General features: G+C 45.1%; 47 protein-coding genes and 1 pseudogene. 36 read left to right on the forward strand and 12 right to left on the reverse strand.

Features of this window, described 5'->3' with window-relative positions:
* The 4 genes and pseudogenes from R7Z78_RS22750 to R7Z78_RS22765 form a co-directional block, all read left to right on the forward strand.
* Positions 1-71, forward strand: a pseudogene (locus R7Z78_RS22750) (elongation factor Tu); the annotation flags it as partial.
* A gap of 331 nt (positions 72-402) precedes the next feature.
* The gene (locus R7Z78_RS22755; protein ID WP_005381360.1) at positions 403-591 is read left to right on the forward strand and encodes a (2Fe-2S)-binding protein; all 189 of its coding nucleotides are present in this window, start codon (positions 403-405) and stop codon (positions 589-591) included.
* A gap of 93 nt (positions 592-684) precedes the next feature.
* Complete coding sequence (bfr, locus tag R7Z78_RS22760) at positions 685-1,161, forward strand: bacterioferritin (RefSeq protein WP_005381359.1); 477 nt, start codon at positions 685-687, stop codon at positions 1,159-1,161.
* Positions 1,162-1,367: 206 nt separating this feature from the next.
* Positions 1,368-2,645, forward strand: a complete 1,278-nt coding sequence (locus R7Z78_RS22765) for a malic enzyme-like NAD(P)-binding protein (protein WP_005381358.1) — start codon at positions 1,368-1,370, stop codon at positions 2,643-2,645.
* 113 nt (positions 2,646-2,758) lie between these two features.
* Here R7Z78_RS22765 and metJ read toward each other — a convergent pair whose 3' ends face one another.
* On the reverse strand, positions 2,759-3,079 hold the full coding sequence (gene metJ / locus R7Z78_RS22770) for a met regulon transcriptional regulator MetJ (RefSeq protein WP_005381353.1): 321 nt from the start codon (positions 3,077-3,079) through the stop codon (positions 2,759-2,761).
* A 225-nt stretch (positions 3,080-3,304) separates the two neighbouring features.
* Here metJ and R7Z78_RS22775 point away from each other — a divergent pair, with 225 nt between their 5' ends.
* From R7Z78_RS22775 to metF, 3 genes are all read left to right on the forward strand, one after another.
* The gene (locus tag R7Z78_RS22775) at positions 3,305-4,465 is read left to right on the forward strand and encodes an O-succinylhomoserine (thiol)-lyase (protein WP_005381350.1); all 1,161 of its coding nucleotides are present in this window, start codon (positions 3,305-3,307) and stop codon (positions 4,463-4,465) included.
* A 15-nt stretch (positions 4,466-4,480) separates the two neighbouring features.
* Positions 4,481-6,889 carry a bifunctional aspartate kinase/homoserine dehydrogenase II gene (locus R7Z78_RS22780; protein ID WP_017633523.1) on the forward strand — a complete coding sequence of 803 codons (2,409 nt, stop codon included), beginning with the start codon at positions 4,481-4,483 and terminating at the stop codon, positions 6,887-6,889.
* 262 nt (positions 6,890-7,151) lie between these two features.
* Positions 7,152-8,054 carry a methylenetetrahydrofolate reductase gene (gene metF / locus R7Z78_RS22785; protein WP_005381345.1) on the forward strand — a complete coding sequence of 301 codons (903 nt, stop codon included), beginning with the start codon at positions 7,152-7,154 and terminating at the stop codon, positions 8,052-8,054.
* A gap of 70 nt (positions 8,055-8,124) precedes the next feature.
* Here the strand turns inward: metF and R7Z78_RS22790 are convergent, their stop codons facing one another.
* The 3 genes from R7Z78_RS22790 to argE form a co-directional block, all read right to left on the reverse strand.
* Positions 8,125-8,664 carry a PadR family transcriptional regulator gene (locus R7Z78_RS22790; RefSeq protein ID WP_005382791.1) on the reverse strand — a complete coding sequence of 180 codons (540 nt, stop codon included), beginning with the start codon at positions 8,662-8,664 and terminating at the stop codon, positions 8,125-8,127.
* A 425-nt stretch (positions 8,665-9,089) separates the two neighbouring features.
* Complete coding sequence (gene ppc, locus R7Z78_RS22795) at positions 9,090-11,723, reverse strand: phosphoenolpyruvate carboxylase (RefSeq protein WP_005381336.1); 2,634 nt, start codon at positions 11,721-11,723, stop codon at positions 9,090-9,092.
* Between the two features lie 272 nt (positions 11,724-11,995).
* On the reverse strand, positions 11,996-13,132 hold the full coding sequence (argE, locus tag R7Z78_RS22800) for an acetylornithine deacetylase (protein WP_005381335.1): 1,137 nt from the start codon (positions 13,130-13,132) through the stop codon (positions 11,996-11,998).
* A gap of 144 nt (positions 13,133-13,276) precedes the next feature.
* Here argE and argC point away from each other — a divergent pair, with 144 nt between their 5' ends.
* From argC to argH, 4 genes are all read left to right on the forward strand, one after another.
* Complete coding sequence (gene argC, locus R7Z78_RS22805; protein WP_005382790.1) at positions 13,277-14,281, forward strand: N-acetyl-gamma-glutamyl-phosphate reductase; 1,005 nt, start codon at positions 13,277-13,279, stop codon at positions 14,279-14,281.
* A gap of 21 nt (positions 14,282-14,302) precedes the next feature.
* A complete protein-coding gene (gene argB, locus R7Z78_RS22810; protein ID WP_005381333.1) occupies positions 14,303-15,094 on the forward strand; it encodes an acetylglutamate kinase in 792 nt (263 codons plus the stop codon).
* Positions 15,095-15,178: 84 nt separating this feature from the next.
* Positions 15,179-16,393, forward strand: coding sequence for an argininosuccinate synthase (locus R7Z78_RS22815; protein WP_017821738.1), 1,215 nt, complete (start codon positions 15,179-15,181; stop codon positions 16,391-16,393).
* Positions 16,394-16,635: 242 nt separating this feature from the next.
* Positions 16,636-18,510, forward strand: coding sequence for an argininosuccinate lyase (gene argH, locus R7Z78_RS22820; protein WP_169643938.1), 1,875 nt, complete (start codon positions 16,636-16,638; stop codon positions 18,508-18,510).
* A gap of 194 nt (positions 18,511-18,704) precedes the next feature.
* Here the strand turns inward: argH and R7Z78_RS22825 are convergent, their stop codons facing one another.
* The 3 genes from R7Z78_RS22825 to R7Z78_RS22835 all read right to left on the reverse strand — a co-directional run bounded on the left by R7Z78_RS22825 (position 18,705) and on the right by R7Z78_RS22835 (position 21,751).
* Positions 18,705-18,986, reverse strand: a complete 282-nt coding sequence (locus R7Z78_RS22825) for a DUF3624 domain-containing protein (protein ID WP_025768083.1) — start codon at positions 18,984-18,986, stop codon at positions 18,705-18,707.
* A gap of 373 nt (positions 18,987-19,359) precedes the next feature.
* Entirely contained in the window at positions 19,360-20,832 is a 1,473-nt protein-coding gene (locus tag R7Z78_RS22830; RefSeq protein ID WP_104975649.1) for a dihydrolipoyl dehydrogenase, read from the reverse strand.
* 190 nt (positions 20,833-21,022) lie between these two features.
* Entirely contained in the window at positions 21,023-21,751 is a 729-nt protein-coding gene (locus tag R7Z78_RS22835) for a redoxin family protein (protein WP_005382781.1), read from the reverse strand.
* A gap of 169 nt (positions 21,752-21,920) precedes the next feature.
* On the opposite strand from R7Z78_RS22835, the gene oxyR reads away from it, so the two are divergent.
* Positions 21,921-22,832 carry a DNA-binding transcriptional regulator OxyR gene (gene oxyR, locus R7Z78_RS22840; RefSeq protein ID WP_005381326.1) on the forward strand — a complete coding sequence of 304 codons (912 nt, stop codon included), beginning with the start codon at positions 21,921-21,923 and terminating at the stop codon, positions 22,830-22,832.
* A 52-nt stretch (positions 22,833-22,884) separates the two neighbouring features.
* Here oxyR and R7Z78_RS22845 read toward each other — a convergent pair whose 3' ends face one another.
* Complete coding sequence (locus tag R7Z78_RS22845; RefSeq protein ID WP_025768081.1) at positions 22,885-25,446, reverse strand: penicillin-binding protein 1A; 2,562 nt, start codon at positions 25,444-25,446, stop codon at positions 22,885-22,887.
* 144 nt (positions 25,447-25,590) lie between these two features.
* Here R7Z78_RS22845 and pilM point away from each other — a divergent pair, with 144 nt between their 5' ends.
* From pilM to rplI, 14 genes are all read left to right on the forward strand, one after another.
* Complete coding sequence (pilM, locus tag R7Z78_RS22850; RefSeq protein ID WP_005381324.1) at positions 25,591-26,607, forward strand: type IV pilus biogenesis protein PilM; 1,017 nt, start codon at positions 25,591-25,593, stop codon at positions 26,605-26,607.
* Positions 26,591-27,166, forward strand: a complete 576-nt coding sequence (locus R7Z78_RS22855) for a PilN domain-containing protein (protein WP_104975648.1) — start codon at positions 26,591-26,593, stop codon at positions 27,164-27,166. The genes pilM and R7Z78_RS22855 overlap by 17 nt, the downstream gene beginning before the upstream one ends.
* Positions 27,159-27,752, forward strand: a complete 594-nt coding sequence (locus R7Z78_RS22860) for a type 4a pilus biogenesis protein PilO (protein WP_033907305.1) — start codon at positions 27,159-27,161, stop codon at positions 27,750-27,752. Before R7Z78_RS22855 ends, R7Z78_RS22860 begins: the two co-directional genes overlap by 8 nt.
* The gene (locus R7Z78_RS22865) at positions 27,742-28,257 is read left to right on the forward strand and encodes a pilus assembly protein PilP (protein ID WP_005382766.1); all 516 of its coding nucleotides are present in this window, start codon (positions 27,742-27,744) and stop codon (positions 28,255-28,257) included. The genes R7Z78_RS22860 and R7Z78_RS22865 overlap by 11 nt, the downstream gene beginning before the upstream one ends.
* A gap of 25 nt (positions 28,258-28,282) precedes the next feature.
* On the forward strand, positions 28,283-30,028 hold the full coding sequence (locus tag R7Z78_RS22870; RefSeq protein ID WP_165439071.1) for a type IV pilus secretin PilQ: 1,746 nt from the start codon (positions 28,283-28,285) through the stop codon (positions 30,026-30,028).
* 187 nt (positions 30,029-30,215) lie between these two features.
* Positions 30,216-30,734 (forward strand): shikimate kinase AroK, encoded by a 519-nt coding sequence (gene aroK / locus R7Z78_RS22875; RefSeq protein WP_005381319.1) that lies wholly within the window; start codon positions 30,216-30,218, stop codon positions 30,732-30,734.
* Between the two features lie 32 nt (positions 30,735-30,766).
* Positions 30,767-31,867, forward strand: a complete 1,101-nt coding sequence (gene aroB, locus R7Z78_RS22880; protein WP_104975646.1) for a 3-dehydroquinate synthase — start codon at positions 30,767-30,769, stop codon at positions 31,865-31,867.
* Positions 31,868-31,919: 52 nt separating this feature from the next.
* Complete coding sequence (locus R7Z78_RS22885; protein ID WP_033907307.1) at positions 31,920-33,431, forward strand: SPOR domain-containing protein; 1,512 nt, start codon at positions 31,920-31,922, stop codon at positions 33,429-33,431.
* 69 nt (positions 33,432-33,500) lie between these two features.
* Complete coding sequence (locus tag R7Z78_RS22890) at positions 33,501-34,340, forward strand: Dam family site-specific DNA-(adenine-N6)-methyltransferase (protein WP_005381301.1); 840 nt, start codon at positions 33,501-33,503, stop codon at positions 34,338-34,340.
* A gap of 92 nt (positions 34,341-34,432) precedes the next feature.
* The gene (gene rpe / locus R7Z78_RS22895) at positions 34,433-35,104 is read left to right on the forward strand and encodes a ribulose-phosphate 3-epimerase (RefSeq protein ID WP_005381300.1); all 672 of its coding nucleotides are present in this window, start codon (positions 34,433-34,435) and stop codon (positions 35,102-35,104) included.
* 244 nt (positions 35,105-35,348) lie between these two features.
* A complete protein-coding gene (gene rpsF / locus R7Z78_RS22900) occupies positions 35,349-35,738 on the forward strand; it encodes a 30S ribosomal protein S6 (RefSeq protein WP_005381299.1) in 390 nt (129 codons plus the stop codon).
* Between the two features lie 8 nt (positions 35,739-35,746).
* Positions 35,747-36,049 carry a primosomal replication protein N gene (priB, locus tag R7Z78_RS22905; RefSeq protein ID WP_005381298.1) on the forward strand — a complete coding sequence of 101 codons (303 nt, stop codon included), beginning with the start codon at positions 35,747-35,749 and terminating at the stop codon, positions 36,047-36,049.
* Positions 36,050-36,065: 16 nt separating this feature from the next.
* A complete protein-coding gene (gene rpsR / locus R7Z78_RS22910; protein WP_000090472.1) occupies positions 36,066-36,293 on the forward strand; it encodes a 30S ribosomal protein S18 in 228 nt (75 codons plus the stop codon).
* Between the two features lie 33 nt (positions 36,294-36,326).
* Positions 36,327-36,779 carry a 50S ribosomal protein L9 gene (rplI, locus tag R7Z78_RS22915; RefSeq protein ID WP_005381278.1) on the forward strand — a complete coding sequence of 151 codons (453 nt, stop codon included), beginning with the start codon at positions 36,327-36,329 and terminating at the stop codon, positions 36,777-36,779.
* A gap of 77 nt (positions 36,780-36,856) precedes the next feature.
* Here rplI and R7Z78_RS22920 read toward each other — a convergent pair whose 3' ends face one another.
* Positions 36,857-37,621 carry a DUF481 domain-containing protein gene (locus R7Z78_RS22920; protein WP_005381276.1) on the reverse strand — a complete coding sequence of 255 codons (765 nt, stop codon included), beginning with the start codon at positions 37,619-37,621 and terminating at the stop codon, positions 36,857-36,859.
* A gap of 221 nt (positions 37,622-37,842) precedes the next feature.
* Here R7Z78_RS22920 and R7Z78_RS22925 point away from each other — a divergent pair, with 221 nt between their 5' ends.
* On the forward strand, positions 37,843-39,243 hold the full coding sequence (locus tag R7Z78_RS22925) for a replicative DNA helicase (RefSeq protein WP_005382759.1): 1,401 nt from the start codon (positions 37,843-37,845) through the stop codon (positions 39,241-39,243).
* A gap of 13 nt (positions 39,244-39,256) precedes the next feature.
* The gene (gene alr, locus R7Z78_RS22930) at positions 39,257-40,333 is read left to right on the forward strand and encodes an alanine racemase (protein WP_005381272.1); all 1,077 of its coding nucleotides are present in this window, start codon (positions 39,257-39,259) and stop codon (positions 40,331-40,333) included.
* A gap of 38 nt (positions 40,334-40,371) precedes the next feature.
* Here the strand turns inward: alr and R7Z78_RS22935 are convergent, their stop codons facing one another.
* Positions 40,372-40,791: a secondary thiamine-phosphate synthase enzyme YjbQ gene (locus R7Z78_RS22935; protein ID WP_005381271.1), complete on the reverse strand. Its 420-nt coding sequence runs from the start codon at positions 40,789-40,791 to the stop codon at positions 40,372-40,374.
* Between the two features lie 305 nt (positions 40,792-41,096).
* Between R7Z78_RS22935 and pgi the strand changes: the two genes are divergently transcribed.
* Positions 41,097-42,749, forward strand: a complete 1,653-nt coding sequence (gene pgi, locus R7Z78_RS22940; RefSeq protein ID WP_005381270.1) for a glucose-6-phosphate isomerase — start codon at positions 41,097-41,099, stop codon at positions 42,747-42,749.
* Positions 42,750-42,847: 98 nt separating this feature from the next.
* Here the strand turns inward: pgi and R7Z78_RS22945 are convergent, their stop codons facing one another.
* Positions 42,848-43,309, reverse strand: coding sequence for a chemotaxis protein CheX (locus R7Z78_RS22945; protein ID WP_005381269.1), 462 nt, complete (start codon positions 43,307-43,309; stop codon positions 42,848-42,850).
* A gap of 9 nt (positions 43,310-43,318) precedes the next feature.
* Positions 43,319-43,783, reverse strand: coding sequence for a zinc uptake transcriptional repressor Zur (gene zur / locus R7Z78_RS22950; RefSeq protein ID WP_005381268.1), 465 nt, complete (start codon positions 43,781-43,783; stop codon positions 43,319-43,321).
* 321 nt (positions 43,784-44,104) lie between these two features.
* On the opposite strand from zur, the gene dusA reads away from it, so the two are divergent.
* The 7 genes from dusA (at position 44,105) to R7Z78_RS22985 (ending at position 51,109) form a co-directional block, all read left to right on the forward strand.
* Entirely contained in the window at positions 44,105-45,085 is a 981-nt protein-coding gene (gene dusA / locus R7Z78_RS22955; protein ID WP_017821727.1) for a tRNA dihydrouridine(20/20a) synthase DusA, read from the forward strand.
* Between the two features lie 165 nt (positions 45,086-45,250).
* Positions 45,251-45,466, forward strand: a complete 216-nt coding sequence (pspG, locus tag R7Z78_RS22960) for an envelope stress response protein PspG (RefSeq protein ID WP_104975644.1) — start codon at positions 45,251-45,253, stop codon at positions 45,464-45,466.
* Positions 45,467-45,564: 98 nt separating this feature from the next.
* Positions 45,565-46,224 (forward strand): TIGR04219 family outer membrane beta-barrel protein, encoded by a 660-nt coding sequence (locus tag R7Z78_RS22965; RefSeq protein WP_005381265.1) that lies wholly within the window; start codon positions 45,565-45,567, stop codon positions 46,222-46,224.
* Positions 46,225-46,381: 157 nt separating this feature from the next.
* Positions 46,382-46,612: a hypothetical protein gene (locus R7Z78_RS22970; RefSeq protein WP_005381264.1), complete on the forward strand. Its 231-nt coding sequence runs from the start codon at positions 46,382-46,384 to the stop codon at positions 46,610-46,612.
* Between the two features lie 117 nt (positions 46,613-46,729).
* Positions 46,730-48,601 (forward strand): assimilatory sulfite reductase (NADPH) flavoprotein subunit, encoded by a 1,872-nt coding sequence (locus R7Z78_RS22975; protein WP_005381262.1) that lies wholly within the window; start codon positions 46,730-46,732, stop codon positions 48,599-48,601.
* Positions 48,601-50,337: an assimilatory sulfite reductase (NADPH) hemoprotein subunit gene (gene cysI / locus R7Z78_RS22980; RefSeq protein WP_104979772.1), complete on the forward strand. Its 1,737-nt coding sequence runs from the start codon at positions 48,601-48,603 to the stop codon at positions 50,335-50,337. The genes R7Z78_RS22975 and cysI overlap by 1 nt, the downstream gene beginning before the upstream one ends.
* Positions 50,330-51,109 (forward strand): phosphoadenylyl-sulfate reductase, encoded by a 780-nt coding sequence (locus R7Z78_RS22985; RefSeq protein ID WP_005382748.1) that lies wholly within the window; start codon positions 50,330-50,332, stop codon positions 51,107-51,109. The genes cysI and R7Z78_RS22985 overlap by 8 nt, the downstream gene beginning before the upstream one ends.
* Positions 51,110-51,644 lie beyond the last annotated feature (535 nt).

Raw genomic sequence — 51,644 nt, forward strand, 5'->3', positions numbered from 1 at the left:
GTCTACGTTTCGCGATCCGTGAAGGTGGCCGTACAGTAGGTGCTGGTGTTGTTGCTAAGATCTTCGACTAATTCATAACGAATTAAACGAAATCTTGCACTGTTCTTCTTTTTGAAGAAAGCGCATCGAAAAGGGAAGCTTAGGCTTCCCTTTTTCATTTCTAGATTACATTTAGTTATAAGTGTTGAAATAAAAGACGTCACTTTTTCGATTTAAAAACAGAGTTTTACCGGCTTTGTTTCTTAACGCTTTTACTCACCCCTCTTAACCCTTTGATCTTTTCCTGCAGCGGTAAAATCTTTATAACCAAATATTCTGAGCGGACACCATAATGCGACTGGTAACAAGAACTATTCTTGTTTATATTGTTTGTCACAGATTAGTTTTATAGGTTTTTTGAGTATGTACGTTTGTCTTTGCCATGGTGTCTCCGACAAAAAAATTAGGAAGTTGGCGATAGATGAAGGCGTAACAGATATTAAAGGAATCAAAAAGTGCACGGCATTGGGCAGCCAATGTGGTAAGTGCATCAGACAGGCCAAGGAAATTTTAGCGGAAACTAGTTACACGGAATTTAAACAAGCCAGCTAATTGCTGTAAGTATGCAGTAATTATTTGCCTTACATTTTGACACCTTCTCATTTGCTTCTACATTTAAATGAAGCCAAAGAGGAGGGTTTTGTCATGAAAGGCGATCCAATCATCATTCAACATCTCAATAAAGTGCTCGGTAACGAGCTCGTCGCTATTAATCAGTATTTTCTTCACGCCCGAATGTATAAAGACTGGGGCTTAAAGCACCTAGCAGACAAGGAATATCACGAATCTATCGATGAGATGAAGCATGCCGATCATCTAATTGAGCGTATTTTGTTCCTTGAAGGCCTACCGAACCTACAAGATTTAGGTAAGTTGATGATTGGTGAAGATACCAAGGAAATGCTCGAGTGTGACTTAAAGCTTGAAATGGCGGCTATTCCAGATTTAAAAGATGCGATTGCCTACGCTGAAGACATTCGAGATTATGTGTCTCGAGATCTCTTCCAAGATATTCTTGAAGATGAAGAAGAACATGTTGATTGGCTAGAGACGCAACTTGGCTTGATTGAAATGTCTGGTATTGAGAATTATCTCCAAGCGCAATACGTGGACGAAGAGTAACGATACTTTCTGAGTTTGCATACTCCAATAATAGTAAGAAGAAAGAGCACCTGACTCGAAAATCAGGTGCTTAACCCCGTTATCTGGTCTAATCTCTTTTATTATCGGCTTTTTAAGGATATTGCTCGCAATCTTGCCTATGAAGTTTGATTTCTATCCGATAGAATTTATGCCCCCTTACCTAAAAATAAAAAAGAGAAACGTCCATGTCTGAAGACAACCACCAAGCAGCCACTCCAGAAGAAGAACATCGCCAAAAAGCATTGGATTACCATGCTTATCCAACTCCAGGAAAGATTGCTGTCGAACTTACAAAGCCTGCGGAAACGGCGGGTGATCTTGCCCTTGCTTACAGCCCTGGTGTTGCAGAGCCAGTGCGTGAAATCGCACAAAACCCGGATAACGTGTACAAGTACACTGCAAAAGGGAACATGGTTGCTGTTATTTCTAACGGTACCGCTATTCTAGGTCTAGGTAACCTAGGTCCACTTGCATCTAAGCCAGTGATGGAAGGTAAAGCGTTACTGTTTAAGCGTTTCGCAGGTCTTGACTCTATTGATATTGAAGTTAAGCACCGCACGATCGATGAATTTGTTGATACTGTTGCGAGCATTGCAGACACTTTTGGCGGTATCAACCTTGAAGATATTAAAGCACCAGACTGTTTTGAGATTGAAAAGCGTCTGATTGAGCGTTGTGATGTACCAGTATTCCACGATGATCAACATGGTACTGCTATTGTAACGGCAGCGGGTATGCTGAATGCAATCGAACTTCAAGGTAAGAAACTTGAAGATTCAACAATTGTTTGTCTTGGCGCTGGCGCTGCCGCTGTAGCGTGTATGGAGCTTCTGATCAAATGCGGTGCAATGCGCGAAAAAATCTACATGCTAGATCGCAAAGGTGTGATTCACACTCGTCGTGATGACCTTAATGAATATAAGCAGTTATTTGCGAACAATACAGATAAGCGCACACTAGAAGACGTAATTGAAGGTGCAGATCTGTTCCTAGGTGTATCTGGTCCAAACCTGTTGCCAGCGGAAGCGTTGAAGTTGATGGCTGATAAGCCAATCGTATTCGCATGTTCTAACCCGGATCCTGAAATCAAGCCGGAACTTGCTCACGCAGTTCGTGATGACTTGATCATGGGTACTGGCCGTAGTGATTATCCTAACCAAGTTAACAACGTATTGTGTTTCCCATTCATTTTCCGTGGTGCTCTTGATGTGCGTGCAAGTGAAATCAATGATGAAATGAAACTTGCAGCCGTTGAGGCGATTCGCGAGCTAGCAAAAGAGCCTGTACCTGAAGCCGTATTGAAGGCTGCCGGTGTTGATAAGCTAGAGTTTGGTGCGGACTATATTATTCCAAAACCAATGGATTCACGTTTGCTACCACGTGTTGCAAAAGCGGTTGCTCAGGCGGCGGTTAATTCAGGTGTAGCTCGTATCGAGATGCCTGAAAACTACATGGCAGAGTAATATATCTTTCAGATGTGATACACAAAAAATGGGACGCTATTGCGTCCCATTTTTTATGTCATCCATTTGGCTCGAGGCAAGAGTTATTACCTGAAACCTTTTATCAGGCTTTTTTATTCTTCGTCGAATGACTCAAATTCGATGCCCATTTCCGTCATCAGCGCTTTTACTTCTGTTGGAATATCATCAGGACGGTCTTTACGAAGGTCTTCATCTGTCGGAAGTGGCTGACCTGTGTACGCGTGCAAAAATGCCTCGCATAGCAATTCGCTATTGGTTGCATGGCGTAAGTTATTGATCTGACGGCGAGTACGCTCATCAGTTAGCACCTTTAAAACTTTTAGCGGGATAGAGACGGTAATTTTTTTTACTTGTTCGCTTTTTTTGCCGTGCTCTGCATATGGGCTAATGTATTCGCCATTCCAGTCAGCCATTGCACACCTTCATTTATGTAATCGGTTAAAAATAATTTAGGTGCTGATTTTAGCTGCATTTACCGCCATAAGCAAAGACATATAGACGTCTAGAAGTGTTGACGTCTCATTTTTTGACGAGTAAAGTGAACATAACAGCAAAGGAAGCGTGTTGATCACTTTATGTTACTCATTAGATATAGCGCATTCCTATTTAGAAGTCATTACCCGTGAAAGGATACACCCATGAGCACTCGCAAACCTGCGACCATTGCAGTACGCACTGGTATTGAATCAGACAGCCAATATCATGCTGTCGTTCCACCTATTTATCTTTCCACTAACTATGGTTTTCCTGCTTTTGGTGAAGTGCCCAAGTATGATTACACACGATCTGGTAATCCAAACCGCGGACTGTTGGAAAGTGCGCTATCTGAACTTGAGTCTGGAAAAGGAGCGGTTGTTACTAACTGCGGTACGTCGGCATTAAATTTATGGGTTTCCGCTTTTCTCGGCCCAGATGATCTCATTATTGCTCCTCACGATTGTTATGGTGGTACCTATCGTCTTTTTAATACCCGAGCTAACAAAGGCGATTTTAAGGTTCAGTTTGTCGATCAATCAGACGAACAGGCTTTAGATGCTGCATTGGCACAAAAACCAAAACTCATTTTGCTAGAAACTCCGTCAAACCCTCTGGTTCGCGTAGTGGATATTGCAGCTACTTGTGAAAAAGCGAAACAAGTCGGCGCGTTAGTTGCGGTGGACAATACCTTTTTGACACCCGTGTACCAAAAACCTTTAGAGCTAGGTGCGGATTTTGTTATCCACTCCACAACAAAGTACATCAACGGTCATTCGGACGTAATTGGTGGGGTAATCATCACCAACACAGAAGCGCATGCAGAAGAGCTTGCATGGTGGGGCAATTGTATTGGTGCAACGGGCACACCTTTCGATAGTTACATGACACTGCGAGGTATTCGTACGCTTGGTGCTCGTATGAAAGTACATGAAGAGAGCTCACAGCAGGTACTGGCTTACCTACAGAAACAAGCGTTAGTTAAAACTATCTATCATCCAAGCCTGCCGGAACATCCAGGTCACGACATTGCTAAAAAGCAGCAAACGGGCTTTGGCTCTATGTTGAGTTTTGAGTTTGCTGGTTCGTTTGAGCAGCTAAAGGTGTTTGTGAAAGAGCTCCAACTGTTTTCATTAGCTGAATCATTAGGTGGTGTAGAAAGTTTGATTTGCCACCCGGCATCCATGACTCACCGTGCAATGGGTGAGGAGGCACTGGCGGAGGCTGGGGTCTCTCATCAACTATTGCGTTTGTCTGTCGGTTTGGAAGATGCACAAGACCTCATCACAGATTTAGAACAAGCGTTCGCTAAAGCTACCCAGTAATAGGAGACGATAACAATGACTGTACAACGTCAGCTGCATAAGTTTGGTGGCAGTAGCTTAGCAAACCCAGAATGCTACTTACGCGTTGTGGGTATTCTCAAAGAGTATTCGACAGAAAATGATCTTGTGGTCGTCTCTGCTGCAGGAAAAACCACTAATCGCTTGATTGAGTTTTTGGAAGGGTTAAATAAAGATGGCCGAATTGCGCATGAAGCGCTTCAAAGCTTGAGACAGTTCCAAACCGAGCTAATAGAAAGCTTGTTGGAGAGTGAAGCAAAAGAAGAGCTGTTAGCTTTATTACATGATGAGTTCAGTACTCTCTCGGAGCTGACTGCACCACTCACTAATGCGCAAAAAGCTGCGGTACTGGGACACGGAGAAGTATGGTCTGCTCGCCTATTGGCCGCGTTATTATCTCAACGTTCTATCCCTGCGGTTGCACAAGATGCACGAGCGTTTTTACGTGCAGAAGCGGGAACTCAACCAGAGGTTGATCGCGCTCGTTCATACCCTTTAATTAAAGAGATCCTCGCGCAGCATAACCATAAACGTGTGGTAATTACTGGCTTTATGGCTCAGAACGAGGCAGGAGAAACCATTCTACTTGGTCGTAACGGCTCTGACTATTCTGCAACGGTCATAGGCGCGCTTGCTGAAGTCAGTACTGTCACGATTTGGAGTGATGTTGCTGGTGTCTATAGTGCCGATCCACGTTTGGTGTCTGACGCTTGTTTATTACCGTTACTTCGATTGGATGAAGCCAGTGAACTTGCTCGCTTAGCTGCCCCAGTGCTACACAGTCGTACGCTTCAGCCTGTGGCGCAAAGTACCATGGACCTTAATCTCAAGTGTAGCTATCTGCCAGAGTCGGGTTCTACTCGTATTGAGCGTGTATTGGCATCTGGTCGTGGCGCTAAAATTATTACTTCACTGGATGATGTTTTATTGGTGCAGTTGTCTTTCATGCATGGGCACGACTTCGAAAAAACACAGAGTGATGTATTACAAGCGTTACAGCGCGCGCAATTAGAGCCATTGGCATTTGAAGCTCAATCCGATCAGCATACGCTACGCTTGGCTTACACCGCAGAAATCGCCGGTGGTGCATTGAAACACTTGCAAGAGCTTGCGGTAGAGGCAGAAATTAAGCTAAAAGAAGGTTACTCGCTCTTAGCTGCGGTAGGTGCAGGCGTTACGAAAAACGCCAATCATTGCTTTGGCTTTTATCAGAAGCTAAAGCACTCTCCGGTAGAATTTATCTCTGAAACAGACTCAGGGCTGAGCCTAGTCGCTGTTTTGCGCCGTACTGATACCGAGGCGTTGGTTCAAACGATTCATAGCCAGTTGTTCCAAGCGCAAAAACGCGTGGCAGTGGCTTTATGTGGCAAGGGTAATATTGGTTCTAGTTGGTTAAATTTATTTGCGACGCAAAAAAGTGAGCTCGAAAAACGTCATGGTATGAGCTTTGATCTTGTCGCGGTTGTGGATAGCCAAACCTATTGGTTCGATGAGCAAGGTATTGAGGCGGCGAGTGTTGCTGAACGATTTGATGATGAAAGCATAGCCAACAATGGGGATTGGCTGGCACGTTTGGGAGCGCTTAAAAGCTATGATGAAGCCGTCGTGCTTGATGTTACCGCGAGTAAAGAGTTAGCTCAGCGCTACGTAGAAATCGCACAGCAAGGCATTCATTTGATTTCCGCTAACAAAGTGGCCGGTTCCGCAGATAGCCAGTACTATCATCAGGTTCAAGATGCATTCGCTAAAATTGGTCGTCATTGGCTATACAACGCAACGGTTGGTGCTGGGTTACCGATAAACCATACCGTACGAGATCTTCGTGAAAGTGGGGATGAAATCGTCGCTCTATCGGGTATTTTCTCGGGGACGTTATCATGGCTGTTCCAACAGTTTGATGGTTCTGTGCCATTTAATGATTTAGTCGATCTTGCTTGGCAGCAAGGGTTAACCGAACCTGACCCTCGTTCTGATTTAGATGGCTCCGATGTAATGCGTAAGTTAGTCATCTTGGCTCGAGAGTCGGGCCTAGATATAGAACCAGACAGCGTTAAAGTTGAGTCTTTGGTGCCAGAAGAATTAAGAGAACTGAGCTTAGATGATTTCTTCGATAATGGAGCGTTGTTGAGTGAAATACTTCAAGAGCGTCTGACAAAAGCACAGAGAAACGATCAAGTGCTTCGCTATGTGGCGCGTTTAGAAAAAAATGGTAAAGCAACGGTGGGAGTCGAAGCGTTATCTCGTGAGCACGCGCTCGCCAACTTATTGCCATGCGATAACATTTTTGCCATAGAGAGCAAGTGGTACAAAGATAACCCTCTGGTCATTCGAGGACCAGGCGCAGGCAGAGAAGTGACAGCCGGCGCTATTCAATCCGACCTCAACCGATTGGCTGGTTTATTTTAAAGTTGCGATTGACCTAAAAACCCTGGAATTAATCCAGGGTTTTTTATTCCCCTATCAGTGCCATACTGAAGTCATAACCCGTGCAAAATGGCGAGATGATGCTCAAGTAGAAACTTGAACTATCTTCATTATTAACTTGAGAAAAATTCATAATTACAAGGTTGACATTAAATCGTATTCAATACATTCTGTAGACATATAGACGTCTAAACGTCGATTCTAAGGATTTGTTTTCGTGGCGGAGTGCCGCAGGGAGAGTAAGATGGGATATACGCACGCAGGCCATATCGACGCCTTGAACCAGAATATTGCTGAGTTATCAGATAACATCAATGTATCGTTTGAGTTTTTTCCGCCAAGCAGCGCTAAGATGGAAGAAACACTTTGGAATTCAGTGCACCGTCTTAAAACGCTTCAACCTAAATTTGTTTCTGTGACTTACGGTGCGAACTCCGGCGAGCGTGACAGAACACACTCCATCATTAAAGAAATTAAAGCAACAACCGGATTGGTTGCCGCTCCCCATCTCACTTGTATTGATGCGACTCGTGAAGAGCTGATTAATATTGCCGATGATTATTGGAACAATGGTATTGAAAATATCGTCGCTCTGCGTGGTGATATTCCTCCAGGTGGCGGTGCGCCTGATATGTATGCCTCGGATTTGGTTGAGCTGCTGAAATCACGCCACGATTTCGATATCTCCGTTGCTGCATTCCCTGAGGTTCACCCTGAAGCTAAAAGCGCACAGTCTGACTTATTGAACCTAAAACGTAAGGTAGATGCAGGTGCAAACCGTGCTATTACTCAGTTCTTTTTTGACGTTGAGTCTTACCTGCGATTCCGTGACCGTTGTGTAGCGGCAGGAATTGACGTAGAGATTGTGCCAGGAATTTTGCCTGTATCGAACTTTAAGCAAGCTTCTCGCTTTGCGGCACAGAACAATGTGAAAGTACCAGGATGGATGAGCAAACAATTCGATGGCTTGGATGATGATCCGGTGACTCGCCAGCTTGTAGGAGCTAGCCAAGCTATTGATATGGTGCGTGTACTGAGTCGTGAAGGGGTTAAGGACTTTCACTTCTACACACTAAACCGTGCAGAGATGACTTACGCGTTATGTCATACGTTGGGTGTTCGTCCTCGCGCAGTAGTCGGTGCGTAAACCTAGTTTCAAAAAGATAAAAGGCTTGCCAAGTGGCAAGCCTTTTTCGTTTTATCAAAGCAAAAGGAGTTTAACCAATCACTTCAAGTTCAGTTAGAACTTCTTCTGCCCAAGTGATCCAAGTTTCACGTAACAGTAGGTTACGGCGAAGCGTTAGACGTTCTAGGCGAGCTTGTTTATCTAAAGTTGACGGCGTTGCGTAGTAAGCCGCTTCAATTTCTTTGTAGTGAGAAACCAGTTTGCGAGACTCTTCAACTAGCTCGGCGAGTTGGTCACGGAATGGAGCCGCTGGTTGAACGGCACATGCCATCAATTTCGCTGAAAACTCATCACGAACTGTTGGGTGTGCAGTTGGTTGATCAAACCACTCTCCTAAAGCGCTGCGACCAGCGTCTGTAATGGAGTAAACCTTGCGGTCTGGTTTGCCTTCTTGGGGTTCTAATACGCAAGTAACCAGTTCTTTCTCAGCCATTTTGTTGAGTTCACGGTACACCTGTTGGTGGCTTGCTTTCCAGAAGTAACCGATGCTAGCAGAGAATTCTTTAGTGATATCGTAACCGGTTGCGTCGCGAGTGCTAAGAACAGTTAAGATTACGTGTGGTAATGACATGTCTTCAATCCAAATGGTCAATAAACTTGTAAACAAGCTACTTATACTTTCAGCTGCGCTCTTACTGGCACTTGAGTTTTTTAATGTATAAGTAGCACCAACAATGTTGGTCCTGTCACCTTAAAGCCGTTTATCACCTAGAGAGATGGGGAGTCCCATCAAGGCTGGAGCAGGTATGATTGGATTTATGAGCTCTCAGCAGGCAAGTAGTATATAAATAATAAGCATGAAGTGGAATAGTAGGACAAAATTACCCTAAAAAACTAACATAATAATCAATAGTGTTAACTTGTGGTTTTTTATTCTTTTATTTTGGTATTTTTTGGGTCTTTGGTGGTATATTTAACTGCCTTTGTTTTGGTGCGATTATCCTGTGATAAAAAAAAGCTGAGCATTTGCCCAGCTTTTTATTAAAAATGAAACGATTAGCCTGTGTTGCGCATACCAGCAGCAATACCAGCAATCGTCACCATCAACGCTTCTTCCAAGTTTGCAGAAGCTTCTTCGGTTTGACGCGTGCGGTATAGTAGCTCTGCTTGTAGCATATTCAATGGCTCAACGTAGATATTGCGTAAGCGAATCGACTCGAGTCCCCAAGGGTCATGCTGCATCAAGTTTTCATTGTTCTCTACATTCAGTACCGCTTTGATGTCTTCTTGAAGCTGAGCACGAAGTTTTTCACCGAGTGGACGGAGCGACTCATCCACCAATCGCTCATCGTAGTAGCGAGAGATATCAATATTACACTTCGAGTACACCATTTCCAGCATGCCGAGACGAGTTGAGAAAAATGGCCATTCGCGGCACATCTCTTCGAGCAATGCTTGGTGGCCTTTATCGATCGAGTATTGAATCGCTTCACCTGCGCCTAGCCATGCAGGAAGTACCAAACGGTTTTGACTCCATGAGAAGATCCACGGGATTGCACGTAAGCTTTCTACTCCGCCCTTAGGGTTGCGTTTTGCAGGACGAGAACCAAGTGGCAACTTGCCGAGTTCGAGTTCTGGTGTTGCTTGGCGGAAGTAAGGCACGAAATCTGGCTCGCCACGAACCACATTTCGGTAAGACTCACAGCTTACTTCTGATAGCACTTCCATCAAGTCGCGCCATTCTTGTTTTGGCTCCGGTGGCGGTAACAAGTTGGCTTCCAGAATCGCACTTGCATATAGGTTAAAGCTGTTTACTGCGACATCTGGGAGTCCCAGTTTAAAGCGGATCATTTCGCCTTGCTCTGTTACACGTAAACCGCCTTTCAAGCTTTTTGGTGGTTGCGACAAAAGCGCAGCATGCGCAGGTGCGCCACCGCGACCGACTGTGCCCCCACGACCATGGAATAGAGTTAGCTCAACGCCTTCTTCTTCAGCCACTTTAACTAACGATTCCATCGCATGATACTGAGCCCAACCAGCAGACATAACACCTGCATCTTTCGCTGAGTCAGAGTAACCAATCATGACCATCTGGTGGTTTTGGATAAAACCACGGTAAAGGTCAATCCCCATAAGCTGCTTGATGACCGATTCTGCGTTGTTCAAATCGTCTAGCGTTTCGAACAGAGGACACACATCCATGCGGTAAGGGCAACCTGCTTCTTGTAGCAGTAGATGAACGGCTAGTACATCAGAAGCGGTACGTGCCATTGAAATAACGTAAGCGCCAAACGCTTCACGCGGTTGTGCTGCAACAATCTTACAGGTATCCAAAACCTCTTTGACGGGTTCAGACGGTTCCCAATCACGAGGGAGAAGCGGACGTTTAGATGCCAGCTCGTTAGTTAGAAAAGCAATCTTATCTTGCTCACTCCATTGTTCGTAATCACCAATACCTAAGTAGCGAGTTAGTTCAGACAAGACGTCTGAGTGACGCGTGCTCTCTTGGCGGATATCAAGACGTACAAGATGGATACCAAATGCTTTTACGCGGCGTAGTGTATCCAGTAGTGAGCCGTTGGCTATTACACCCATGCCACATTCGTTTAGGGACTGGTAGCAGGCATACAGCGGTTCCCAAAGTTGCTCGACTTTTTGCAGTGGGGCTTTAACGGCCAGTTTTTGACCGTGGATCTTAGCATCGAGAATATCTTTGGTTTCATTGAGCAGAGTGCGTAATTGCTTCAGGATCGCACGGTATGGTTCGTGCTGATCTTCGCCAGCAAGTTCACGGACTTGATCGTTTGAAACTGTCATAGACAGCTCGCTGATCAACTCGTTGATGTCATTGAGATAAAGATCGGCGGCTTTCCAACGAGACAATAGTAAGACTTCACGCGTAACGTTGTGAGTAACAAACGGGTTACCGTCACGGTCACCGCCCATCCAAGAGGAGAAGTGCACTGGGCGAGCATCAATGGGTAAACCTTCTCCAAGGTAAGATTTTAGACGGTCATTCATCTCACGTAGGAAGTCCGGTACTGCTTCCCATAGCGAGTTTTCAACGACCGCAAAGCCCCACTTTGCTTCATCCAACGGAGTTGGGCGTTGTTGTCGAATCACGTCTGAATGCCAGCCTTGGGCAATCAGTTGCTCTAGGCGGCGTTCGGTTTTTCTGCGCTCTTTAGAAGAAAGATCGCTTAGCTCCAACTTTGATAAGCACTCGTTTATCTTGACCAGTTTGTTGATCATCGTGCGGCGCGTAATTTCTGTTGGGTGAGCCGTCAATACCAATTCAATATTTAGATCACGAACCGCTTGGGCAGTGTCCAGTTTGCTCACATCGTTTTGTACCAGTTTAGAAAACAGCGAGTTAATCGCGTCTGGTTCGCAAATGTGCTCTTCACAATGGCGTGAAATCGTGTGGTATTGCTCAGCGATATTGGTGAGGTTTAGAAATTGGTTAAACGCGCGAGTAACGGGCGTTAGCTGCTCATCAGGTAGATGTTTGATTTCTTCGATCAAGCTGTCCCTGTCTGCTTGATTCCCTGCTTGAGCTGATTTGGATAATTTACGAATGGTTTCCACTTTCTCGAAGATTTCTTCGCCATGGGCATCGCGAATGGTGTTACCCAATAAGTGGCCTAACATGCGCACATTACTTTTGAGTGCGGCGTATTTCTCGTTCATTGTCGTCCTGCCTCGTAAAAAAACTACATCCATTGTCCTTGTTAAGACTCCAATCTAGCGAAAAGCACCAGTTATAGTCAAATAAAGCAGACTAAGTTTGCAATTATTCCGCTGTCTCCTGATTTAGAGCAAATTTACGGCAGCCATAGAGTAAGAAGTGAAAATTAATTACAAAATAACAAGTTAAATAAGTGTTAAGACTAGCGCTAAATTGTGAAGATAAAAAGATGCAGCTCAATCGAGCTGCACAGACTTTCGAGCTTAAACGCGTATTAACAGCAGTACTTGACCATCGCCTTTGAAAGCACATCAATTGTGGGGTCGATAAAGTCGAAGGATAGAAACTCATCCGGTTGATGGGCTTGGTCGATTGACCCAGGGCCGAGCACCAAGGTTGGACACAACTGCTGTAGAAATGGTGCTTCAGTACAGTAGTTCACGGTTTCTGAACTGGTTTGGCAAATCTCTTCAACACCACCAATAAATGGGTGGTCATGTTGGCATTCGTAACCCGGAATAGGCTCATGCAATGGAATAATCTCCAGTCTCCCTGGCCATTTCGCTTCGACTTCTTTTAATGCTCCGCGCAACATGTTCTCTAAACCATCAAGGCTAATGCCAGGAAGAGGACGCACGTCGTAATGCAGCTCACAGCAACCACAAATACGGTTAGCGCTGTCACCACCGTGAATGTGTCCAAGGTTTAGGGTAGGGCTTGGAATGGCAAAACCCGGATGGTGATATTCTTTAATCAATTTGTCACGCAGTTGCATCATGGCGAACATGACTTCATGCATGATCTCAATAGCGTTAACGCCAAGCGCTGGGTCCGATGAATGACCGGACTTGCCTGTTACGCGAATGGCATTTGCCACATGCCCTTTATGACCTCGAATTGGCACAAGGCTGGTGGGTTCACCAATGATGCAGTAATCCGGCTTAAATGGGGCGTTTGCTGTGAAATGTCGCGCGCCCAACATGGTGGTCTCTTCGTCACAAGTGGCTAATACGTAAAGTGGTTTGCTCTGCTTGCTCCAATCGACTTTCTTCACTGCTTCATAAATAAAGGCGAAAAAGCCTTTCATGTCTGCTGTGCCTAAACCGTAGAAGCGGTTGTCTTTTTCCGTCAGTTTATGCGGATCAAAATTCCATCGCCCTTGATCGAATGGCACGGTATCGCTATGGCCAGCAAGTAAAAGGCCACCTTCACCCTCACCCATACGTGCGATCATATTGTGCTTGCCTGGCTCGACTTCGATCACTTCAACGCTAAAACCCAGATCTTTAAACCAAGATGCGAGTTTTTCGATGACTTTTGCATTGCCCTGATCCCAGCTCGGATCCGTGGAGCTGATAGAAGAGGTGCTGATGAGTCCTTCATAGACCTCTAGAAAAGTTGGTAATTGCATGGATTCTTCAAATCTCCTGTTGACAGACAGACCACAAAAATGTAAAACACATATTAAATCATATTTAATGAATAAAAAATCAAAATAAAGCAAAAATTAAATATGAATAGTCATTTGAGCCTTTAAGTATATGGATGTTACACAATGCTAAAAACCACGATTATTGGAGCCAGCGGTTACACCGGCGCAGAGTTAGCGTTAATGGTTAATAAACACCCACAACTCACGCTATCAGGTTTATACGTTTCCGCCAACAGTGTTGATGCGGGAAAGAGCATCGCGCAGCTGCACGGTAAGCTAGCGGGCATCATTGATATGCCAGTTTTACCACTAACGGATCCACTGCAAATCGCTCAAGAATCGGACGTGGTGTTTTTGGCAACGGCTCACGAAGTCAGCCATGATTTAGCCCCAACTTTCTTGGAGGCAGGCTGTCAAGTATTCGATTTATCGGGTGCATTCCGTGTGAAAAGTGAAGGCTTTTACGACACTTTTTATGGCTTCGAACATCAACATAACAACTGGCTAGATAAAGCAGCATACGGCTTAGCAGAGTGGAACCAAGAATCAATAAAAACCACTCCTTTGATTGCAGTAGCAGGTTGCTACCCAACCGCTTCACAGCTTGCAATCAAACCTTTATTAGAACATGCGTTGCTCGATACCAACCAATGGCCAGTGATCAACGCAACCAGTGGTGTATCAGGTGCAGGGCGTAAAGCCTCCATGGTTAACAGCTTCTGTGAAGTGAGCTTGCAACCTTATGGTGTATTTAACCATCGTCACCAGCCAGAGATTGCTCAGCACTTGGGTTGCGATGTGATTTTTACTCCGCACCTCGGCAACTTTAAACGCGGCATTCTTGCCACTATCACCATGAAGCTTGCGCAAGGTGTGACAGAAGCACAAGTGGCACAGGCGTTTGAACAAGCTTATCAAGGCAAGCCTGCGGTGCGTCTTAAAGGCGACGGTATTCCACGTATTCAGGATGTCGAAAATACCCCTTTCTGTGATATCGGCTGGAAGGTACAAGGCGAACACATCATTGTGATTTCAGCTATCGACAACCTACTTAAAGGTGCATCGAGTCAAGCGATGCAATGTCTCAATATTCATTACGGTTACCCAGAACTGACAGCGTTGCTGTAGTCGTTGAAAGAGGGAAATGCGATGACGCAAACCAATCAAGCTCCTTTAGTCATTAAGCTAGGTGGTGCAGCTCTATCATGCACTCAAACCTTAAGCCAACTTTTTGGTGCCATTGCGGCTTACCAAAAATCGGCACAGCGACAAATCGCCATCGTTCATGGCGGTGGCTACCTAGTTGATGAGTTGATGGCAAAGCTTCAGCTTGAAACCGTTAAGAAAAACGGTTTACGCGTAACGCCTTACGATCAAATTCCTGTGATTGCAGGCGCGCTTGCAGGCACTGCGAATAAGTTACTTCAAGGTCAAGCGATTGCGGACGGTCTTAACGCTGTGGGCCTTAGCCTTGCGGATGGTGGTTTGTGTCTTGTTGAAGAACTTGACCCAGAACTCGGCGCTGTAGGCAAAGCATCACCGGGTGACTCAGCACTATTACAAGCGGTGCTAAACACAGGTGCACTGCCGATCATCAGTTCAATTGGTTTAACCAAAGATGGCCAGATGATGAATGTGAATGCTGATCAAGCAGCAGTCGCGGTTGCGGGCGCATTAGATGCGGAGTTAGTCCTGTTATCAGACGTGAGTGGTGTATTAGATGGAAAAGGCCATTTGATCAAAACCCTGTCAGAGCAGCAAGCTAACTCGTTGATCGATGGACATGTGATCACCGATGGCATGATCGTCAAAGTTAAAGCTGCTTTGGAGGCCGCCAATGATCTTGGCCGTCCAATTGAAGTCGCGACCTGGCGTTACCCAGAAAAATTAGCACAGTTATTCGCTGGTGAAAGTATTGGTACTCAATTCTTGCCTCAATAAGCATCAGCAAAAGAATTCAATATTAGGAAGTCGTAGTTGGCACTGACCGCCGAGCGCAGCGCCAGTTAAGTTTGGAGAAAAAACATGAGCAAAGTGAACGTAAATAAAGTGGTAGTCGCATACTCAGGCGGTCTAGATACTTCAGTAATCATCCCGTGGCTAAAAGAGAACTACGACTGTGAAGTAGTGGCTTTCGTTGCCGATGTTGGTCAAGGTGCCGAAGAGCTAGAAGGCATTGAAGCGAAAGCAAAAGCCTCTGGTGCTTCTGAATGCTACATCGCTGACCTGAAAGAAGAAATGGTCGCAGACTACATTTACCCGACACTAAAAACCGGCGCGTACTACGAAGGTAAGTACCTGCTAGGTACATCAATGGCGCGTCCAATCATTGCTAAAGCGCAGGTTGAAGTGGCACGTAAAGTGGGCGCGGACGCACTGTGTCATGGCTGTACAGGTAAAGGTAACGACCAAGTGCGTTTCGAAGGTGCATTTGCAGCACTAGCACCGGACTTACAAGTGATTGCACCTTGGCGTGAGTGGGACCTAGTGAGCCGTGAAGAGTGTTTGGATTACCTCGCTGAGCGTAATATTCCTTGTTCTGCGTCTCTTACTAAGATCTATTCACGTGATGCAAACGCATGGCACATTTCGACGGAAGGCGGCGTTTTAGAAGATACGTGGAACGCACCAAACGAAGACTGCTGGGTGTGGACTGTCGACCCAGAGCAAGCGCCAAATGAAGCGGAATACGTCACGCTGAAAGTAGAAAAAGGTGAAGTGGTCGAAGTTGATGGTGAAGCGATGACACCATACAACGCACTGGTTTACCTAAACGAGAAGGGCGCTAAGCACGGTGTTGGCCGTATCGATATCGTGGAAAACCGTCTTGTTGGGATGAAGTCTCGTGGTTGTTATGAAACACCGGGAGGCACCATCATGATGGAAGCGCTGCGTGCTGTAGAGCAGCTTGTGCTAGACAAATCATCATTCGAATTCCGTGAGGAGCTAGGTCTAAAAGCGTCTCACCTTGTATACGATGGCCGTTGGTTTACGCCACTATGTAAATCGATCCTTGCTGCTTCAGAAGAGCTAGCGCAAGACGTTAACGGTGAAGTGGTTGTTAAGCTTTACAAAGGTCAAGCGACAGTCACGCAAAAACGTTCTGACAACAGCTTGTATTCAGAAGAGTTCGCGACTTTTGGTGAAGATGAAGTGTACGACCAAAGCCATGCAGGTGGGTTCATCCGTCTTTACTCGCTATCAAGCCGTATTCGTGCATTGAACAGCCAGAAGAAATAATCCCTTAACATCCATCTTGGATTGAATAAAGACCCGCCATTTATAGGCGGGTCTTTTGGTTTCTAAAAGCGGGTACCTAAATTTGGCTTGAATATATATGTAAAAATATTGAATTTATACTTTATTTTTTATCGAAATTGCCGTAACGTTGACCCATAAGAAAAAGTGAGCAAATGACCATCAAATTGGTTACTACTCATTCGAGAACGTTAGAGTAAGCAATAGTCATCAGGAGAGACGCAATGGCATTATGGGGCGGAAGATTTACCCAAGCGGCAGACACCAGATTTAAAGAGTTCAATGATTCGTTGCGTTTTGACTACCGATTGGCTGAGCAAGACATCGTAGGTTCAATCGCATGGTCTAAAGCTCTGCTTTCTGTTGATGTGCTATCGGCAGAAGAACAGCAAAAACTGGAACTTGCTTTAAATGAGCTGAAGTTAGAAGTGATGGAAGACCCTCACCAAATTCTTCGCTCTGATGCAGAAGATATCCACTCTTGGGTTGAACAGCAGCTAATCAGTAAAGTGGGAGATTTAGGTAAAAAACTCCACACTGGGCGTTCTCGTAATGACCAAGTCGCCACAGACTTGAAACTTTGGTGTCGTCAGCAAGGTCAGCAATTGTTGATTGCTTTAGATCGCCTACAAGCACAAATGGTCCATGTTGCTAAACAGCACCAAAGCACCGTATTGCCAGGCTATACTCATCTTCAGCGTGCTCAACCTGTAACCTTTGCTCACTGGTGCTTGGCTTATGTTGAAATGTTCGAGCGTGACTACTCTCGTCTGAATGATGCCTTACAGCGTCTCGACACTTGTCCACTTGGCTCGGGTGCTTTAGCGGGAACGGCTTATCCGATTGATCGCGAACAATTAGCACATAATCTCGGTTTCCACCGTGCTACGCGTAATTCACTAGATTCGGTTTCAGATCGTGATCATGTGATGGAACTGATGTCGGTGGCGTCGATTTCTATGCTTCACCTTTCTCGTCTTGCAGAAGATATGATCTTCTACAATTCAGGCGAGTCAAACTTCATTGAGTTAGCGGATACGGTGACATCTGGTTCGTCATTAATGCCACAGAAGAAAAACCCAGATGCACTTGAGTTGATCCGTGGTAAGACAGGGCGTGTCTATGGCGCATTATCGAGCATGATGATGACAGTTAAAGCTTTGCCATTGGCGTACAACAAAGACATGCAGGAAGATAAAGAAGGGTTGTTTGACGCTTTAGATACATGGAACGACTGCATGGAAATGGCAGCTCTGTGTTTTGACGGTATTAAAGTGAATGGCGAGCGCACACTAGAAGCGGCGAAACAAGGTTACGCAAACTCGACGGAGTTAGCTGATTACCTAGTGGCGAAAGGCATCCCATTCCGTGAAGCTCACCACATCGTCGGTGTCGCGGTCGTTGGTGCTATTGCTAAAGGTTGTGCGCTAGAAGAGCTGTCTATCGAAGAGTTAAAAGCCTTCTCAGAAGTCATTGAAGCGGATGTGTATGACATTCTGACTATCGATTCGTGTTTGGAAAAGCGTTGTGCTTTGGGGGGTGTTTCGCCTCACCAGGTCGCTTACGCGGTAGAACAAGCGGATAAGCGCCTGAGCCAGCGTGACAGCTCGGCGGTGAAAGTGCGTCCTGCACGTTTGACGGACATTGAAACGTTGGAAGGTATGGTTGCTTACTGGGCGAACCTTGGTGAGAATCTTCCGCGCTCTCGTAATGAGCTCGTGAGAGATATTGGCTCTTTTGCGGTGGCTGAGCATCATGGTGAAGTGACGGGTTGCGCTTCTCTATATGTGTATGACTCAGGGTTGGCAGAAATACGCTCTCTTGGTATCGAAGCGGGCTGGCAAGGCCAAGGGCAGGGCAGTGCGATTGTGAACTATTTGGTTGAGAAAGCGCGCCAGATGGCGATCAAGAAAGTCTTTGTTCTAACGCGAACGCCTGAGTTCTTTATGAAGCAAAGCTTTTTACCTACATCGAAGTCATTACTGCCGGAGAAAGTTCTGAAAGATTGCGATCAGTGCCCACGTCAACATGCATGTGATGAGGTAGCGCTTGAGATCAATTTAATGGAGCAAGTGATCCAAAAAACGCATGTGGCATGAACTGAAGTTGTGGAGTGATTTTATTAGCATTCAATGACATAGTCATTTTCCTGTTTACTTACATCAGTATTCGCTAAAAAAATCGAAAAAATTTGGAACCTTTGAGAGGAAGCCCGGTCTATTAAAGTACCACTGCTTTTTCTTAGAAGAATCTAAGAGAGCCCCAGAACTGACATTGGTTTTGGGGCTTTTTTCTATCTGTCACTTTTCTCTTTTTTATTCGCCTTTTTTTGTCCCTTTCGACGCTGCCAAGGCAAGATGACAAAACGCATCCATAAGTGTAGAAACAACAAAACGTTGAAAGCGAAGCCGGCAAAGATCAAAGCGATCGACTCGATGCTTTGTGGATCATCTTTGAGCGTAAACCACCATACAATCCAACACAGTACAGAAAGTACCGTCAATTGATCCAAGCATCGTTGGCAACGTCCAAGTTTTTTCCAAAACCAATGTTCTTCGCAGCGGCGACAAGTCATAGTGTTTTCCAAACCATTAGTGTTGCTTCAGATTATATATCTAACTATATGGTGGAAAGCGTTTCTTGTACCGGACTTAGAGCGCCATGACACAACCAAAAATGGAAAGTTAGCTTTGTAAAAGCTTTGTGGCACGTAATTGATGTATGGTGCGCTGTCAGTCTTTAACAGGAAATATAATGATGTCGACAGAGTTGAAACTTGCGCTGAGTATCGCTGGTGGGTTCTGTATGATCGGTGTTGTCGCGATTTGTATGGTCAGTCGCTATGCAATGATGGCAGCGTAAGAGAGATTTCATTGCGCCAAAGTAGTAAAGCAAAGCCTCGTTGATGACGAGGCTTTGCTTTATATTTAGATAGAAGCCTGAAAGCGTTAGCAGCCTGGGCCGCAGTCAAGACAATGTTTCACCATTTCTGGCCCTAAGTGTAGTTTTGCATTTAAATCACGTAGAGCGGTGCGGACGCCTTCTTCAATCACTGGGTGATAGAAGGGCATATCTAACATCTCAGAAATCGTCATCCTATTTTGGTGCGCCCATGCTAAAAGGTGAGCAAGATGCTCTGCATTCGGGCCCATCATTTCTGCACCTAAAAAACGTCCAGTGCCTTGCTCTCCGTAGACATGCAGAATGCCTTTATTACGAAGCATGACGCGCGAACGTCCTTGATTTTCAAACGAGACTTCACCGGTTGCGAAACATCCACATGTGCCTAGACGTATTTCTAGTTGTTTATATGTTTCTCCAACCATAGCAATTTGAGGGTCGGAGAACACGGCTGAAATTGGTGAGCGACGCAGACCCGCACGAATATCTGGGAAACGGCCTGCGTTGTCTCCAGCAATCCGGCCTTGGTCAGCGGCTTCGTGCAGCAGTGGAATTTGGTTACTTGCATCACCTGCGATGAAGATGCTCTCTACCGAAGTTTGCAATGTATAGTGATCTGCCGTTGGTATGCCACGTTCATCGAGCGCCACATTGGTGTTCTCGATCGCCAGCTTATCGACGTTTGGACGACGACCCGTTGCGGCCAATACGTAATCGACAACGAAAGTTTCTAATTCGCCATCATGGTTGATGAATTGGATTTCGACCTTGTCTTCGCCGTCCTTGTCTGACGAAGCAATGCGTTTCATGCTTTCGACTTTTACATCTGCATCAAGGTAGAACTCTTCCTTAAAGGCTTTATCTGCATACGCCATCACCTCTGGGTCTGTCAGTGGGCCCACTTGTCCTCCAAGGCCAAAGAGCTTCACGTTCACTCCTAGGCGGTGTAAAGCCTGACCCAATTCAAGGCCGATGACTCCTGGGCCAAATACTGCCACGGACTCTGGTAAGTCATCCCAGTCAAATACATTATCGTTAATCACTAGGCGATCACCCAGTTCATTCCAAGCTGCCGGATATGTCGGACGAGATCCTGTCGCAATAACAATGCGCTGTGCGGTGACCTGAGTATGATCATCTATGATGAGAGTGTGGTCATCGGCAAACTTCGCGTAGCCCGATAGTTTGTCTTCAGCGGGAATATCATCGACACTTTCAAGCACAAAGCCAACAAAACGATCGCGTTCGCGCTTTACACGATCCATAACTTCTCGTCCGTTAATTCGTACTTCACCTTGCGGGTGTATCCCAAATCCAGGTGCTTTTTCGATTTGATGAACACTTTCTGCTGCCGCAATTAACAGCTTAGACGGCATGCATCCGACACGAGCACAGGTTGTTCCGTAGGGACCGCCCTCAATCATTACCACGCTGTTGGTATGAGCTTTTGCTGCTCGATAAGCACCAAGACCAGCCGTCCCGCCACCAATAATCGCTACGTCGACATTAACTTGTTTCATCGTGAACTCTCGCTTTTGTTTTAAGCCAAGCTAGCTACATTGAGCTTGGAGAGTGAATTGGATAGTTGAATCTGGATAAGTAGTCACCTTATTGGCAGATGACTACTTATCTAGACTAGTAGAAGAAGTGGTTTAGGGTTGGCCTCCGAGCCAAAGGCACCGGAGACCGAGGGTGTAGGCTTTGGACAGCTTAGCCTAGATACGCTTCTAGCTCTTCGCTACCGCCGATGTGCTTGCCACCGATAAAGACTTGTGGAACAGTCGTGCGACCAGATATAGCTCGTAGACTAACTGTTGTTGCGTCTTTACCCAGAATCACTTCTTCATATTGAAGACCGTGGTCAATCAGATTTTGTTTCGCTTTCATACAGAAAGGGCAGCCTGGTTTAGTGAACACCGTGATGGATTCTTGCGTTTTGTAGTCAGGCGCTATGTAGTTCAGCATCGTATCTGCGTCTGACACCTTGAATGGGTCGCCTGGTTCGTTTGGCTCAATGAACATTTTTTCCACTACGCCATCTTTTACTAGCATGCTGTAACGCCATGAACGTTTGCCAAAGCCGATGTCGTTTTTATCCACTAACATACCCATGCCATCGGTGAATTCACCATTACCATCCGGGATGAAGGTAATGTTTTCTGCTTCTTGGTCTTGTTTCCATGCATTCATCACGAACGTATCATTGACCGAGACACAAATAATCTCATCCACTCCGTGCTCTTTAAATACAGGGAACAATTCGTTGTAACGAGGTAGATGGCTTGATGAACAGGTTGGAGTAAATGCACCCGGTAAGCTAAATACGATAACGGTCTTACCTTTAAATAGCTCATCGGTCGTTACATTCACCCAAGAGTCACCTTGACGAACTGGAAAAGTAACTTGAGGGACTTGTTGACCTTCTTTAGATACAAACATAATGATTTCCTTTAACTATTTTAAATTATGCGTATAGAGCTTAGCGTTTTTCGTCGCTCTGTTTCGTTTTGTTGAGCCCATTATTGTAAAAATCCTTTGATAGCTCTAATCGTTTGGTGTTATGGTTTTGATAGGCATTAGCTATTGTTAAAGAAGCGAAGCGTGAATTATGAATATTCGAGATTTTGAGTACTTAGTTGCACTTGCGGAACATAAGCACTTTCGCAAAGCGGCAGAGGCATGTTTTGTTAGCCAGCCAACATTGAGTGGGCAAATTCGTAAACTAGAGGATGAACTCGGGACCACGCTTTTAGAGCGAAGCAGCCGACGTGTTTTGTTTACCGATTCAGGGTTACAGCTGGTGGAGCAGGCTAAACGCATCTTAAGTGAAGTGAAAACCTTCAGAGATATGGCAAGCGGTCAAAGCGGAGCCATGACTGGACCGATGCATATTGGTTTCATCCCGACGGTTGGGCCTTATCTATTACCCAAAATTCTGCCGCAGATAAAAGAAGCATTTCCTGAGCTGGAGCTATTTCTGCACGAAGCTCAGACACATCAATTAGTGCGTCAATTGGAAGAAGGCAAACTAGATTGCTTAGTTTTAGCTTCGGTTGATGAAACTGCGCCATTTAAAGAGATCGAAGTGTATCAAGAGCCATTAAGTGTCGCAGTGCCATGTGACCACGAGTGGGCCTCTCTCGACCATGTTGATATGTTGGAGCTGAATGGTAAAACCGTTTTAGCGTTGGGAGACGGCCACTGTCTGCGAGATCAAGCGTTAGGTTTTTGTTTTGCCGCTGGTGCAAAAGACGATGAGCGTTTTAAAGCCACCAGCTTGGAGACGTTACGCAACATGGTTGCTGCCGGTGCGGGGATTACGTTATTGCCTCAGCTTTCTATCCCTAATGAGAAGCAAAAAGATGGCGTATGCTACGTACCAGCTGTTAACCCAACCCCCTCGCGTAATATCGTTCTCGTATACCGTCCGGGCTCACCATTACGAGCTAGGTTTGAAGCTTTGGCGGCGAAGATTAAAGAAGTATTGGCTTCTTATCCTTCATTGAACGCCGCGGCGTAAAAGCCGACATAAAAAAGGGAGAGCTTGATGCTCTCCCTTGTGCTTTTGTGATTTAGAACAGTTCTTCTGCGCCAGAGCCTGAAGAGTAAATACTATCTTCTAAACGGTCGCCAGCGTATTCGGTAGGCTCCGTGCCTTTTTCAAAGTATTCGAACATTGATGTGCTATCTACCTTGTGCGTTAGCATACCGCTGTTGCGATCAATACGAACTCGAATAATATCCTCTGGAATATTTTTACCTTGCTCCGGCGTCCCTTCTAGCGCAACACGCATGAAGTCAATCCAAGCAGGCTCTGCGGTTTTCGCACCCGACTCGGCACCAGAAATTTGGCCTTGCCCTAGGTTGCTGTTAACAGTGGTGCGGCCAAGTGCACGTGAGTGATCATCAAAGCCAACCCAAGCTATCGCAACGACACCAGGTCCATAGCCATTGTACCAAGCATCCTTGGAATCATTCGTTGTACCCGTTTTACCCCCGATATCACGACGACCAAGTTTTTGCGCGCGCCAGCCTGTACCATTCCAACCTGTGCCTTCACGCCAGTTACCGCCACCCCAAATGTTGCTGTACATCATCTCACGCATTAAGAATGCATTCTGTTCGGAGATAACTTGCGGTGCATATTGAGGTTCATCATTTTCAAGGGCATTGTCTGTTGCTAGGCCATCAATCGCGACGTCTTGTTCGCCAAATTCATCAGCGTAGCGATTTTCTGGCTGCTCGCTCATTTGCGGACAATCCTTATGACAAACACTCTTTGGATTGGCTTTAAACAGTACTTCACCGAATGCATCTTCCACGCGTTCTACATAGAATGGTTCAACGTAATAACCACCGTTTGCAAACACAGAGTAACCTTGTGCCACTTTCATTGGTGTTAAGCTGCCAGCTCCGAGTGCGATGGTCTCAGAGCGTGGTACTTGGTTAATATCAAAACCGAAACGAGTAAGGTACTGACGTGTCTCCTCGAGGCCAACTTCACGGAGTGTACGCACTGCCATGACGTTTTTTGATTGAGCTAAGCCGAGGCGAAGACGCGTTGGGCCACCATAAGTTGGTGGTGAGTTTTTTGGTCGCCAAGCTGAACCAGAACCTGCATCCCACTTGTTAATTGGCGCATCGTTAATCAAAGTCGCTAGAGTCAGCCCTTTGTCAATTGCTGCCGAGTAGATGAAAGGCTTGATACTTGAACCAACCTGACGCACTGACATGGTTGCACGGTTAAACTTGCTGTGAACAAAGTTGAAACCACCAACCAGCGACAATATCGCGCCATTTTCTGGGTTCATCGCAACAAACGCGGTGTTTGCTGTCGGCACTTGGCTCAGTTTCCAGCTCAGTGTTGTGTTGTCATCTTCATCGGTTTCACTTACTTCGCGAACCCAAACTTGTTGACCTGTCGCTAGCACATCATGCGCTGACTTTGGTGTTGAGCCTTGGCGGTTATCAGTAATGTACTTACGCGCCCAGTGCATTCCAGTCCAAGGGATGGTTTGCTCTTCATGGTTCTTAACCCATACTTGCGCCGTCTTATCATCGACTTTCGTCACAACCGCAGGGTAAAGGTCACCATAAGTTGGCTGTTTCTTCAGGTGCTTTTCTATTTGCTCATTGCCCCAGGCCGCTTCCCCTTCTTTCCAAAGCACACTTTCTGCACCACGGTAGCCGTGACGTTCATCGTATGACAAGAGGTTATTTACCGCAGACGTATTCGCAGCATCTTGCAGTTTAGAATCCACAGTCATGTAGATATTCAAGCCAGAGGTGTAAGCTTCTTCTTCACCGTACTCTTTTACTGCCCATGCACGAGCCAACTCTGCTACGTAAGGTGCGGAAAGCTCAATCTCAGCGCTATGATAACGCGCCACGATAGGTTCATTGCGTGCTTCGTCATACTGCTCTTGTGTAATGTATTTCTCATCAAGCATTCGCATTAATACAACGTTACGGCGTTTTGTTGCGCGCTCAAGAGAGTAAATTGGGTTCATGGTTGATGGCGCTTTTGGCATACCAGCGAGTGTTGCAATCTCACTTAACGTCAATTCATCAAGGCTCTTACCAAAATACACTTGAGCGGCAGCACCAAAGCCATATGAGCGGTAACCAAGGAAGATTTTATTGACATAAAGCTCCATGATTTCTTGCTTACTTAAAAGCTGCTCAATATGGATAGCAATAAAAATCTCTTTAATCTTACGCATGATCTTCTTCTCATTAGATAAGAAGAAGTTACGAGCTAGCTGTTGCGTAATCGTACTTGCACCCTGTTTAGCCGAGCCTGAAACCGCAACAACAACAGCTGCACGAGTGATGCCGATAGGGTCGATACCAGGATGCTCGTAGAAACGGCTATCTTCGGTTGCGATGAGCGCGTGAATTAAGTCTTGAGGAATTTCGTCATAAGTAACAGGAATACGACGCTTTTCACCGAACTGTGCGATCAGCTTCCCGTCTTGACTAAACACCTTCATAGGTGTTTGTAATTCAACGTCTTTTAGAGTTGCAACATCTGGCAATTCAGGCTTCACATACTGATAGAAGCCAAATATTGTGGTGACTCCAAGAATTATGCAAATCAATGTTAAAAATAATAAACGCTTTATGAACTTCACCGGAGAATCCCTGATTGGTTGAGGCTGTGTAACGGCAAACCCTTGTACTCTTAGGTCAAAAATTTAGCACATAAGAGATATTAACTCTTATTTGGATGCTAATAACAACCTTTGCACGAAGAAATTTCGGAGCGAGAGTAAGAGATGGATAAGCTAATCGTTACCGGCATCGATATAGGCCATAACAGCCTCAAAGCCGTAGTACTTAAACCCACAGGCAACAATTACGCTCTGTTGGGTTACAAAGAAATATTACTAAAGGAAGGTATTGTCGCTGAAAATAACACCATAAATCATCAAGAAATTGTAAAGACCCTCAAGCAGATAAAAAAAGAACTGCCTTTTGGCGCTAAAAAAGTTGCGATTTCAGTTCCTGATAACTCGGTAATTAGCAAGAAACTGCAAATAGAACAAAATCTTGAAGAGAGTGAAGTTGAGTTTGCAGTGATACAAGCCTTTTCTCATCAATCGCCATTCCCTGTCGAAGAGCTGAGTTTAGACTTCGTTCGTCTTCGCGCTGAGGGCGGGCAGAGTGGCAGTGATAGCTATCAAGTGTTTGCGACAAGAAAAGATGTGGTAGAAGGCCGAGTCGATGCATTACAAAAGTCCGGACTAAAACCTGTTTTAGTGGACGTGCATTCGCAAAGCCTTGGTCATATCTGGAAGCTCACCGCCGATCGCTTTCCTGACAAAAACAAATACTGCTTACTCGATATTGGCACCTTATCGAGCTCCTTCACCATGTTTACCGAACAAGGTGAACTGTTTCACAAAGAGTTTGCTTACGGCACACGCGGAGCAAACAGCGCTTCTCCAGTCGATTTTCTGTCCGATGATGCTCAGGAGAAAACAGAGCTGTTTAACCGTCAAATCGTAGAGCGAGTAAAGCGCCAGATGCAGCTCTATACCTCAATCAATGGCTCACAAAACATCAAGGGTATCTGGTTATCAGGGGAAGGGGCCTCCACTCCCATGCTCGCAGAGGAGTTGTCTCAACAATTGTCGTTAGAGTGTGAATTGCTAAATCCGCTAGGGCTATTTGAGATGAAGGTGTCTAAGCGTAAGCGTCGTGCTGTGGATTGGCAGCATTTCTCAACAGCAGCCGGACTGGCCGTTCGTGGCATTCATTGGCTAGGAGGCGCCCGTGCTTTATCGCATTAATTTACTTTCTTGGCGAGAGAAGCAAAGAGAAGAGCACCGACGTCGTTTCATCAGTTTGGTCGCATTAGGCATGTTGGTCGCTGTTGGCATCCAGTGGGGTATTGGAAAGTTTTTTGAGTACCAACAAGATCAACAACAGGAGCGGCTCGATTACCTCACTCACTACATTGCCGAACTCGACCAGCGTATTGAAGCAATGAAAATTGCAGAGCAAGAGCACAGCAAAATCCTCGAACGTCTAAAGGTCGTTGAAGGTTTACAAAACGGACGAAACAAAACGACCGAGTTCATGAACTTAATGCCTGCCGTTATCCCTGAAGGTGTATATGTCGACAAGATCAAAATGAATGATCTGGAAATTGAGATCTCTGGGATCTCAGATAGCACTCCAAAACTTGCCACGATGCTGGACAACATGGAGCGCTCGGCCAAGTTGAACGACGTAGAAATGCATTCCATCGTTCACGGCAAAGCCCGTTTTGGGAAAGAGTTTCAAACATTCAAAGTGTCTTTCATGTTCAAAGTAACGGAGAAGAAATTGGAGGCTCAACGTGGTTGATTGGCAGGATCTCGAAATAGATGAAATGGCCGAGTGGCCATTGTTGCCCCAGATTGTAGTAATCGCGCTTCTGATCATGGCGATTCAAGGCTTAGGTTATTGGTTTTACCTTAAACCGAAAGAAGAACAGTTGAATCACTTGATCCAGCAGGAGCAGACACTCAAGGTGGCATTGAAGATCAAAGCGAACAAAGTGGCAGCGTTGCCTCAGCTTCAATCTCAATTGGATGAACTTACCACTCGTTACGAGTTATTACTGCAACAACTGCCTGCGCAAAAAGAGCTGGCTACAATGCTCGCTTCAGTGAATGAGCTTGGCATCGACAATAAGCTGACTTTCACCCGAATCGACTGGGGCGAAAAACAATCAGAGCACTTCCTTTATCGTCTTCCTTTAAACATAGAGTTAACGGGCGACTTTCATGACATCGGCCATTTTTCTCAGGCGATAGCGACGCTACCTCGAATCATCACGTTTAAAGATGTGACTTGGCAACGTGTCAGCCAAGAGAGTGAAACCCTGCACTTTCGGGTGCGCGCTAACACCTATCAGTTTAAGCCGGAGGAGACGAAAAATGACAAGTAAGTCTTTGTTGCTGGTACTGATGGGTTCTCTATTGATGGGTTGCCAGGCGAATGATGAATCATTGACGGATTTTATTCGAGGAGTGGAAACACAGGCGCGTCGAGAGGTCGAGAAGCTTAAGCCCGCAGACAAATATGTTGCAGTCACGTACGCACCGGAAGTACAGCGTGCACCCTTTGAATTACCCAAAGAAGCCACTATCGCGACTCAGCCAGTTGCAAGAAAAGATTGTTGGCAACCGCCCTCAAGAAGGCGAACTGGTAAATTAGAAAAATTCCCATTAAGCCAATTACGTTTGAAAGGTGTCATGGGCATGGATAACACGGTTTCTGGCCTTGTTCAGGCTCCCAATGGCACCGTCTATAAAGTTAAGCCGGGTCAATACCTCGGACGCAATAATGGCAAAGTGACCCATGTCAGCCACTCCTACTTGTTGATTAATGAAACGTTGCCCGACGGCTTAGGATGTTGGCAAAAACGTAAAGTTAAGTTGGCTTTGAGATAGCCCCATTTATTTTTGATATTGAGTAATGAAAATGAGACAAGGATTAACACGTACACCAAGGATACTTACTGGGCTCTTCTCCTTATGGTTGTTTGTATTTTTAGCCCCTTTAGCGGCAGCTGAAGAAGTTTCGTCCAATGCCCTAAAAAGTATCGACTTTCGAACTAATAAAGATAAAGACGCCGTGATTGTCGTCGAATTGGCGTCACCGGCCGCGATTGTAGATATCAAGCGTGTACAGGAAGGGTTAAGTATCGATTTGCTTAACACTTCAGTAAAAGACGAGCAATTGTATCTCCTAGACGTGAAAGACTTTTCGACTGTGGTTGAGAGCGTAGAAGTGTTTCGCGACACCTCGACGACGCGCTTGGTTGCGCACATCAATGAAGAATACATGCATGATTACCGTTTAACGGGGCGTTTTTTGGAAATCAAAGTAGCGAAGATCAAACCCAATGAGAAAGCCCCAGATAAAAGCATTTTAGAAAGAGAAGGTAAGCTTATTTCGATTAACTTCCAAGATATTCCTGTGCGAAACGTCTTGCAGCTTATTGCTGATTACAACCAATTCAATTTGGTTGTCTCCGACTCTGTAGAAGGCAACCTCACGCTTCGTCTTGATGGTGTCCCTTGGCAGCAAGTGCTGGATATTATTTTGCAAGTTAAGGGGTTAGATAAGCGTGTTGATGGCAACGTGATTTTAGTTGCTCCGACTGATGAGCTGGACTTGCGTGAGAAGCAGCAGTTAGAAAAACAAAAACTGACGGAAGAAATGGGAGAGCTTTCATCTGAAATCATCAAAGTTAATTTTGCTAAAGCATCAGACATTGCGGAGATGATCAATGGTGAAGGAAATATCAGCATGCTGTCAGAGCGCGGCAGTATGACCATTGATGAGCGAACTAACTCGTTATTGATTAGAGAGTTACCTGAAAACATCGAGGTGATTCGAGAAATTATTGAGTCTTTGGATATTCCAGTTAAACAGGTTCAAATTGAGGCGCGTATTGTGACCATCAATGAAGGTAACATGGACGAGTTAGGGATTCGTTGGGGTTTTACATCTATTAATGGCAGTAATACAGTGGGCGGTTCTATTGAGAACAACCTCGCCACGATCGGTCTTTATAATGGAGAAGGGGACGACGACGGTGGTGACGCTGATGGAGTGGGGATCGATGACTTCCTTAATGTAAACTTAGCTGCAACCAGCCCGAATGCGACCAGTCTTGCTTTCCAAGTTGCGAAGTTAGGATCAGACACACTACTTGATTTGGAACTTTCTGCGCTGCAACAAGAGTCTAAAGCTGAGATTATCTCGAGCCCACGTTTGATCACTACCAATAAGAAACCAGCCTATATCGAACAAGGTACAGAGATTCCTTACCTAGAGTCATCATCAAGTGGTGCAACGACGGTGACGTTCAAAAAGGCGGTATTAAGTTTGAAGGTGACCCCGCAAATCACACCGGATAACCGCTTAGTGTTGGATTTAAGTGTCACGCAAGATAGACCTGGACAAGTCGTGAAGACAGGCACTGGTGAAGCTGTTGCGATTGATACTCAACGTATCGGGACGCAAGTGTTAGTGAATAACGGTGAAACGGTCGTTCTTGGTGGTATTTTTCAGCACAGCATTACTAACTCGGTGGACAAAGTGCCTTTGTTGGGCGATCTGCCGCTATTAGGTGCGCTTTTTCGTCGAAGCTATGAGAATGTTGGCAAAAGTGAGCTGTTAATTTTCGTCACGCCTAAGGTGGTGATTCAGTAGTTCTGTCTCGGGAAAAACTGATTAAATCAAAAATAAAGTTGCAATAGTGGCACCATGCTTGGATAATTTCGGGTCTTATCACGAATTATCTGTGAGGAACTGGTGCCACAAGCCTTGTAGAACAGCAGTTTAGCTGTGTTTTCTTGTGGCGATCTTATTGAATCAATGTTGTAAATTACTGCTAAACATGGCTGAGAAACGTAATATTTTCCTTGTTGGCCCAATGGGCGCCGGCAAAAGTACAATTGGTAGACATCTAGCACAGCAACTGCATATGGAGTTTGTTGACTCCGATACAGTGATCGAAGAACGCACTGGTGCAGACATCTCTTGGGTTTTTGATGTAGAAGGTGAAGAAGGCTTCCGCAAGCGTGAAGAAGCGGTACTTGAAGACCTAACACAAGAGCAAGGCATCGTGCTTGCGACTGGCGGTGGCTCTGTTAAGAGCAAAGAAAACCGCAATCGTCTTTCGGCACGTGGTGTTGTTGTTTACTTAGAAACGACGATTGAAAAGCAACTTGCGCGTACAAACCGCGACAAGAAGCGTCCTTTACTTCAAACGGATAACCCTCGCGAAGTACTGGAGCAATTAGCTGAAGAACGTAATCCTTTATATGAAGAAGTAGCGGATTACACTGTTCGCACTGACGATCAAAGTGCAAAAGTGGTAGCCAACCAGATCGTAAAAATGCTAGAAGAGAGATAAGTCTTTATCTTTTTTTTAATTGGAGCAAACCGATGGAACGGATTACGGTCAACCTAGCTGAGCGTAGCTACCCAATCTCTATTGGCGCCGGGTTATTTGAGGACCCGGCGTACCTCTCTCAAGTTCTCTCAAACAAAAATGCAAAACAAAAAGTTGTTGTGATCAGTAATGTCACAGTGGCGCCTTTGTATGCAGACAAAATTTTAAAGCAACTCGAGCAGCTCGGCTGTAGTGCATCCTTGTTAGAATTGCCTGACGGTGAACAGTACAAAAACTTGGATGTATTTAATCAAGTAATGAACTTCTTACTGGAAGGGAGTTATGCTCGTGATGTTGTGATCATCGCGTTAGGTGGTGGTGTTATTGGCGACCTTGTGGGTTTTGCGTCTGCCTGTTACCAGCGTGGGGTCGACTTTATTCAAATACCGACCACATTACTATCCCAAGTGGACTCTTCGGTTGGTGGAAAAACCGCGGTTAACCATCCGTTGGGTAAGAACATGATAGGTGCGTTTTACCAACCTAAAGCCGTGATCATTGATACCAACTGCCTGTCGACGTTGCCTGAACGTGAGTTCGCTGCGGGTATCGCCGAAGTCATTAAGTACGGCATTATTTACGATACAGATTTTTTTGTATGGTTAGAAGACAATCTTGAGCGCTTGTATGCGTTGGATGAAGAAGCACTAACTTATGCGATCGCACGTTGCTGTGAAATAAAAGCGGAAGTGGTGGCTCAGGATGAGAAAGAATCGGGCATCCGTGCTTTGCTTAACTTAGGTCACACCTTTGGTCATGCGATTGAAGCGGAACTTGGCTATGGCAATTGGCTGCATGGTGAAGCGGTATCTTCCGGCACTGTTATGGCGGCCAAAACGTCGCATCTACGCGGTCTGATCTCGGAAGAGCAATTTGAGCGTATTGTTGCGATTTTGCGTCGTGCAAAACTGCCTGTGCATACTCCAGACAGTATGAATTTCGATGACTTCATCAAGCACATGATGCGAGATAAGAAAGTCCTCTCTGGTCAATTACGATTGGTTTTGCCTACAGGCATTGGCACTGCCGAGGTAATTGCTGATACGACGCAAGACGTACTCAAGCAGGCAATAGACTTCGGTCGCGATATTTAACCTTGTAATGGCGCCTTTGGGCGTCATTCTTGTAGTGTATTAAGGTTATTAGATGAGTGTTGCTCACGTACTGGAATTAGATTCTCAAATCGAGTTGCTTGATAGATTAGGTCTACTGACTAACTTTGGTTCCAATCTCATTGCGATTAATGGTCATGATGGGTACGGGAAATCTTGGTTAGCGCAGCGATACCTTGAAGTGGGTGCCAGTAACAAGAATCAATGTTTGTTACTTTGTCATTCTAATCAAGACGATGTGCAGCATCGCGTCCTTATTTTGAGTCAACTGGTTTCAGACGCATTGTTTAATCAGCAAGAGCCTTTACTTGATAGCCTTGAAAGGCTTTTAGGTGATGAGGCGTGTGACATTGCAATTGTTGTCGATGATGCGCATTTATTGAGTGAGACACTTATCTCTGAGCTTTGGATGCTGGTCTTAGAGGCGCACCATAAGCCAAATTGGACCATCAATGTCTTACTGTTTACACAGTCTGGACGTTTAGACGGTTTGCTAGCACGTCTCAGTTATGGACAAGAGATAAAGCCTGTTGAGCTTGATATTGATATGTTGTCCGAAGTGGAAGCTCGTCGTTTCTTTGAGTCACTTGTTGCGCGCTACGTCGATGATGAGTCTGAGAAACGGGTTCGAGATGCATTTAAAAAAGTCGACCCAGTACCGGGTGACATCATGGCGTTAGGAGAGATGAAAGTGGAAAAAAGGATCATTATCCGCTCGATTGTCGGTTCACCCCTGAATATTGCGTTGGTGGTATTAGTCTTACTGTTGCTTGCTGCTGGTGGCTATTGGTGGATGCTTAGTCAACCAAGTCCTGATGATAAAGCGCAGCAAATTGCTGGCAGTTTAGAGCAAACGGCTATTCCAACTTTTGAAGAGTCAGGAGTCAGTGCAGCGCAGTCTTCACTGCAACCTGTAACCGATGGCTCTAGCAGTCTTGATAAGTCTGGTGCGGTTGATGATTCTGATTCATTACCGCCAGCTGTGACAGAAGAAGTAGCGAGCGTAGGCAGTGATGACAATCAACAAAGAGTGGTGATTGAGTCGAATGTGGTCGATGCATTGCTTGAAGGTAAAGCTGATTCAGCAGACACAAAAGCGATTGATGATGTCGTAGGTACTGAGAAGACAGAAACCGCCGATGAAACTAGCTCTCCTTTGATTAAAGTCGTAAAACCGAATCAAGATATGACGCAAGCACCTGCTCAGTCAGAAGAGGGTGAGGCAAACCAACCTGTTGTGAAGTTTTCATTTGCTCGTGAAGAGCTAAAAGCGCTATCGCCAAGAGCTTATACTTTACAACTCGCAGCTATGACCTCAATGGAAGATGTACAATCCTTTCTCAATGAGCATCAACTGAATAATCAAGTGCGAATTTATCCTACCGTTCGTAATGACACCGAGTGGTATATCATCACATATCAAGATTATCCGACAATTCAAATGGCTCGTGATGCCGTCGCAAGCTTGCCAGATTCGGTTAAGTCGGTGAGTCCTTGGGCAAAATCACTCCGTCAGGTTCACCGTGAAATTGAACGAGTGAAATAAACCTGAGCTTCCCTGAAAAATATGTTACATTCCGCAGCCTTAATTTTTGGTCGATAGATAGAGCAGTAGATGAAAAAGCAACGAGCCTTTCTTAAATGGGCAGGAGGAAAATACGGACTGGTTGAAGACATCCAACGTCATTTGCCGCCGGCTCGAAAGCTAGTTGAACCTTTTGTTGGTGCGGGCTCAGTGTTTCTGAATACCGATTATGACCATTATCTACTTGCAGATATCAATCCAGATTTGATCAATCTGTACAACCTGCTGAAAGAACGCCCTGAAGAGTATATCTCTGAAGCGAAGCGTTGGTTTGTCGCTGAGAACAACCGCAAAGAAGCCTACCTACACATTCGCGCTGAGTTTAATAAAACCGATGACGTGATGTACCGTTCTTTAGCGTTTTTGTACATGAACCGCTTTGGTTTTAATGGCCTATGCCGTTACAACAAAAAAGGTGGCTTCAATGTACCGTTTGGCTCTTACAAAAAGCCGTATTTCCCTGAGGCGGAATTGGAGTTTTTTGCAGAAAAAGCCAAAAAAGCTACGTTCGTTTGTGAAGGTTATCCTGAAACATTTCGTCGTGCGCGCAAAGGGAGCGTCGTGTATTGCGATCCACCTTATGCGCCGCTTTCAAATACGGCAAATTTTACCTCATACGCAGGTAATGGTTTCACGTTGGACGACCAAGCTGCATTAGCCGACATTGCTGAAAGAACAGCGACTGAACGTGGCATTCCTGTGTTGATTTCTAACCACGACACTACCTTGACACGTCGGTTGTATCACGGTGCGGATCTTAATGTGGTTAAAGTAAAGCGTACCATTAGCCGTAATGGTAACGGTCGTAATAAAGTTGATGAGCTACTTGCGCTTTTTCATGCCCCAGACATGGATAAATCAAACTCTTAATTCTCACACTATTATATCTAAATAGTGGATCTCCCCACTGGCTTCGGTAGAATTGCGCGCAGATTGTTTGCTCATTACTACTGAGGTCAGGTATGAAAGATTTTCTTATTGCTCCATCCATTTTATCGGCAGATTTTGCTCGTCTCGGTGAAGATGTAGAAAAAGTACTCGCAGCGGGTGCGGATGTGGTGCATTTCGACGTTATGGATAACCACTATGTACCAAACCTGACTTTTGGTGCGCCTGTGTGTAAAGCACTACGCGATTATGGCATCACGGCGCCAATCGATGTTCACCTAATGGTGAAACCCGTTGACCGTATTATTCCTGATTTCGCAAAAGCGGGTGCGTCGATGATTACGTTCCATGTAGAAGCTTCTGATCATGTAGACCGTACACTGCAGTTAATTAAAGAGCACGGCTGTCAGGCTGGTGTGGTACTAAACCCAGCAACGCCACTTGCAAGTCTTGAGTTTATTATGGATAAAGTCGACATGATTCTACTGATGTCGGTAAACCCTGGTTTTGGTGGTCAATCATTCATTCCTCATACACTAGATAAACTGCGTGCCGTTCGTAAGATGATTGACGAGTCTGGTCGTGATATCCGCTTAGAAATCGATGGCGGTGTAAAGGTTGACAACATTCGTGAAATTGCAGAAGCGGGCGCAGACATGTTTGTCGCAGGCTCGGCGATTTTCGGTGAGCCAGATTACAAACAAGTGATCGATCAAATGCGCGCTGAACTGGCTGAAGTTAAATAAGCACCGATAAGCCAGCGCAATAACACACTGATTTTAAAGGCTGCCATGTTGTTGGCAGCCTTTGTGTTTTCTAGTATTAGAAGAAATTAAATATCCGCTGCGATGAGCAAATAATCACTTGCCTATTTTACGCCCTTTCTGTACTATTCGTGCTCCTTAAACTCAGTCAATTATCTTTAGTTCCTTGCTTCCTCTGGACGACTGAGCCATTTGTGGAAGCTGAATAATCCGTAAGGAGCAACCAATGCGTCATTACGAAATCGTATTCATGGTGCACCCAGATCAAAGCGAGCAAGTTGCTGGCATGATCGAGCGTTACACTGGTTCAATCACTGAAGCTGGCGGTAAAATCCACCGTCTAGAAGACTGGGGCCGTCGTCAACTGGCTTACCCAATCAACAAGCTTCACAAAGCTCACTACGTTCTTATGAATGTTGAAGCTGACCAAGCTGTAATTGATGAGCTAGAAACTGCTTTCCGTTTCAACGATGCAGTTCTACGTAACATGATCATGCGTACTAAAGCAGCGATCACTGAGCAATCTATCATGCTTAAGCAAAAAGAAGAGCGTGCTCCACGTCGTGAAGAGCGTTCTGAAGCTAAGCCTGAAGCTAAGTCAGAAGCTGCTGAGTAAGTTTTCTTATGGCCAATCGAATGGAGCTGAGCGGCACCATTGCCAAACCGCCCATTCGTAGTAAAAGCCCTGGTGGCATTGAACACTGTCGGTTTTGGCTGGAGCATCGCTCTACTATTATCGAAGCTGACTTACCTCGACAAGTTTATTGTCGTATGCCGGTAGTCGTCAGCGGGCTTGGGTCACAAGCACTAACTCAGAATTTAGTTCAAGGCAGTAACATTAAGGTAAGTGGTTTTGTCACTTATCAAACCGGCCGAAATGGCGTGGGAAAATTAGTGTTACACGCCGACAACATTACTCAAATTTAAGATCAGGAGATAGCCCATGGCTCGTTTCTTCCGTCGTCGTAAATTCTGCCGTTTCACTGCAGAAGGCGTACAAGAGATTGATTACAAAGACGTAGCAACTCTTAAAAACTACATCACTGAAGCTGGTAAAATCGTACCTAGCCGTATCACTGGTACAAGCGCTAAGTACCAGCGTCAACTAGCACGTGCTATCAAGCGTTCACGCTACCTAGCTCTACTACCGTACACTGACAAGCATCAGTAATCGGTTCATTTTATTAAGAAAGAGGATTAAGCAATGCAAGTTATTCTACTTGATAAAATTGGTAACCTAGGTGGTCTTGGCGATACTGCAAACGTTAAATCTGGCTACGCTCGTAACTTCCTTATCCCACAAGGTAAAGCAGTTATGGCAACTAAAGCTAACGTTGAAATGTTTGAAGCTCGTCGTGCTGAACTAGAAGCTAAAGTTGCTGAGCAACTAGCTGCTGCAGAAGCTCGCGCAGAGAAAGTTAACGCTCTAGAAGCTGTAGTTATCGCTTCTAAAGCTGGTGACGAAGGCAAACTATTCGGTTCTATTGGTACTCGTGACATCGCTGATGCTATCACAGCTGCAGGCGTTGAAGTTGCTAAGAGCGAAGTTCGCCTTCCTGAAGGTGCTCTACGTACAACTGGTGAGTTCGAGATCAGCGTTCAACTTCACTCTGAAGTTTTCGCAACTGTGAACCTACAAGTTGTTGCTGCTGAGTAATTCAGTATCAAGACGAAATACTAAAAAGCACCTCCTTGGAGGTGCTTTTTTTATTTCTAAAACTGAGAGAAAAAGGGTTAAAAAGCGAAAAGTAAATTAACGGAAAATACGCTGTCTGCTTTGCTTAAGCCTTCAGGCACTTTATCGTGATACTGACGAGAGTGCGCCAGTTTCAGTGCAATATCTTCAGTAATATCATTGGTTACACTGAGTTCACTATCAGTACGTGTGTTACTTCTACCTGTTACCAACGTAATATCAGCTGCGAAACTTAAATTATCCAACGCATGCCAAGTTGTGTTGATATTTCCTCGAAAAATGCCTTCTCTAACGATATCGGGAAAGACAATATCGTCATCATCTATTTCGTCTAAGTTTGGCTCTTGATAGCGAAAACCAGGGCCTACCTCTACCTCTAAAATGAAGTTCTCAGTGTAGGAGAACTGGTAACCCAAACCACCTGACAACGTATAGTCTTTAAAATAAGCACTGTAGCGAGAATCCACCCCTTTAAAGCTGCCATACAAATATGTCTTAGGGCCTAACTTGTAGTCACTCTGTAGGGAGTAGGTGGATGAGCGTTTGTCTTCTTCACCGTCTTTGTACAAGTTGTAGTACTTCCATTCACCATTAGAACGGTGTCGACCTGACGTATATTCAGCACTCAAACGAGCATTCAGGGAACGAGAGTCCGTGTTACCTGTGTGAGCTTGATAGCCGAACTCCACCTCGGTTTTTAGTGGGTCGGGTACATCAATATTTTGCTCTGGCTGTACTGATTCGTCAGCATACGATGCACTAGCGCACAGTAGGCTAAAGCTAAGTAACCAGTATCGGGACACATCAACCTCGAACGTAATCAAAAAGGAGGGGCATGATACTGATACAGATATTTGGTTGGGTCAATGGTAGGTTAATTTTTATTAGAGCTAGGCGGAAGAACCAGGCTATTACCTGGGTGGTTCACATGATGATTTCTTAACAAGTAATTGTCGCTTCGGGGAAGCATCTCAGTTAGGTTAAGGTTATAATCGTGGGTCAATAGTAGTTATCGAGCAAAGTCATGGCGGAAAACAGAAATCGCAAACCTTCAGACAGTCAGGTCGACGCAATCAAAGTGCCACCTCACTCACTAGAAGCCGAGCAATCAGTAATTGGTGGTCTTTTACTGGATAATGAACGTTGGGACACCGTTGCCGAACGTGTTGTGAGCAGTGATTTCTATAGTCGTCCACACCGCCTGATTTTTGAAGGTGTAAAAACCATTCTTGAAGCGGGTAAACCTCTCGATCTTATTACTTTATCGGAGTATCTAGAGCGTCACGAGTTGTTAGAAGATGTAGGCGGTTTTGCTTACCTCGCTGACTTGGCGAAGAATACGCCAAGTGCAGCTAACATCAATGCGTATGCTGATATTGTCGCTGAGCGTGCGATTGTTCGTGGCCTTATTGGTGTCGCGAATGAAATTGCGGACGCGGGCTATGACCCTCAAGGTCGCAGTTCTGAAGATTTAATAGACATGGCGGAGAGTAAAGTTTTTGCTATCGCCGAGTCTCGAACTAGTGAAAACGAAGGACCACAAAACGTCGACAACATCCTCGAAAAGACGTTAGAACGTATCGAGTTGTTGTATAAAACGCCACAAGATGGTGTTACGGGGGTCGATACCGGTTTCACAGATCTCAATAAGAAAACCGCAGGTTTGCAAGGCTCTGATTTGGTGATTGTCGCAGCGCGTCCATCGATGGGTAAAACGACCTTTGCGATGAACTTGTGTGAAAATGCGGCCATGCAACAAGAAAAGCCCGTACTTATTTTCTCGTTAGAGATGCCAGCTGAACAGTTGATGATGCGTATGTTGGCCTCTTTGTCTCGTGTAGACCAAACCAAGATCCGTACGGGTCAGCTAGATGACGAAGATTGGGCGCGTATTTCTTCTACTATGGGTATCCTGATGCAGAAGAAAAATATGTACATTGATGATAGCTCTGGTCTAACTCCGACCGAAGTGCGTTCGCGCGCTCGCCGTATCGCTCGTGAACATGGCGGTCTATCGATGATCATGGTCGACTACCTTCAGTTGATGCGCGTGCCTTCGTTAACCGATAACCGTACTCTTGAGATTGCTGAGATCTCTCGCTCTCTTAAGGCGCTGGCAAAAGAGCTAAATGTGCCTGTTGTGGCACTGTCGCAGCTAAACCGTTCCCTAGAGCAACGTGCGGATAAACGACCAGTAAACTCGGACTTGCGTGAATCCGGTTCCATCGAGCAGGATGCCGACTTGATCATGTTCATCTACCGTGATGAGGTTTATCACCCAGATAGTCCGTACAAAGGTACGGCCGAAATCATTATTGGTAAACAGCGTAACGGTCCTATCGGCTCTGTTCGCCTCACTTTCCAAGGTCAACATTCGCGTTTCGACAACTACGCGGGTCCTGCATTCGATATTGATGATGAGTAATTCCATGAGCTATATGAAAGCGGCCAAGGCGTGCATTGATTTGTCTGCGTTGCAGCACAACTTACAGCGCGTAAAAGCTCAAGCGCCACAAAGTAAAGTGATGGCTGTCGTCAAGGCCAATGGTTATGGTCACGGATTACGTCATGTCGCAAAACATGCTAACCATGCGGATGCGTTTGGCGTGGCTCGCATTGAAGAAGCATTGCAACTGCGCGCTTGTGGAGTAGTAAAGCCGATTCTATTGCTAGAAGGTTTTTACTCTCCTGGTGATTTACCTGTTCTTGTGACGAACAACATCCAAACCGTGGTGCACTGTGAAGAGCAGCTTATCGCCTTGGAGCAAGCAGACCTTGAAACTCCGGTTGTCGTGTGGCTGAAGATTGACAGTGGCATGCACCGCCTTGGGGTTCGTCCTGAACAATATGACGACTTTGTAACGCGGCTGAAGGAGTGTCCAAATGTAGCGAAACCGTTGCGTTACATGAGCCACTTTGGCTGTGCAGATGAGCTGGATAGCGATATTACCCCACAACAGATTGAGCTGTTTAAATCGTTGACTTCTGGTTGCCAAGGGGAACGTTCACTGGCGGCATCTGCGGGGTTATTGGCATGGCCTCAAAGCCATTTAGATTGGGTTCGTCCGGGTATTATCATGTATGGTGTGTCGCCATTCGATGACAAAACGGCGCAAGATCTTGGGTATCAGCCTGTCATGACACTTAAATCCCACCTTATTGCGGTACGTGAAGTGAAGAAGGGCGAAAGTGTTGGCTATGGTGGTATTTGGACCAGTGAGCGAGATACAAAAGTTGGGGTCATCGCTGTAGGGTATGGCGACGGTTACCCAAGAAGTGCTCCAAACGGTACGCCGGTGTGGGTTAATGGCCGTAAAGTACCTATTGCAGGTCGAGTTTCCATGGATATGCTGACGGTCGATTTGGGACCAGACGCAACGGATAAAGTCAGCGACGAAGCGATTCTTTGGGGGAAAGAGCTCCCAGTAGAAGAAGTGGCGGGTCACATTGGTACGATTGCGTATGAACTCGTGACTAAGCTAACGCCTCGCGTCGAGATGGAATACTCCAAATAAACAACGAAAGGCTAACCCAAGGTTAGCCTTTGTTTTATCTACTCACCGTTAATCGTAGCAATAACGCGGCGGCCGCCACCAAAGTCTCGATGCTCACCCAAGTAAATACCTTGCCATGTTCCTAAAGCTAATCGACCATTTTGGATTGGTACCGTCACACTACTGCCAAGCAGTGATGCTTTAATATGTGCCGGCATGTCGTCGTCACCTTCATAGGTGTGCTGATAATAAGGAGCACGCTCTGGCACAAACTTATTGAAGTGCGCTTCCATGTCCATACGCACGGTTGGATCAGCATTCTCATTTAAGGTCAAACTGGCGGAGGTGTGCTGAATAAATAAGTGTAATAAACCTACTGAAAGTTCGTTTATTTGTGGTAATTGTTGTTCAATTTCATCAGTTATCAGGTGAAAACCGCGGCTTCTCGCTTTTAATTGCAGTGTTTTTTGTGCCCACATACGTGTTCCTTTGGAAATTTATAAATTGGCGTCTATCCTATTCCAATTAGAGCCTGTCATTAGTAAATGATATGATTCTTGTCATCGTAAATGAATGTTCAATTTCAGGGCAGGGAACGTGACCTAACTCAATGTGAGTGTAAAAGCTCTCGGTCATAATTGGCGCCTGAAAAAAAATTACAAAGACTTGTTTTGTGGCAATTTGCCCAAACATCTAATTTATATTCTATTTGCTAAATCGGGGATTCCACAGTTTTCGCTAGACTGTAAGGAATGGAACCTACTGTAACATCGGGATAAAGACCATGTTGAAAAATATCAATCCAACGCAAACACAAGCTTGGAAAGCGCTAACGGCGCATTTCGAATCTGCACAAGATATGGATCTTAAAGAGCTGTTTGCTCAAGACGCAGCGCGTTTCGACAAATACTCTGCACGTTTCGGCTCAGACATCCTAGTCGATTACTCAAAGAACCTCATCAATGAGGAAACTCTGAAGCACCTGTTTGCTCTTGCGAAAGAGACCGAGCTGAAATCTGCAATTGAAGCGATGTTCAGTGGTGAAGCGATCAACCAAACAGAAGGTCGCGCTGTTCTTCACACTGCACTACGTAACCGCGCTAATACTCCAGTTATGGTAGATGGCGAAGACGTAATGCCAGCAGTGAACGCGGTTCTAGAAAAAATGAAATCATTCACTGAGCGCGTTATCGGCGGTGAATGGAAAGGTTACACAGGCAAAGCAATTACCGATATTGTGAACATCGGTATCGGCGGTTCTGACCTTGGCCCTTACATGGTGACGGAAGCTCTAGCGCCATACAAAAATCATCTAAACCTTCACTTCGTATCTAACGTTGATGGTACACACATCGTTGAAACGTTGAAGAAAGTTAACCCAGAAACGACGTTATTCTTGATCGCGTCTAAGACGTTTACAACACAAGAAACCATGACTAACGCGCACACTGCTCGTGATTGGTTCCTAGAATCGGCGGGTGATCAGGCTCATGTGGCTAAGCACTTTGCTGCGCTTTCAACAAACGCGACAGCCGTGTCTGAATTTGGTATCGATACAGCGAACATGTTTGAATTCTGGGACTGGGTTGGTGGCCGTTACTCACTATGGTCTGCGATCGGTCTATCAATTGCACTAGCAGTAGGTTTCGACAACTTTGTTGAGTTGCTTGATGGTGCTCACGAGATGGACAAGCACTTCGTATCAACAGATCTAGAAAGCAATATTCCAGTGATTCTTGCTTTGATTGGTATTTGGTACAACAACTTCCACGGTGCGGAGTCAGAAGCTATCCTACCTTACGATCAATACATGCACCGTTTTGCAGCATACTTCCAGCAAGGCAACATGGAATCAAACGGTAAATACGTTGACCGTGACGGCAATGCTGTAACTTACCAAACTGGCCCAATCATTTGGGGTGAACCAGGTACCAACGGTCAGCACGCGTTCTACCAGCTAATTCACCAAGGTACTAAGCTTATCCCATGTGACTTCATTGCACCTGCAATTAGCCACAACCCAGCTAGCGATCATCACCAAAAACTGATGTCTAACTTCTTCGCGCAAACTGAAGCTCTAGCGTTTGGTAAAAATGAAGAAACCGTGAAAGAAGAGTTGGTGAAAGTTGGTAAGAATGCTGAAGAAGTGGCAGCGATTGCGCCATTCAAAGTGTTTGAAGGTAACCGTCCAACAAACTCTATTCTAGTGAAGCAAATCACGCCTCGTACGCTAGGTAACTTGATCGCAATGTACGAACACAAAATTTTCGTACAAGGTGTTATCTGGAATATCTTCAGCTTTGACCAGTGGGGCGTGGAGCTAGGTAAACAACTGGCTAACCAAATCCTACCTGAGCTTGCAGATGAGTCTCAAATCAGCTCGCATGACAGCTCAACAAACGGTCTAATCAACGCATTTAAAGCGTTCAAAGCTTAATGTTTGAATAGATAAAGAAAAGGTCAGCAAATGCTGACCTTTTTATTGCCTGAGGCAAAAACAAAATAGGTTGGCCAGTGCCAACCTATTTTTCTCTTTTATTCGAAGCAAATTTCGATAAAGGCATTTCCCCATTGGGAAGAGAAAGGCATGATAATAATTGAGCCTTCACACTTGTGGCGAATCGTATGACCTCGGCCCGAAACCACAACCGGTGTTGCCATATCAAAGTCAAAACCACTTTCTGCCAGAATGCGTTTCGCACCACCAGTAACCATGTTGGTGATCTCACCCACCATATCGGTCACTTCTTCATTGAGCCCATTTGGACGTTCACCAAGCATGTTCTGCATGATTTCTAGGGCGAGTGCTTCATCAAAGGTGATCGACATTGAACCACGAGTTTGTGGGCCTACCATACCAATCAGACCAGAAACGTCACCTCGTGCGATCTCATCTTTTTTGATTCGCGGTTTTTGTGGCTTCAGCTCAAGAGAAGCCATAGTTTTTAGCACGTTCATTAAAGAAGCTAAAAACGGGTTTACAAATTCAGCGCGCATAACGTTCTTCTATACTTTTTCTTTCGTCTCGGAGGAACAGGCCTGGCATTCACCATGAGTTTCAATAACTTGGTTGGTCAGTTTGAATCCATGCTTCTCGGCGTTTTCGGCTAACAAGGATATCAGCGTCTCATCTTCGAGTTCAACGACATCACCACATTTATCGCAAATTAGTAATTGGAAAAAGTGCTGCTGAGTATTGAAAGAACAACAAGTAATAAAGCTATTTGTCGATTCCACTCGGTGGATGAAGCCTTGCTCTAGGAGAAAATCTAATGCTCGATAAACAGTGGGCGGCTTAGCCTGAGGCTCACTCTCTTTTAGTTGCTCCAATAGCTCATACGCACTTGAGGCGCGGCGATTAGAACAAATGAGTTCAAATACGCGTCGGCGTTGCGGAGTCAGTCGTACTCCACGCTCTGCGCAGATACTTTCAATTTGTTCAATGATTGTTGGGTTCAAACCTTTCACCATAACTATCGGACGTGCTCTATGATAAATCATTTCTATACGAAGTTCGTTTAGAAATGCTTCATTTTACCCACTATCAGAACGAAAATCATGAATTAAAGCAAGTCGGTGGTGGTGTGAAGGCGGAATAATCATCACAGAATGAATCAACGAATGACAGATTCGTATTACTTCTGCGTATTCCTAAGCACTTGGCTAGTCAGCCAACCAAATCATTCTCGCTGAAACTAGCACCCAGAGGTGCTTGGGTATACAATACCCGACTTATTTTTTGAGCGTACTGCTGCGCTCGACCTTGGCAACATAAAAACGGGTGTTTATATCATGACTCATTCTTGCAGGCTCTCCGTAGCACCAATGTTAGATTGGACTGATCGTCATTGTCGCTACTTCCATCGCTTAATGACCAAAGAAACCCTGCTGTACACTGAAATGGTGACGACAGGTGCGATCATTCATGGAAAAGGAGATTTCCTGGCTTATAACGAAGAAGAGCATCCGTTAGCCCTTCAACTTGGTGGTTCAAACCCAGCAGATTTGGCTACGTGTGCCAAGCTAGCGCAAGAGCGTGGCTACGATGAGATTAACCTAAATGTGGGGTGTCCATCTGACCGCGTACAAAATGGTCGCTTCGGTGCTTGCCTAATGGCTGAACCGCAGTTAGTTGCGGATTGTGTCGCAGCAATGAAAGACGTGGTCGATATCCCTGTAACAGTCAAGACTCGCATTGGTATTGATGATCAAGACTCTTACGAATTCCTAACGGATTTCGTTTCTATTGTTTCAGAAAAGGGTGGCTGTGAGCAGTTCACTATCCACGCACGTAAAGCATGGTTAAGTGGTCTAAGCCCAAAAGAAAACCGTGAGATCCCACCATTGGATTACCCACGCGCTTACCAATTGAAGCAAGACTTCTCACACCTAACGATTGCGATTAACGGTGGCGTGAAATCATTAGAAGAAGCAAAAGCACATCTTCAGCATCTTGACGGTGTGATGATTGGTCGTGAAGCATACCAAAGCCCATATTTACTGGCATCGGTAGATCAAGAGTTGTTTGGCTCTAATGCTCCAGTGAAGAAACGCAGCGAAATTGTTGAAGAGATGTATCCATACATTGAAGCGCAATTAGCGAAAGGTGCGTACCTTGGTCATATTACCCGCCACATGTTAGGTTTGTTCCAAAGCATGCCCGGTGCTCGTCAATGGCGTCGTCATATCAGTGAAAATGCGCACAAACCAGGTTCTGGTCTAGAAGTATTGCAAGACGCGCTAGCTAAGATTCCAAAAGAATTGAATGTGTAAAATTCGCCAGTGAATGGCTAAAATTACCAACTAAAGAATGATAAAGCCAGAGTGCAGAAATGCCTCTGGCTTTGTTTTTCTTATTAAAAATCATAATCTTAACTTCGTTTCTGTAAGTTGGTATGGAAACTGCTCTGTTTATTGAAAACAAATGGAGAAGTGATTATGTTGGAGCTAATCTTTATTTTAGTCTTCGCGGCGGCCTTGTTGGTTACGGGTATCACAATGATGACCGTATTCGCAGCAACTGGTATTGCGTTAGTTGTGATGTTTTTACTGGGAATGGTTGGAGCGGTACTTAAACTATTACCATGGTTAATCGTGATTGCATTGGGTATTTGGTTCTTCAAGAATTACGTCGCTCAGCCCCGCTATAAATAATGAGTAACATCATTTAGTTGATGGAGAGGCGTGAGAATATGGTATATTTCCTCTCACGTCCTCTACGTGAATATCAGCTATCTCGGAGTAAATACTACATGACAAATAAAGCGAACATCGCTTTAACGGCATTATCGTTGGCAGTATCTTTTCCTGTTTTTGCAGAGTACTCTGTATCGACAAAAGTCGGCGCAGAGGTATGGGCTGCCGACACTAAAGTTAATGAAGTGAGACGAGATAGCAGTACCGCAGGCACTTTTTACGCGGCGATTGAACATGATGTTAAATATGTCCCTAATGCGCGCCTTCGTTACTCAAGTGTTGATGCGGATTACATGGGGTTCGATAAGCTCGATTTAACCTTGTATTACCACGTTCTAGAGCATGATTTATTGCACTTTGATGCGGGTCTCACGTTCAGTAATTTAAGTGACACTAAATACATTGATGCTGGCTCAAGCAGGCGTGTAGAAGAATTTGATGAGCTGATTTGGGCTTGGTATGGTTACGCAGAAATTCAAGTTCCGGATACAAACTTTGATGTGATTGGTGAGATAAACTTTGGTGACAACAAAGGTATCAAAAGCACCGATTTCATGGCAGGTGTTCAATACAATGTACCGCTCGAAAAAGCTCGACTGGCTTTTCGTGGAGGTTACCGTGTGATTGATTTAGAGTCCGATAAATTCATGTCGGATCTAGGGAAAGAGTTTATTTTTGCTAACGGCTTCTTTGTGAGTGCGGAATACGCGTTCTAAATTCAGCCATGTTAGATATTCGATTTACTTAAAACGTCGCTTTATAAGCGGCGTTTTTTTATATCACTTCATTATATCTAATCGAAATTTCTCCCTATTTGGCTGACTTAGACCATGCTTACCTAGGAGCAATGTGAAAGTTAAAGCAGGGATAGCGATGACAATAAATGAACTAAGACATCTATTCCGTGAAAATCAGCTTATCGAAGCGATTATTGAGCCTGCAATCCAAGAGGGTGGTTGGGTTGTAGAGTTCAGACATGCGCGCGGTGGTTTTGTTTTTCTAACGGACAGTCACGGCGAAGAATGTCTTTATGAAGATTTGGATACTGCGTCAAAATCGGCAATGGCAGTAGGCTTTCAACAAGTCCGCATTGAAGATCGATGAGCAAAAAGTAAGCCGTTCTTACTTCCAAAAAGTTATAAAACATTCACTTCTATTCTTTCTTGTTATTAAGGAGAGTGGGTACTCTATCGTCACGCAATGAATAGGGATGTCGTGATAATGTCTTTTCAAAAGAATGAGTATTCTCACAAGAATGTGTCTGAAGATAATAATGGGCAAGGAGGAAATCCTCCAATCGCAAGCCCTCTGAATGACCAACAAATTAGCTCACTCCAACAAACTGTCTCTGAGTTGTCTTCACAGCAACTTGCTTGGGTCAGTGGGTATTTTTGGGGATTAGCTCAAAATCAACCAAACACAGCGGTAACGCCAATTGCACAAGCAACGGCAGCCGTATCAGCGAAGCCAGCAGGTAAGTTGAGTATTATTTTTGCTTCCCAAACGGGCAATGCTAAAGGTGTTGCTGAAGCTCTGGAGCAGGAAGCAAAAGCAGAAGGAATTGCAGTCGAACTTTTTGATGCAAGCGATTACAAAGGTAAAAACTTAGCCAAAGAAACGCATGTCATTATTGTGGCATCGACTAACGGCGAAGGCGAAGCGCCAGACAATGCCATTGAGCTACATGAGTTTTTGCAATCGAAGAAGGCCCCTAAGCTGCCAAACCTGCAATATGGTGTTATTGCATTGGGAGATTCTAGCTACGAATTCTTCTGTCAGACCGGTAAAGACTTCGACACTTACCTATCAAAGCTAGGCGCGACTCCATTTATCGAGCGTCTTGATTGCGATGTGGATTATGAGGCTCCTGCAACTGAATGGCGTAAGAATGCGTTAGACAAGGTAAAAGATACACTGTCTTCTGGCTCTGAAGCGGATGTGGTTCAACTTCCTGTGGGGCAAGCTGCGACTGCGCACTCTCCTTACAATAAACAGAATCCGTACACTGCGACGTTACTGACCAGTCAAAAAATCACGGGCCGTGACTCTGGAAAAGACGTTCGTCATATAGAAATCGACTTAGAAGGCTCGGGCTTAACGTATCAGCCTGGTGATGCACTAGGTGTGTGGTTTGAAAATAGCTCGGAACTTGCAAATGCCATTCTTGGTAAGGTCGGTTTGTCTGGGGTTGAGACTGTTGACGTTGATGGTGAAAGCTTGTCAATCCACAGTGCTCTTGTGAGTAAATATGAAATCACAACATCTAACCCACAGCTCATCACAAAGTTTGCCGAGTTATCCGGTAGCAAGAAGCTACAAAAGTTAGTTGAAGATAAAGATAAGCTTCGCGAGTACTCTGCAAATACTCAAATCGTTGATGTACTGGCAGAAAAGAAAACCAAGTTAACCGCAGATGAGTTGATTGGTTTGCTTCGTCGTCTTACTCCACGCCTTTACTCTATTGCATCAAGCCAAGAAGAGGTCGATGAAGAAGTACACCTAACGGTTGCTTTGGTTGAGTACGAACAAAACGACGAAAAACGATATGGTGGAGCGTCTAGTTTCTTAGCACAGCGTCTCGAAGAGGGAGATGAAGTTAAAGTATTTGTTGAGCATAACAACAACTTTAAACTGCCGGAAGATGATAGCACTCCAATTATCATGGTTGGTCCTGGCACAGGGATCGCACCATTCCGAAGCTTTATTCAGGAACGTGAAAACCGTGATGCTGAAGGCAAAAACTGGTTGTTCTTTGGTGATCGCACGTTCACTCAAGACTTCTTATACCAAGTGGAATGGCAAAAGTATCTCAAGTCAGGAGTACTAAGCCGATTGGATGTTGCCTTTAGTCGTGACCAAGTAGAAAAGGTTTACGTACAACATCGCATCTTAGAAAACGCAGCTCAAGTGTGGCAGTGGATCCAAGAAGGCGCTTATATCTATGTCTGCGGTGATGCAACGCGTATGGCAAAAGATGTGCACGACGCATTGGTTATCGTTGCTGAACAAGAAGGCAAGATGCCGCGTGATGATGCAGAACAATTTATTAATGACCTACGTAAAGCGAAACGTTATCAGAGGGATGTGTACTAATGACTTTTTCTACGGACAATAATAAGCAGGTTGTATTAGGTGAAGAGTTAGGGTCGCTATCTGATAACGAGCGCCTGAAGCGAGAAAGCAACTTATTACGTGGCACCATTGAGCAAGATTTACAAGACCGTATTACTGGTGGCTTTACTGCCGACAACTTCCAGTTAATTCGTTTCCACGGTATGTATCAACAAGACGATCGTGATATCCGTAATGAACGCACAAAGCAAAAACTGGAACCATTACATAATGTGATGCTTCGTGCTCGTATGCCTGGAGGCATCATCACGCCAACGCAATGGTTAGCGATCGATAAGTTCGCAACGGAGCACTCTTTATATGGAAGTATTCGTCTGACGACTCGCCAAACCTTCCAGTTTCATGGGGTATTAAAACCGAATATTAAGTTGATGCATCAAACGCTCAACAGTATTGGTATTGATTCGATTGCAACCGCGGGTGATGTAAACCGTAACGTGTTGTGTACCACTAATCCAGTGGAGTCAGAGTTACACCAAGAAGCTTACGAATGGGCGAAGAGAATCAGTGAACACCTGCTTCCGAAAACACGCGCTTATGCAGAGATTTGGCTAGACGGTGAAAAAGTAGAAAGCACGGAAGAAGACGAACCGATTCTAGGCAAGAACTACTTACCACGTAAGTTTAAAACCACAGTGGTTATCCCACCGCAAAATGACGTAGATGTACACGCTAACGATCTCAACTTCGTAGCGATTGCAGATAACGGCAAGCTGGTTGGTTTTAACGTCCTGGTCGGCGGCGGCTTAGCGATGACGCATGGCGATACATCAACTTATCCGCGCCGCGCTGACGACTTTGGCTTTATTCCGCTGGACAAGACACTTGATGTTGCCGCAGCTGTAGTAACAACTCAGCGTGATTGGGGTAACCGTTCAAACCGCAAAAATGCGAAAACGAAGTACACGTTAGATCGTGTAGGTAGCGATGTGTTTAAAGCGGAAGTCGAGAAACGTGCTGGTGTTAAGTTTGAGCAAAGCCGTCCATATGAATTCACAGAACGTGGTGACCGTATTGGCTGGGTAGAAGGAATTGATGGTAAATATCATTTAGCGCTTTTCATCGAAAACGGTCGCTTATTAGACTTTCCAGGTAAACCACTTAAGACGGGTGTTGCTGAAATTGCCAAAATCCACAAAGGCGATTTCCGCATGACAGCGAACCAAAACCTAATTGTTGCGGGTGTACCTAAAAACGAAAAAGCGAAAATTGAAAAGATCGCTCGTGAACATGGCTTAATGGACGACGGCGTAAGTGAACAGCGTAAGAACTCAATGGCGTGTGTTGCTTTTCCAACTTGTCCGCTAGCGATGGCAGAAGCTGAACGTTTCCTTCCTCAGTTTGTTACTGATGTGGAGGGAATTCTGGAGAAGCACAACCTACCAGAAAATGACAACATCATTTTGCGTGTAACTGGGTGTCCAAATGGTTGTGGTCGCGCAATGTTGGCTGAAATTGGTCTAGTTGGCAAAGCGCCGGGTCGTTACAACTTGCACCTAGGTGGTAACCGTGCTGGTACTCGAGTACCTAAAATGTATAAAGAGAACATCACGGATAAGCAAATCTTAGAAGAGATTGATCTGCTGGTGGCTCGATGGTCGAAAGAGCGTGAAGAAGGCGAAGCCTTTGGCGATTTCACTATTCGTGCTGGCATTATCCAAGAAGTGCTCGTATCAAAGAGGGACTTTCATGCTTGATTCTGTAGCATCCAAGCTGGAGCTCACAGAGTTACTGACATTAACAAAGACGGAGCAAATCCTCCGTCTTGCTCAAATTAATGTCGAGCTCGAAAAGCTTTCAGCACAAGAGAGAGTAGCGTGGGCTTTAGATAATCTAGAAGGCGAGTTCGCGGTTTCTTCTAGTTTTGGTATTCAAGCCGCGGTTATGCTTCATTTAGTTACTCGCGCCAAAGCGGACATCCCCGTCATTCTAACCGATACTGGTTACCTGTTTGCTGAGACGTACCGATTTATCGATGAGCTGACAGATGCTCTCAACCTAAATTTAAAAGTTTATCGAGCCAAAGAAAGTGCGAATTGGCAAGAAGCTCGATATGGAAAATTATGGGAGCAGGGCGTAGAGGGAATTGAAAAATACAACAAGCTCAATAAAGTTGAGCCGATGCGTCGAGCGTTAAAAGAGCTTAATGTAGGAACGTGGTTCTCTGGACTGCGTCGAGAGCAAAGTAAATCTCGTGCAGGTTTACCGATTCTATCAATTCAGAACGGTGTGTTTAAATTTCTACCAGTAATTGATTGGACTAATAAAGACGTTCATTACTACTTAGAACAACACGGCCTTAAATACCATCCATTGTGGGATGAAGGTTACCTTTCAGTTGGTGATACACATACCACTCGTAAATGGGAGCCGGGAATGTCAGAGGAAGAAACTCGATTCTTTGGCTTAAAGCGAGAATGTGGCCTACACGAAGATGATGGCTCTGAACAAGATGGGTCTGGCATATAGCCATAATGCTCTTTAAATAGAGTTTAGGTTAAGTTTAATAAAGATAGCTGCAATAAAGCAGCTTTCTTTATTTATGGTACTTGAAAAACACGCCTCAAAGAACAACTCTGTGGATAAGTTGTGTGAGAGTTTGGGGTAAAGTTGAATAAATAAAGGTTTGATCGAAAACTCATCGTTTAACCATTATTTTCGCAATTTTTGAAAAATAACACTTGCCAATGTGAGCGCGATCTCTATAATGCCTCCTCGTCGACAGGGCAAGGCCTCACAAGGGTTTAAGCGAAGTTGATAAGGCTGAAAAGAAAAACGAAATAATTTGAAGAAAGTGTTTGACACAATAAATTATCTCGCTAGAATGGCCGCCTCTTCCGAAGTGATGTCAATCACAAAGAAGAGTTGCTCTTTAACAATATAGACCTATCAATCTGTGTGGGCACTCGTTGATGATAATCCAATTCGATACTTCGGTATCAAATTAGGTTTCAATGAAACGAAGTGACCATTGAATCTTCGGATTCAGCACAGTCAATTCAAA

The sequence above is a fragment of the Vibrio sp. 1167 genome, from assembly GCF_033340375.1.
Classification (GTDB): Bacteria; Pseudomonadota; Gammaproteobacteria; order Enterobacterales; family Vibrionaceae; genus Vibrio; species Vibrio alginolyticus.

Coding starts and splice junctions, on each gene's coding strand:
- R7Z78_RS22790 (WP_005382791.1), bottom strand. CDS start 8,664: ATGTCATTACCACACGTAATCTTAACTGTTCTTAGCACTCGCGACGCA.
- rpsF (WP_005381299.1), top strand. CDS start 35,349: ATGCGTCATTACGAAATCGTATTCATGGTGCACCCAGATCAAAGCGAG.
- R7Z78_RS22935 (WP_005381271.1), bottom strand. CDS start 40,791: ATGTGGGCACAAAAAACACTGCAATTAAAAGCGAGAAGCCGCGGTTTT.
- R7Z78_RS22885 (WP_033907307.1), top strand. CDS start 31,920: ATGAGTGTTGCTCACGTACTGGAATTAGATTCTCAAATCGAGTTGCTT.
- R7Z78_RS22970 (WP_005381264.1), top strand. CDS start 46,382: ATGACAATAAATGAACTAAGACATCTATTCCGTGAAAATCAGCTTATC.
- alr (WP_005381272.1), top strand. CDS start 39,257: ATGAAAGCGGCCAAGGCGTGCATTGATTTGTCTGCGTTGCAGCACAAC.
- rpsR (WP_000090472.1), top strand. CDS start 36,066: ATGGCTCGTTTCTTCCGTCGTCGTAAATTCTGCCGTTTCACTGCAGAA.
- cysI (WP_104979772.1), top strand. CDS start 48,601: ATGACTTTTTCTACGGACAATAATAAGCAGGTTGTATTAGGTGAAGAG.
- argH (WP_169643938.1), top strand. CDS start 16,636: ATGGCATTATGGGGCGGAAGATTTACCCAAGCGGCAGACACCAGATTT.
- pgi (WP_005381270.1), top strand. CDS start 41,097: ATGTTGAAAAATATCAATCCAACGCAAACACAAGCTTGGAAAGCGCTA.
- zur (WP_005381268.1), bottom strand. CDS start 43,783: ATGGTGAAAGGTTTGAACCCAACAATCATTGAACAAATTGAAAGTATC.
- argC (WP_005382790.1), top strand. CDS start 13,277: ATGCTAAAAACCACGATTATTGGAGCCAGCGGTTACACCGGCGCAGAG.
- R7Z78_RS22965 (WP_005381265.1), top strand. CDS start 45,565: ATGACAAATAAAGCGAACATCGCTTTAACGGCATTATCGTTGGCAGTA.
- R7Z78_RS22775 (WP_005381350.1), top strand. CDS start 3,305: ATGAGCACTCGCAAACCTGCGACCATTGCAGTACGCACTGGTATTGAA.
- aroB (WP_104975646.1), top strand. CDS start 30,767: ATGGAACGGATTACGGTCAACCTAGCTGAGCGTAGCTACCCAATCTCT.
- bfr (WP_005381359.1), top strand. CDS start 685: ATGAAAGGCGATCCAATCATCATTCAACATCTCAATAAAGTGCTCGGT.
- R7Z78_RS22890 (WP_005381301.1), top strand. CDS start 33,501: ATGAAAAAGCAACGAGCCTTTCTTAAATGGGCAGGAGGAAAATACGGA.
- ppc (WP_005381336.1), bottom strand. CDS start 11,723: ATGAACGAGAAATACGCCGCACTCAAAAGTAATGTGCGCATGTTAGGC.
- metJ (WP_005381353.1), bottom strand. CDS start 3,079: ATGGCTGACTGGAATGGCGAATACATTAGCCCATATGCAGAGCACGGC.
- R7Z78_RS22835 (WP_005382781.1), bottom strand. CDS start 21,751: ATGTTTGTATCTAAAGAAGGTCAACAAGTCCCTCAAGTTACTTTTCCA.
- R7Z78_RS22830 (WP_104975649.1), bottom strand. CDS start 20,832: ATGAAACAAGTTAATGTCGACGTAGCGATTATTGGTGGCGGGACGGCT.
- R7Z78_RS22975 (WP_005381262.1), top strand. CDS start 46,730: ATGTCTTTTCAAAAGAATGAGTATTCTCACAAGAATGTGTCTGAAGAT.
- rpe (WP_005381300.1), top strand. CDS start 34,433: ATGAAAGATTTTCTTATTGCTCCATCCATTTTATCGGCAGATTTTGCT.
- R7Z78_RS22985 (WP_005382748.1), top strand. CDS start 50,330: ATGCTTGATTCTGTAGCATCCAAGCTGGAGCTCACAGAGTTACTGACA.
- R7Z78_RS22765 (WP_005381358.1), top strand. CDS start 1,368: ATGTCTGAAGACAACCACCAAGCAGCCACTCCAGAAGAAGAACATCGC.
- aroK (WP_005381319.1), top strand. CDS start 30,216: ATGGCTGAGAAACGTAATATTTTCCTTGTTGGCCCAATGGGCGCCGGC.
- pilM (WP_005381324.1), top strand. CDS start 25,591: ATGGATAAGCTAATCGTTACCGGCATCGATATAGGCCATAACAGCCTC.
- pspG (WP_104975644.1), top strand. CDS start 45,251: ATGTTGGAGCTAATCTTTATTTTAGTCTTCGCGGCGGCCTTGTTGGTT.
- R7Z78_RS22815 (WP_017821738.1), top strand. CDS start 15,179: ATGAGCAAAGTGAACGTAAATAAAGTGGTAGTCGCATACTCAGGCGGT.
- dusA (WP_017821727.1), top strand. CDS start 44,105: ATGACTCATTCTTGCAGGCTCTCCGTAGCACCAATGTTAGATTGGACT.
- rplI (WP_005381278.1), top strand. CDS start 36,327: ATGCAAGTTATTCTACTTGATAAAATTGGTAACCTAGGTGGTCTTGGC.
- oxyR (WP_005381326.1), top strand. CDS start 21,921: ATGAATATTCGAGATTTTGAGTACTTAGTTGCACTTGCGGAACATAAG.
- argE (WP_005381335.1), bottom strand. CDS start 13,132: ATGCAATTACCAACTTTTCTAGAGGTCTATGAAGGACTCATCAGCACC.
- R7Z78_RS22755 (WP_005381360.1), top strand. CDS start 403: ATGTACGTTTGTCTTTGCCATGGTGTCTCCGACAAAAAAATTAGGAAG.
- R7Z78_RS22925 (WP_005382759.1), top strand. CDS start 37,843: ATGGCGGAAAACAGAAATCGCAAACCTTCAGACAGTCAGGTCGACGCA.
- priB (WP_005381298.1), top strand. CDS start 35,747: ATGGCCAATCGAATGGAGCTGAGCGGCACCATTGCCAAACCGCCCATT.
- R7Z78_RS22780 (WP_017633523.1), top strand. CDS start 4,481: ATGACTGTACAACGTCAGCTGCATAAGTTTGGTGGCAGTAGCTTAGCA.
- R7Z78_RS22945 (WP_005381269.1), bottom strand. CDS start 43,309: ATGCGCGCTGAATTTGTAAACCCGTTTTTAGCTTCTTTAATGAACGTG.
- metF (WP_005381345.1), top strand. CDS start 7,152: ATGGGATATACGCACGCAGGCCATATCGACGCCTTGAACCAGAATATT.
- R7Z78_RS22870 (WP_165439071.1), top strand. CDS start 28,283: ATGAAAATGAGACAAGGATTAACACGTACACCAAGGATACTTACTGGG.
- R7Z78_RS22865 (WP_005382766.1), top strand. CDS start 27,742: ATGACAAGTAAGTCTTTGTTGCTGGTACTGATGGGTTCTCTATTGATG.
- argB (WP_005381333.1), top strand. CDS start 14,303: ATGACGCAAACCAATCAAGCTCCTTTAGTCATTAAGCTAGGTGGTGCA.
- R7Z78_RS22825 (WP_025768083.1), bottom strand. CDS start 18,986: ATGACTTGTCGCCGCTGCGAAGAACATTGGTTTTGGAAAAAACTTGGA.